The organism is Vogesella sp. LIG4, from assembly GCF_900090205.1.
GTDB lineage: Bacteria > Pseudomonadota > Gammaproteobacteria > Burkholderiales > Chromobacteriaceae > Vogesella.
Genome location: NZ_LT607802.1, coordinates 211,515 through 267,321 on the forward strand (window position 1 = coordinate 211,515; position 55,807 = coordinate 267,321).

At 64.6% G+C, this 55,807-nt stretch carries 52 protein-coding genes (2 of these 52 only partly in view); 35 read left to right on the plus strand and 17 right to left on the minus strand.

The window, feature by feature from the left end:
• From gltA to sucD, 6 genes are all read left to right on the plus strand, one after another.
• On the plus strand, positions 1–1,201 hold the 3' portion of the coding sequence (gltA, locus tag PSELUDRAFT_RS00975; RefSeq protein WP_088965082.1) for a citrate synthase. Its footprint begins 89 nt before the window's first position; only the last 1,201 of its 1,290 coding nucleotides appear in the window; its start codon lies off the left edge, out of view; its stop codon occupies positions 1,199–1,201.
• A 152-nt stretch (positions 1,202–1,353) separates the two neighbouring features.
• Complete coding sequence (locus PSELUDRAFT_RS00980) at positions 1,354–4,182, plus strand: 2-oxoglutarate dehydrogenase E1 component (RefSeq protein ID WP_088965083.1); 2,829 nt, start codon at positions 1,354–1,356, stop codon at positions 4,180–4,182.
• A gap of 54 nt (positions 4,183–4,236) precedes the next feature.
• Positions 4,237–5,481, plus strand: a complete 1,245-nt coding sequence (gene odhB, locus PSELUDRAFT_RS00985) for a 2-oxoglutarate dehydrogenase complex dihydrolipoyllysine-residue succinyltransferase (protein ID WP_088965084.1) — start codon at positions 4,237–4,239, stop codon at positions 5,479–5,481.
• 72 nt (positions 5,482–5,553) lie between these two features.
• On the plus strand, positions 5,554–6,987 hold the full coding sequence (gene lpdA / locus PSELUDRAFT_RS00990) for a dihydrolipoyl dehydrogenase (protein WP_088965085.1): 1,434 nt from the start codon (positions 5,554–5,556) through the stop codon (positions 6,985–6,987).
• Between the two features lie 154 nt (positions 6,988–7,141).
• Entirely contained in the window at positions 7,142–8,311 is a 1,170-nt protein-coding gene (sucC, locus tag PSELUDRAFT_RS00995) for an ADP-forming succinate--CoA ligase subunit beta (protein ID WP_088965086.1), read from the plus strand.
• A gap of 27 nt (positions 8,312–8,338) precedes the next feature.
• Positions 8,339–9,223, plus strand: a complete 885-nt coding sequence (sucD, locus tag PSELUDRAFT_RS01000) for a succinate--CoA ligase subunit alpha (RefSeq protein ID WP_088965087.1) — start codon at positions 8,339–8,341, stop codon at positions 9,221–9,223.
• A 166-nt stretch (positions 9,224–9,389) separates the two neighbouring features.
• Here the strand turns inward: sucD and PSELUDRAFT_RS01005 are convergent, their stop codons facing one another.
• Entirely contained in the window at positions 9,390–12,209 is a 2,820-nt protein-coding gene (locus tag PSELUDRAFT_RS01005) for a bifunctional diguanylate cyclase/phosphodiesterase (RefSeq protein WP_088965088.1), read from the minus strand.
• Positions 12,210–12,376: 167 nt separating this feature from the next.
• Here PSELUDRAFT_RS01005 and PSELUDRAFT_RS01010 point away from each other — a divergent pair, with 167 nt between their 5' ends.
• The 6 genes from PSELUDRAFT_RS01010 (at position 12,377) to PSELUDRAFT_RS01035 (ending at position 17,320) form a co-directional block, all read left to right on the plus strand.
• Positions 12,377–13,696, plus strand: a complete 1,320-nt coding sequence (locus PSELUDRAFT_RS01010; protein WP_088965089.1) for a TRZ/ATZ family hydrolase — start codon at positions 12,377–12,379, stop codon at positions 13,694–13,696.
• A gap of 12 nt (positions 13,697–13,708) precedes the next feature.
• Positions 13,709–14,407 carry a bifunctional 2-polyprenyl-6-hydroxyphenol methylase/3-demethylubiquinol 3-O-methyltransferase UbiG gene (gene ubiG / locus PSELUDRAFT_RS01015; protein WP_088965090.1) on the plus strand — a complete coding sequence of 233 codons (699 nt, stop codon included), beginning with the start codon at positions 13,709–13,711 and terminating at the stop codon, positions 14,405–14,407.
• A gap of 70 nt (positions 14,408–14,477) precedes the next feature.
• Positions 14,478–15,191: a tRNA adenosine(34) deaminase TadA gene (tadA, locus tag PSELUDRAFT_RS01020; protein WP_088965091.1), complete on the plus strand. Its 714-nt coding sequence runs from the start codon at positions 14,478–14,480 to the stop codon at positions 15,189–15,191.
• A 15-nt stretch (positions 15,192–15,206) separates the two neighbouring features.
• The gene (locus PSELUDRAFT_RS01025) at positions 15,207–15,869 is read left to right on the plus strand and encodes a L,D-transpeptidase (RefSeq protein ID WP_088965092.1); all 663 of its coding nucleotides are present in this window, start codon (positions 15,207–15,209) and stop codon (positions 15,867–15,869) included.
• Between the two features lie 2 nt (positions 15,870–15,871).
• A complete protein-coding gene (locus tag PSELUDRAFT_RS01030) occupies positions 15,872–16,282 on the plus strand; it encodes a DUF2721 domain-containing protein (protein ID WP_088965093.1) in 411 nt (136 codons plus the stop codon).
• A gap of 375 nt (positions 16,283–16,657) precedes the next feature.
• On the plus strand, positions 16,658–17,320 hold the full coding sequence (locus tag PSELUDRAFT_RS01035; protein WP_088965094.1) for a GntR family transcriptional regulator: 663 nt from the start codon (positions 16,658–16,660) through the stop codon (positions 17,318–17,320).
• Positions 17,321–17,387: 67 nt separating this feature from the next.
• On the opposite strand, the gene PSELUDRAFT_RS01040 is transcribed toward PSELUDRAFT_RS01035, so the two are convergent.
• Positions 17,388–17,882, minus strand: coding sequence for a dihydrofolate reductase (locus PSELUDRAFT_RS01040; protein ID WP_197693918.1), 495 nt, complete (start codon positions 17,880–17,882; stop codon positions 17,388–17,390).
• On the minus strand, positions 17,879–18,673 hold the full coding sequence (locus PSELUDRAFT_RS01045; RefSeq protein WP_088965096.1) for a thymidylate synthase: 795 nt from the start codon (positions 18,671–18,673) through the stop codon (positions 17,879–17,881). The genes PSELUDRAFT_RS01040 and PSELUDRAFT_RS01045 overlap by 4 nt, the downstream gene beginning before the upstream one ends.
• A gap of 170 nt (positions 18,674–18,843) precedes the next feature.
• Between PSELUDRAFT_RS01045 and flhB the strand changes: the two genes are divergently transcribed.
• Genes flhB through PSELUDRAFT_RS01075 form a run of 6 tightly spaced genes read left to right on the plus strand, consistent with a single transcriptional unit; the run spans position 18,844 to position 26,010 of the window.
• Positions 18,844–20,013 (plus strand): flagellar biosynthesis protein FlhB, encoded by a 1,170-nt coding sequence (flhB, locus tag PSELUDRAFT_RS01050; protein WP_088965097.1) that lies wholly within the window; start codon positions 18,844–18,846, stop codon positions 20,011–20,013.
• Between the two features lie 6 nt (positions 20,014–20,019).
• Entirely contained in the window at positions 20,020–22,110 is a 2,091-nt protein-coding gene (flhA, locus tag PSELUDRAFT_RS01055) for a flagellar biosynthesis protein FlhA (protein WP_088965098.1), read from the plus strand.
• Between the two features lie 3 nt (positions 22,111–22,113).
• The gene (flhF, locus tag PSELUDRAFT_RS01060) at positions 22,114–23,607 is read left to right on the plus strand and encodes a flagellar biosynthesis protein FlhF (protein ID WP_088965099.1); all 1,494 of its coding nucleotides are present in this window, start codon (positions 22,114–22,116) and stop codon (positions 23,605–23,607) included.
• 3 nt (positions 23,608–23,610) lie between these two features.
• Complete coding sequence (locus PSELUDRAFT_RS01065) at positions 23,611–24,471, plus strand: flagellar synthesis regulator FleN (protein ID WP_088965100.1); 861 nt, start codon at positions 23,611–23,613, stop codon at positions 24,469–24,471.
• Between the two features lie 2 nt (positions 24,472–24,473).
• Positions 24,474–25,217, plus strand: coding sequence for an RNA polymerase sigma factor FliA (locus PSELUDRAFT_RS01070; protein ID WP_197693919.1), 744 nt, complete (start codon positions 24,474–24,476; stop codon positions 25,215–25,217).
• A 43-nt stretch (positions 25,218–25,260) separates the two neighbouring features.
• Positions 25,261–26,010, plus strand: a complete 750-nt coding sequence (locus PSELUDRAFT_RS01075) for a flagellar motor protein (RefSeq protein WP_088965101.1) — start codon at positions 25,261–25,263, stop codon at positions 26,008–26,010.
• Positions 26,011–26,078: 68 nt separating this feature from the next.
• Here PSELUDRAFT_RS01075 and PSELUDRAFT_RS01080 read toward each other — a convergent pair whose 3' ends face one another.
• The 3 genes from PSELUDRAFT_RS01080 to PSELUDRAFT_RS01090 form a co-directional block, all read right to left on the minus strand.
• Positions 26,079–27,473 (minus strand): exonuclease domain-containing protein, encoded by a 1,395-nt coding sequence (locus PSELUDRAFT_RS01080; protein WP_088965102.1) that lies wholly within the window; start codon positions 27,471–27,473, stop codon positions 26,079–26,081.
• A gap of 120 nt (positions 27,474–27,593) precedes the next feature.
• A complete protein-coding gene (locus PSELUDRAFT_RS01085) occupies positions 27,594–28,184 on the minus strand; it encodes a 3'-5' exonuclease (protein ID WP_088965103.1) in 591 nt (196 codons plus the stop codon).
• A gap of 59 nt (positions 28,185–28,243) precedes the next feature.
• Positions 28,244–29,143 carry a LysR substrate-binding domain-containing protein gene (locus PSELUDRAFT_RS01090; protein ID WP_088965104.1) on the minus strand — a complete coding sequence of 300 codons (900 nt, stop codon included), beginning with the start codon at positions 29,141–29,143 and terminating at the stop codon, positions 28,244–28,246.
• 92 nt (positions 29,144–29,235) lie between these two features.
• Here PSELUDRAFT_RS01090 and PSELUDRAFT_RS01095 point away from each other — a divergent pair, with 92 nt between their 5' ends.
• A complete protein-coding gene (locus PSELUDRAFT_RS01095) occupies positions 29,236–29,526 on the plus strand; it encodes a DUF2917 domain-containing protein (protein WP_088965105.1) in 291 nt (96 codons plus the stop codon).
• Positions 29,517–30,125 carry a glutathione S-transferase family protein gene (locus tag PSELUDRAFT_RS01100; protein WP_088965106.1) on the plus strand — a complete coding sequence of 203 codons (609 nt, stop codon included), beginning with the start codon at positions 29,517–29,519 and terminating at the stop codon, positions 30,123–30,125. Before PSELUDRAFT_RS01095 ends, PSELUDRAFT_RS01100 begins: the two co-directional genes overlap by 10 nt.
• A 161-nt stretch (positions 30,126–30,286) precedes the next feature.
• Here PSELUDRAFT_RS01100 and PSELUDRAFT_RS01105 read toward each other — a convergent pair whose 3' ends face one another.
• Together PSELUDRAFT_RS01105 and htpG are read right to left on the minus strand one after the other, a co-directional pair.
• A complete protein-coding gene (locus PSELUDRAFT_RS01105; protein WP_088965107.1) occupies positions 30,287–30,550 on the minus strand; it encodes a TfoX/Sxy family protein in 264 nt (87 codons plus the stop codon).
• Positions 30,551–30,663: 113 nt separating this feature from the next.
• On the minus strand, positions 30,664–32,565 hold the full coding sequence (gene htpG / locus PSELUDRAFT_RS01110; protein WP_088965108.1) for a molecular chaperone HtpG: 1,902 nt from the start codon (positions 32,563–32,565) through the stop codon (positions 30,664–30,666).
• 184 nt (positions 32,566–32,749) lie between these two features.
• On the opposite strand from htpG, the gene PSELUDRAFT_RS01115 reads away from it, so the two are divergent.
• Together PSELUDRAFT_RS01115 and PSELUDRAFT_RS01120 are read left to right on the plus strand one after the other, a co-directional pair.
• Positions 32,750–34,294: a sensor histidine kinase gene (locus PSELUDRAFT_RS01115; RefSeq protein ID WP_088965109.1), complete on the plus strand. Its 1,545-nt coding sequence runs from the start codon at positions 32,750–32,752 to the stop codon at positions 34,292–34,294.
• The gene (locus PSELUDRAFT_RS01120) at positions 34,291–35,925 is read left to right on the plus strand and encodes a DUF3369 domain-containing protein (protein WP_088965110.1); all 1,635 of its coding nucleotides are present in this window, start codon (positions 34,291–34,293) and stop codon (positions 35,923–35,925) included. Before PSELUDRAFT_RS01115 ends, PSELUDRAFT_RS01120 begins: the two co-directional genes overlap by 4 nt.
• 130 nt (positions 35,926–36,055) lie before the next feature.
• Here PSELUDRAFT_RS01120 and adk read toward each other — a convergent pair whose 3' ends face one another.
• From adk to PSELUDRAFT_RS01150, 6 genes are read right to left on the minus strand one after another with little or no spacing between them, the layout of a single operon-like run.
• Positions 36,056–36,712 carry an adenylate kinase gene (adk, locus tag PSELUDRAFT_RS01125; RefSeq protein ID WP_088965111.1) on the minus strand — a complete coding sequence of 219 codons (657 nt, stop codon included), beginning with the start codon at positions 36,710–36,712 and terminating at the stop codon, positions 36,056–36,058.
• A gap of 28 nt (positions 36,713–36,740) precedes the next feature.
• Entirely contained in the window at positions 36,741–37,508 is a 768-nt protein-coding gene (gene kdsB, locus PSELUDRAFT_RS01130) for a 3-deoxy-manno-octulosonate cytidylyltransferase (RefSeq protein ID WP_088965112.1), read from the minus strand.
• Positions 37,505–37,687 (minus strand): Trm112 family protein, encoded by a 183-nt coding sequence (locus PSELUDRAFT_RS01135; protein WP_088965113.1) that lies wholly within the window; start codon positions 37,685–37,687, stop codon positions 37,505–37,507. Before PSELUDRAFT_RS01135 ends, kdsB begins: the two co-directional genes overlap by 4 nt.
• Positions 37,677–38,642, minus strand: coding sequence for a tetraacyldisaccharide 4'-kinase (gene lpxK / locus PSELUDRAFT_RS01140; protein ID WP_369800076.1), 966 nt, complete (start codon positions 38,640–38,642; stop codon positions 37,677–37,679). Before lpxK ends, PSELUDRAFT_RS01135 begins: the two co-directional genes overlap by 11 nt.
• A gap of 38 nt (positions 38,643–38,680) precedes the next feature.
• Complete coding sequence (locus PSELUDRAFT_RS01145; protein WP_088965115.1) at positions 38,681–39,100, minus strand: biopolymer transporter ExbD; 420 nt, start codon at positions 39,098–39,100, stop codon at positions 38,681–38,683.
• A gap of 2 nt (positions 39,101–39,102) precedes the next feature.
• A complete protein-coding gene (locus PSELUDRAFT_RS01150) occupies positions 39,103–39,714 on the minus strand; it encodes a MotA/TolQ/ExbB proton channel family protein (RefSeq protein ID WP_088965116.1) in 612 nt (203 codons plus the stop codon).
• 367 nt (positions 39,715–40,081) lie between these two features.
• Here PSELUDRAFT_RS01150 and xseA point away from each other — a divergent pair, with 367 nt between their 5' ends.
• Positions 40,082–41,437, plus strand: a complete 1,356-nt coding sequence (xseA, locus tag PSELUDRAFT_RS01155) for an exodeoxyribonuclease VII large subunit (RefSeq protein WP_088965117.1) — start codon at positions 40,082–40,084, stop codon at positions 41,435–41,437.
• A gap of 4 nt (positions 41,438–41,441) precedes the next feature.
• Here the strand turns inward: xseA and PSELUDRAFT_RS01160 are convergent, their stop codons facing one another.
• Complete coding sequence (locus tag PSELUDRAFT_RS01160) at positions 41,442–42,350, minus strand: LysR family transcriptional regulator (protein ID WP_197693920.1); 909 nt, start codon at positions 42,348–42,350, stop codon at positions 41,442–41,444.
• A gap of 127 nt (positions 42,351–42,477) precedes the next feature.
• Between PSELUDRAFT_RS01160 and PSELUDRAFT_RS01165 the strand changes: the two genes are divergently transcribed.
• The 10 genes from PSELUDRAFT_RS01165 to PSELUDRAFT_RS01210 all read left to right on the plus strand — a co-directional run bounded on the left by PSELUDRAFT_RS01165 (position 42,478) and on the right by PSELUDRAFT_RS01210 (position 53,220).
• On the plus strand, positions 42,478–43,092 hold the full coding sequence (locus PSELUDRAFT_RS01165) for a LysE family translocator (RefSeq protein ID WP_088965118.1): 615 nt from the start codon (positions 42,478–42,480) through the stop codon (positions 43,090–43,092).
• A gap of 69 nt (positions 43,093–43,161) precedes the next feature.
• Positions 43,162–43,611, plus strand: coding sequence for a DUF4442 domain-containing protein (locus PSELUDRAFT_RS01170; protein WP_088965119.1), 450 nt, complete (start codon positions 43,162–43,164; stop codon positions 43,609–43,611).
• 194 nt (positions 43,612–43,805) lie between these two features.
• The gene (gene gpmI / locus PSELUDRAFT_RS01175; protein ID WP_088965120.1) at positions 43,806–45,332 is read left to right on the plus strand and encodes a 2,3-bisphosphoglycerate-independent phosphoglycerate mutase; all 1,527 of its coding nucleotides are present in this window, start codon (positions 43,806–43,808) and stop codon (positions 45,330–45,332) included.
• On the plus strand, positions 45,329–46,639 hold the full coding sequence (locus tag PSELUDRAFT_RS01180) for a murein hydrolase activator EnvC (protein ID WP_088965121.1): 1,311 nt from the start codon (positions 45,329–45,331) through the stop codon (positions 46,637–46,639). Before gpmI ends, PSELUDRAFT_RS01180 begins: the two co-directional genes overlap by 4 nt.
• Before the next feature lie 31 nt (positions 46,640–46,670).
• Positions 46,671–48,074, plus strand: coding sequence for a S41 family peptidase (locus tag PSELUDRAFT_RS01185; protein ID WP_179947565.1), 1,404 nt, complete (start codon positions 46,671–46,673; stop codon positions 48,072–48,074).
• A 39-nt stretch (positions 48,075–48,113) separates the two neighbouring features.
• Complete coding sequence (locus PSELUDRAFT_RS01190) at positions 48,114–48,407, plus strand: hypothetical protein (protein WP_088965122.1); 294 nt, start codon at positions 48,114–48,116, stop codon at positions 48,405–48,407.
• Between the two features lie 231 nt (positions 48,408–48,638).
• Entirely contained in the window at positions 48,639–49,949 is a 1,311-nt protein-coding gene (argA, locus tag PSELUDRAFT_RS01195) for an amino-acid N-acetyltransferase (RefSeq protein ID WP_088965123.1), read from the plus strand.
• A 112-nt stretch (positions 49,950–50,061) separates the two neighbouring features.
• Positions 50,062–50,331 carry an oxidative damage protection protein gene (locus PSELUDRAFT_RS01200; RefSeq protein WP_088965124.1) on the plus strand — a complete coding sequence of 90 codons (270 nt, stop codon included), beginning with the start codon at positions 50,062–50,064 and terminating at the stop codon, positions 50,329–50,331.
• Between the two features lie 237 nt (positions 50,332–50,568).
• Positions 50,569–52,626, plus strand: a complete 2,058-nt coding sequence (gene ppk1 / locus PSELUDRAFT_RS01205; protein WP_088965125.1) for a polyphosphate kinase 1 — start codon at positions 50,569–50,571, stop codon at positions 52,624–52,626.
• 93 nt (positions 52,627–52,719) lie between these two features.
• Positions 52,720–53,220, plus strand: coding sequence for a DUF456 domain-containing protein (locus tag PSELUDRAFT_RS01210; protein ID WP_088965126.1), 501 nt, complete (start codon positions 52,720–52,722; stop codon positions 53,218–53,220).
• Between the two features lie 20 nt (positions 53,221–53,240).
• Here PSELUDRAFT_RS01210 and PSELUDRAFT_RS01215 read toward each other — a convergent pair whose 3' ends face one another.
• Positions 53,241–53,909, minus strand: a complete 669-nt coding sequence (locus PSELUDRAFT_RS01215; protein ID WP_088965127.1) for a pseudouridine synthase — start codon at positions 53,907–53,909, stop codon at positions 53,241–53,243.
• Positions 53,910–54,005: 96 nt separating this feature from the next.
• Here PSELUDRAFT_RS01215 and PSELUDRAFT_RS01220 point away from each other — a divergent pair, with 96 nt between their 5' ends.
• A complete protein-coding gene (locus PSELUDRAFT_RS01220) occupies positions 54,006–54,755 on the plus strand; it encodes an alanyl-tRNA editing protein (protein ID WP_231895278.1) in 750 nt (249 codons plus the stop codon).
• Positions 54,756–54,785: 30 nt separating this feature from the next.
• Complete coding sequence (locus PSELUDRAFT_RS01225; RefSeq protein ID WP_088965129.1) at positions 54,786–55,583, plus strand: hypothetical protein; 798 nt, start codon at positions 54,786–54,788, stop codon at positions 55,581–55,583.
• On the opposite strand, the gene PSELUDRAFT_RS01230 is transcribed toward PSELUDRAFT_RS01225, so the two are convergent.
• A protein-coding gene (locus PSELUDRAFT_RS01230; RefSeq protein WP_197693921.1) for a chromate transporter crosses the window boundary here: on the minus strand, positions 55,558–55,807 show its final stretch. The gene runs 269 nt beyond the window's last position; 250 of the gene's 519 nt are visible here — the last part of the coding sequence; its start codon lies beyond the right edge, outside the window — the gene reads right to left on this strand; it ends in the stop codon at positions 55,558–55,560. The genes PSELUDRAFT_RS01225 and PSELUDRAFT_RS01230 overlap by 26 nt on opposite strands.

The window sequence follows — 55,807 nt, forward strand, 5'->3', positions numbered from 1 at the left end:
CGTCGTTGACATCCGCGCCTTCTCCAAGACCGGCATGTTCACCTTCGACCCGGGTTTCCTGGCCACCGCCAGCTGCGAATCGCAGATCACCTTCATCGACGGCGATCTGGGCCAGCTGTACTACCGCGGCTACCCGATCGAGCAACTGGCCGAGAACAGTGACTACCTGGAAGTGTGCTACCTGCTGCTGAACGGCGAACTGCCGAACGCGGCACAGCGCAAGGAGTTCGAGCGCGGCATCATGCGTCACAACATGCTGCACGACCAGATCATCAGCTTCTACAAGGGTTTCCGCCGCGACGCGCACCCGATGGCAGTGATGGTGGGTGTAGTGGGTGCGCTGTCCGCCTTCTACCACGACTCGCTGGACATCAATAACGCGGAACACCGCAAGATTTCGGCACACCGCCTGATCGCCAAGCTGCCGAACATCGCAGCCCAGGCTTACCGCTACAACAAGGGCCTGCCGTTCTCCTACCCGAAAAACGGCCTGACCTTTGCCGAGAACTTCCTGCACATGATGTTCTCCACCCCGTGCGAAGAGTACAAGGTGAACCCGGTAACCGCGCGCGCACTGGACCGCATCTTCACCCTGCACGCCGACCACGAGCAGAACGCCTCCACCTCCACCGTGCGTCTGGCCGGCTCCTCCGGTGCCAACCCGTTCGCGTGTATCGCCGCCGGTATCGCCTGCCTGTGGGGCCCGTCCCACGGTGGCGCCAACGAGGCCGTACTGAAGATGCTGGACGAAATCGGCAGCGTGGATCACGTAGCCGACTTCATGCAGGGCGTGAAGGACAAGCGCTACAAACTGATGGGCTTCGGCCACCGCGTGTACAAGAACATGGACCCGCGCGCCGCCATCATGAAGCAGACCTGCGACGAAGTGCTGACCGAACTGGGTCTGCAGGACGATCCGAAGTTCAAGCTGGCCATGGCACTGGAAAAGATTGCGCTGGAAGACCCGTACTTCATCGAGCGCAAGCTGTACCCGAACGTGGACTTCTACTCCGGCATCGTGCTGTCCGCCATCGGCATCCCGGTATCCATGTTCACCCCGATCTTCGCCCTGGCACGCACCGTGGGCTGGATCTCGCACTGGACCGAAATGATCGCCGACCCGGGCATGAAGATCGGTCGTCCGCGCCAGCTGTACACCGGCTCGCCGCGCCGCGACTTCGTACCGGTAGACAAGCGCTAACGGTATGACGCATGGGTTGGCCGCATGCGGCCAACCCTCTCCCCCGAACGCAAGAACGTTCCGTCAAAGAGAGTGGCGCTACGCCTACACGCGCCGTTCTCTTTGTCAAAACGGTTTTAGTAAAGCTGCAACGCAGACAAAAGGGTCGAACAATGATGCAATCCATGTACAGTCATTCCCACCTGTTTGGTGGGAATGCACCGTTCATCGAGGAGCTGTACGAGCAGTACCTCGCTGATCCGAACGTGGTTCCGGCAGAATGGCGGGATTACTTCGACAAGCTGGCGATGTCGCCGGGCGCCGCCGATCGCGACGTGGCGCACCAGCCGATTCAGGAATCCTTCATCCAGCTGGCCAAGAAGCCGATTACCGGCCAGCGCAGCAGCGATGTGGCCAACTGGGAATCGATGCAGAAGCAGGTTGGCGTACTGAAGCTGATCTCCGCCTGGCGCGTGCTGGGCTCCCGTCAGGCCAACCTCGACCCGCTCAAGCGCATGGATCAGGCCACCGTTCGCGAACTGGACCCGGCCACCCACGGTCTGTCCGACGCCGACATGGCCGTGCAGTTCAACGTCGGCTCCCTGGTAGCTCCGCAGAAGCTGCCGCTGTCCGACATCATTGCCCGTCTGAAGCAGACCTACGGCGGCAATGTGGGCGTGGAATACATGCACATCACCAACTCCGACGAAAAACACTGGATTCGTCAGCGTTTCGAAGGTGATCTGTCCACCCCGCGTTACGGCGCCGACAAGAAAAAACGCATCCTCAAGCAGATTACCGCTGCCGAGACCCTGGAGCGCTACCTGCACACCCGCTACGTGGGCCAGAAGCGCTTCTCGCTGGAAGGTGGCGAAGCCGCCATCGCCGCACTGGATCAGCTGATCCAGACCGGCACCGCGCACGGCATCCAGGAACTGATCATCGGCATGGCCCACCGTGGCCGCCTGAACGTGCTGGTAAACACCCTGGGCAAGCTGCCGCGTGACCTGTTCGCCGAATTCGAAGGCAAGGCGGCCCAGGATCTGGCGTCCGGTGACGTGAAGTACCACATGGGCTTCTCCTCCGACATCCCGACCGCCAGCGGCCCGATGCACGTATCGCTGGCGTTCAACCCTTCGCATCTGGAAATCGTGAACCCGGTGGTGGAAGGCTCGGTACGCGCCCGTCAGGACCGCCGCAAGGACAGCGAGCGCAAGACCGCGGTAGCCGTACTGATCCACGGTGACTCCGCCTTTGCCGGCCTGGGCGTGAACCAGGGTACCTTCAACCTGTCGCAGACCCGCGGCTACGGTACCGGCGGCACCCTGCACCTGGTGATCAACAACCAGGTAGGCTTCACCACCTCCGACACTCGCGACATGCGTTCCACGCTGTACTGTACCGACGTGGCCAAGATGATCGAAGCACCGATCTTCCACGTGAACGGCGACGATCCGGAAGCAGTGTGCTACGTGATGCAGGCAGCCCTCGACTACCGCATGGCCTTCAACAAGGACGTGGTAATCGACCTGGTGTGCTACCGCAAACTGGGCCACAACGAGGGCGACGACCCGTTCCTGACCCAGCCGATGATGTACAAGAAGATCGCCAAGCACCCGGGCACCCGCGCACTGTACGCACAGCGCCTGGTCGCCGAAGGCGTGCTGAAGGCCGAGGAAGCCGACGATCTGATCCGCGCCTACCGCGATGCGCTGGACAAGGGCGAGCATGTTGAACAGACCGTGCTGTCCAACTACCGCCGCGAACACGCGCTGGACTGGAGCCAGTACCAGGGCACCCACTGGGCGCACCCGACCGACACCTCGCTGCCGCAGGCCGACCTGCTGCGCCTGGCCGAGAAGTTCAACAGCGTACCGGCCGAATTCAAGCCGCACCCGACCGTGAAGAAAGTACTGGAAGCACGCATGGCCATGGCCCGCGGCGACCAGCCGCTGGACTGGGGCATGGCGGAAATCACCGCCTACGCCAGCCTGGTGACCAATGGCTACGGCGTGCGCCTCTCCGGTGAAGACTCCGGCCGCGGCACCTTCTCGCACCGCCATTCCGTGGTGCACGACCAGAACCGCGAGCGCTGGGACCAGGGCAGCTACGTACCGCTGCGCAATATGAGCGAAAACCAGGGCGAGTTCCTGGTGATCGACTCGATCCTGAACGAAGAAGCGGTACTGGCGTACGAGTACGGTTACGCCTGCTCCGCTCCGGACCAGCTGGTGATCTGGGAAGCCCAGTTCGGCGACTTCGCCAACGGCGCCCAGGTAGCCATCGACCAGTTCATCTCCTCCGGCGAAACCAAGTGGGGCCGTCTGTGTGGCCTGACCACCATCCTGCCGCACGGCTACGATGGCCAGGGCCCGGAGCACTCCTCCGCCCGCCTGGAACGCTGGCTGCAGCTGTGCGCCGAGCACAATATGCAGATCGTGATGCCGTCCGAAGCCAGCCAGATGTTCCACGTGCTGCGCCGCCAGGTGCTGCGTCCGTACCGCAAGCCGCTGGTGATCTTCCTGTCCAAGCGCCTGCTGCGTTACAAGGACTCCATGAGCCCGATCAGCGACCTGACCTCCGGCAGCTTCCGCCCGGTGATCGGCGATGCCTCGATCAAGGACGCCAAGAAGGTGAAGCGCGTGCTGCTGTGTGCCGGCCAGGTGTACTACGACCTGGTGAACGGTCGCAAGGAGCGTGGTCTGGAAGAAGACGTGGCCATCGTGCGTATCGAGCAGCTGTACCCGTTCCCCACCGAGCAGCTGCAGGCGGAACTCGCCCAGTACGCTCACGTGAAGGAGCTGGTATGGGTGCAGGAAGAGCCGCGTAACCAGGGCGCCTGGTACCAGATCCGCCACCGTCTGGAAGGCCTGCTCAGCGGCAAACAGTCGCTGGAATTCGCCGGCCGTCCGTCGTCCGCCTCCCCGGCCGTAGGCTATATGAGCAAGCACGTTGCCCAGCTCAAAGCCTTCGTCGAAGAAGCTCTGTCGTTCAACAAATAACACCTGCACATAAGAACGGGGCGGCAGTGCGCCGCCCCCCAATGGAGAAGAACAATGGCCATCATTGAAGTCAAAGTCCCCCAGCTGCCGGAATCCGTTTCCGAAGCCACCCTGATGACCTGGCACAAGCAAGTCGGCCAGGCGGTTGCCCGTGACGAGAACCTGATCGATCTGGAAACCGACAAGGTGGTACTGGAACTGCCGGCACCGCAAGCTGGTGTACTGGTGAAGATCGTTGAGCAGGACGGTGCTACCGTTACCTCCGGCCAGCTGATCGCTCACATCGACACTGAAGCCACTGCCGGCGCTACTGCCCCGGCCGCTGCAGCCGCTGTGGCTGCCGCCCCTGCCGCTGCCCCGGTACAGGCTGCCACCGGTGGCGCCGCCATGCCGTCCGCTGCCAAGCTGGCTGCCGAAACCGGCGTGAACCTGGCTGACGTAGCCGGCTCCGGCCGCGACGGTCGCATCCTGAAAGAAGACGTGGCTGCCGCCAAGCCGTCCGCCCCGGCACAAGCCGCCCCGGTACTGTCCGCCACTGCGGCCAACGTTGGCCAGGCACTGGCCACCACTCCGGCGATCAACACCTCGGTACTGTCCGGCCGTCCGGAACAGCGCGTGCCGATGTCCCGTCTGCGCCAGCGCGTGGCCGAGCGTCTGGTAATGTCGCAGCAGACCAACGCCATCCTCACCACCTTCAACGAAATCAACATGAAGCCGGTGATGGACCTGCGTGCCAAGTACAAGGACAAGTTCGAGAAAGAGCACGGCGTGAAGCTGGGCTTCATGGGCTTCTTCGTGAAGGCCGTGGTTGCCGCACTGAAGAAATACCCGGTAGTGAACGCCTCGGTTGATGGCAACGACATCATCTACCACGGCTACTTCGACATCGGCGTGGCCGTTGGCAGCCCGCGCGGCCTGGTAGTACCGGTCATCCGCAATGCCGACCAGCTGAGCCTGGCCGAGATCGAGAAGCAGATCGCCGACTTCGGCAAGCGCGCCCAGGAAGGCAAGCTGACCGTTGAGGAACTGACCGGCGGTACCTACACCATCTCCAACGGCGGTACCTTCGGCTCCATGATGTCCACCCCGATCATCAACCCGCCGCAATCCGCGATCCTGGGCATGCACGCCACCAAGGAACGTGCCGTGGTGGAAAACGGTCAGGTTGTGGTTCGCCCGATGATGTACCTGGCCCAGTCCTACGACCACCGCATCATCGACGGCCGTGAAGCCGTACTGAGCCTGGTGGCCATCAAGGATGCCATCGAAGATCCGGCCCGCCTGATCCTGGACCTGTAAGTACAGCCTGCTTCGGCACATCCGCGTGCGGCCAACCCCAGGGTTGGCCGCAACGTGCAAAGGAAAGACTCAATGAGCCAACAATTCGACGTAGTAGTGATCGGCGGCGGCCCCGGCGGTTACGTAGCCGCCATCCGCGCCGCCCAGCTGGGTTTCAATACCGCCTGCGTGGACGCCTACAAGAACCCGGAAGGCAAGGCCTCCCTGGGCGGCACCTGCCTGAACGTGGGTTGCATCCCGTCCAAGGCGCTGCTGCAGTCCTCGGAAAACTTCCACGCCATCCAGCATGACTTCGCCAAGCACGGCATCTCGGTAGACGGTGCCAAGATGGACGTGGCCACCATGCTGGATCGCAAGAACGGCATCATCACCAAGAACGCCGGCGGCATCGCCTTCCTGTTCAAGAAGAACAAGGTTGCCAACATCCACGGCCTGGGTACGCTGAAATCCCGCCAGGGCGACAAGTGGGTCATCGAAGTGACCGACAACGGCGCCGTGGTGGACACCCTGGAAGCCAGCCACGTGATCGTGGCCACCGGTTCCAACCCGCGCCAGCTGCCGGGCCTGGATACCGACAACCAGCTGGTGCTGGACAACGCCGGCGCGCTGGCGCTGGCTGACGTACCGGCCCGCCTGGGCGTGATCGGCGCCGGCGTGATCGGCCTGGAAATGGGTTCGGTATGGAAGCGCCTGGGCGCCGACGTCACCATCCTGGAAGCCATGCCGACCTTCCTGGCCGCTGCCGACCAGCAGATCGCCAAGGAAGCGTTCAAGAGCCTGACCAAGGACACCGGCCTCGACATCAAGCTGGGCGTGAAGATCGGTGAAATCAGCAAGGGCGCCAACAGCGTCACCGTGAACTACGAACTGAACGGCGAAGCCGTGAAGGCCGAGTTCGACAAGCTGATCGTGGCCATCGGCCGCGTGCCGAACACCGGCGGCCTGGGTGCCGACAACGTGAACCTGCAGCTGGACGAGCGCGGTTTCGTGGTGGTGGACGATCACTGCCACACCAACCTGCCGAACGTATGGGCGATCGGCGACGTGGTGCGCGGCCCGATGCTGGCGCACAAGGCGTCCGAAGAAGGCGTGGCGGTTGCCGAGCGCATCGCCGGCCAGAAGCCGCACGTGGACTTCGGCGTGATTCCGTGGGTGATCTACACCTCGCCGGAAATCGCCTGGGTCGGCAAGACCGAAGAGCAGCTCAAGGCCGAAGGCATCGAGTACAAGAAGGGCACTTCCGGCTTTGCGGCCAACGGTCGCGCGCTGGGTCTGGGCCATGCCCAGGGTACCGTCAAGCTCTTGGCCTGCGCCAAGACCGACCGCATCCTCGGCCTGCACATGATCGGCCCGATGGTGTCCGAGCTGGTGACCGAAGGCGTGGTGTCGATGGAGTTCAAGGCCGCCAGCGAAGACCTGGCACGCATTGTCCACGCTCACCCGTCGCTGTCCGAAGTGGTACATGAAGCTGCGCTGGCCGCCGACAAGCGCGCGCTGCACGGCTAAAGCGAACCGGGCCGTGTACAATATCGCGGCCCACGTGAACGGTGCGGCAACCGCTTGCGGTTGCCGCCTGCAAAATAAGGCTGTGCGAGCAGCCAAGGAATAGAGACGTTGGCCAGACAGGCCCCGCCATCATTTCCACCCGAAAGGAAACTCAATGAACCTGCACGAATACCAAGCGAAAGAGCTGCTGGCCAAGTACGGCCTGCCGGTGCAACAGGGCATTCTGGCCAACTCGCCGGAAGAAGCTGCTGCTGCTTACGACAAGCTGGGCGGCAAGTTTGCCGTTGTGAAGGCCCAGGTGCACGCCGGTGGCCGTGGCAAGGCCGGTGGTGTAAAAGTGGTGAAGAGCCGCGAAGAAGCCGCCGAGGTAGCCAAGACCCTGATCGGCACCAACCTGGTGACCTATCAGACCGACGCCGCCGGCCAGCCGGTAAACAGCGTGCTGGTATGCGAAGACATGTACCCGGTACAGCGCGAACTGTACCTGGGCGCCGTGGTTGACCGTGGCACCCAGCGCGTGGTGTTCATGGTATCGACCGAGGGTGGTGTCGAGATCGAGAAGGTTGCCGAGGAAACCCCGGAAAAGATCATCAAGATCGAGATCGACCCGCTGGTTGGCGCTCAGCCGTTCCAGGGCCGTGATGCCGCATTTGCCCTGGGTCTGGAAGGCGCGCAGGTTGCCGCTTTCACCAAACTGTTCCTGGGCGCCGCCAAGGCCTTCATCGAGAACGACTTCGCCCTGTTCGAAGTAAACCCGCTGGCGCTGCGCGAAAACGGCGAACTGGCCTGCGTAGACGGCAAGATCAACCTGGACTCCAACGCCCTGTACCGTCACCCGGAACTGCTGGCCATGCGCGACAAGTCGCAGGAGAACGAGCGTGAAGTGAAAGCTTCCGAGTTCGACCTGAACTACGTGGCACTGGAAGGCAACATCGGCTGCATGGTGAACGGCGCCGGTCTGGCCATGGCCACCATGGACATCATCAAGCTGAAGGGTGGCCAGCCGGCCAACTTCCTGGACGTGGGCGGCGGCGCTACCAAGGAGCGCGTGATCGAAGCGTTCAAGCTGATCCTGGCCGATACCTCGGTACAGGGCGTGCTGATCAACATCTTCGGCGGTATCGTGCGTTGCGACATGATCGCCGAAGCGATCATTGCCGCGGTGAAGGAAGTGAACGTGACCGTGCCGGTAGTTGTGCGCCTGGAAGGCAACAACGCCGAGCTGGGCGCCAAGATCCTGGACGACTCCGGTCTGAAACTGACCTCCGCCCAGGGCCTGAACGACGCAGCCGAGAAGATCGTTGCTGCCGTTGCCGCCCTCTAATCACCCGCACCGCATAAGGATTTCAAAATGAGCGTATTGGTAAACAAAGACACCAAAGTGCTGGTGCAAGGTTTCACCGGCAAGAACGGTACTTTCCACGCCGAACAGGCACTGAAGTGCGGCACCAAGGTTGTCGGCGGCGTTACCCCGGGCAAGGGCGGTGCTGAGCACCTGGGCCTGCCGGTGTTCAACACCATGAAGGACGCCGTTCGCCAGACCCAGGCCGATGCTTCCGTGATCTACGTACCGGCAGCTTTCGCCAAGGATTCCATCCTGGAAGCCATCGACAGCGGCGTTAAGCTGATCGTGTGCATCACCGAAGGCGTGCCGACCCTGGACATGCTGTACGTGAAGAAAGCCGTGGACGAAGCCGGCATCCGCCTGATCGGCCCGAACTGCCCGGGTATCATCACCCCGGGTGAGTGCAAGATCGGCATCATGCCGTGGCACATCCACAACCCGGGCCGTATCGGCATCGTGTCCCGCTCCGGCACCCTGACCTACGAAGCAGTGGCACAAACCACCGCCCTGGGCCTGGGCCAGTCCACTTGTATCGGTATCGGCGGCGACCCGATCCCGGGTACCTCCCACATCGACTCCCTGAAACTGTTCCAGGACGATCCGGATACCGACGCCATCATCATGATCGGTGAAATCGGCGGTAGCGCCGAGGAAGAGGCAGCCGAGTTCGCCAAGCAGTACGTGACCAAGCCGGTAGTAGGCTACATCGCCGGTGTTACCGCCCCGAAAGGCAAGCGCATGGGTCACGCCGGCGCCATCATCTCCGGCGGCAAGGGTACTGCCGAAGAGAAGTTCAAGGCTTTCGAGCGTGCAGGCATCGCCTACACCCGCAGCCCGGCCGAAATCGGCAAGACCATGTTCGAACTGCTGAAGTCCAAGGGCATGATCTGATCCGGTTCTGATCGAACGGAAGCAACCCCGCCAACCGGCGGGGTTTTTTATTGCCCATCATCGACAAGCCCGGCAGCCCTGCCCTTGCGGCCAACCCTGAGCGGCCGCAGGCAAACAAAAACCCCGCCGCAGCGGGGTTTTGAACAGCGGACACAGGTTGGCCGCATCAGCCTTCCTGTGGCAACAGGCTTTCCTGGCGCAGCAACGGCTCCACCTGCTCCGCCGGCATCGGTTTGGCCAGCAGGTAGCCCTGTACCTGGTCGCAGCCGTGCTGCTCCAGGAAGCGCCACTGCTCGATGGTTTCCACCCCTTCCGCCACCACCTGCATGTTCAGGTTCTTCGCCATATTGATGATGGCGCGGGTAATGGCGGTGTCGTCCTGGTCGTCCGGAATGTCGCGCACGAAGGAACGGTCGATCTTCAGCTTGTCGGCCTTGAAGCGCTTCAGATAGGCCAGGCTGGAGTAGCCGGTGCCGAAGTCGTCGATGGACATGCGGATGCCCATGTCCTGGATGGCGCGGATCGCCTGCACCGTGGACTCCAGGTCGTCCATGATCACGCTCTCGGTCACCTCCACGTCCAGGCAGCTGCCCGGCAGGTTGTAGGTGGCCAGCGCATTGCCCAGCACCTGGGTCAGGTCCTCGTGGCGGAACTGCAGTGCCGACAGGTTGACGCCCACGGTAATCAGCGGCAGGCCGGCGGCGTACCAGGCGGCAATCTGGCGGCAGGCCTCGCGGATCACCCAGTTGCCGATCTGCACGATAAAGCCGCGCTCCTCGGCCACGTCGATGAAGTGCAGCGGCCCCAGCAGGCCCAGCGACGGGTGGTTCCAGCGAATCAGCGCCTCGGCGCCGATGATGCGGCCGGTGCGGATTTCCACCTGCGGCTGGTAGTGCAGCACGAACTCGCCGCGCTCCACCGCGTAGCGCAGCTGGCTTTCGATGGCCAGGATCTCGCGGGCGCGGGCATTGAGGTCGGCAGTGTAGAACTTGTAGTTGTTACGGCCGCTGGACTTGGCGTGATACATCGCCGCGTCGGCGTTGCGCACCAGGGTGTCGAAATCGCGGCCGTCATCCGGGAACACGCTGATGCCGATACTGCCGGTGACCATCAGCGAGTGGTTGTACACCTCCAGCGGGGTGGTGAACTCGGTGAGGATGCGCTCGGCCACGTGTGCGGCGGCGGCGGCATCGCTGACCAGCGGCAGCAGGATGATGAATTCGTCGCCACCCTGGCGCGCCACCACCTCGCCGCTGCCCAGCACGCTGCGGATGCGTTCCGACGCGATCTTGAGCAGGATGTCGCCGGCGGCATGGCCCAGCGACTCGTTGATGGTCTTGAAGCGGTCCAGGTCCAGCAGCAGGATGCCCAGCTTGCCGTTGTCGTGGGTGGCGTTCTGGATCGCCAGCAACGCGCGATCCTGCAGGTGACCGCGGTTGGGCAGGCCGGTGAGCACGTCGAAGTGCGCCAGGAACTGGATGCGTTCGTCCGCCGCCTTGCGCTCGGACTGGTCGCTGAAGATGGCCACGTAGTGGGTAACGTCGCCGGACGGGCTCTTCACCGCGTTGATGGCCAGCCACTCCGGGTATACCTCGCCGTTCTTGCGGCGGTTCCACACCTCGCCCTGCCACGAGCCCTGCTCGCTCAGCACCTGCCACAGGCTGTCGTAGAACTCTTTGCTGTGGCGGCCGGAGCTGAGCACCATCGGGCGCTGGCTCAGCACTTCTTCCTGGGTGAAGCCGGTGATTTCGGTGAAGGCGCGGTTCACGCTGCGGATGCGCACTTCGCCGTCGGTAATCATGATGCCTTCGGCGGTGTTCTCGAACACCTTGGCCGCCAGCTGCATGCGCTCTTCGGCGGCGCGGCGCTCGGAAATATCGCGCACCATGCGCCACACTGCGGTGATGCGGCCGCTGGCGTCGCGCATCGCCACGGTCTTGACGCTGACCGGGATCGGGTTGCCGATGCGGTTGATGTACTGCACTTCGAATTCGTCGCAGAAGCCGAAGCGCATCACCTTGTTATCCAGGTTGTAGCGCTCCTGCGCCTCGCTGTCGCGGTCCAGCAGGCCCCAGAAATTCTGCAGCTTGAGCTGGTCCAGGCTGTAGCCCAGCAGGCTGAGGAAGGCCGGGTTGGCGTCGATGATCTGCCCTTCCAGCGAGCTGATCACGATGCCGTCCAGGTTGGACCAGAACAGCTCGCGGTATTTGTTCTCGGAGCGGCGCAGCGCATCCTCCACCTCGCGGCGGCGTTCGATGTCCGCCTCCAGCGCCAGGGTCTTGGCCTTCAGCTCGTCGATCAGGCGCTTCAGTTCGGAGCGGGTCCACTCCAGGTGCTTGCCCACAGTGCCGATCTCGTCATGCCGCCCCCAGTGGAACGGTTCGTCCAGTTTCAATGCGGCCAACCTGGTGGCCTGCTGCGACAGCTGGGCAATGGGGCGCAGGAAGCGCGAATGCAGAATCGTCATCACCAGCACCACCGACAGCAGCAGCTGCGCCGCCACGATCAGCAGCAGGTTCTTCAGCTGGTTGCGCTGGTAGATTGCCAGGTGTTCGGTATCGAATTCGATGCTGACCTGGCCGATCTCCTCGCCGCGGTACACCACCGGTTTCTGCACGAAGGCCACGCTGCCGATGCGGCGCTCGCTACGCAGGGTGGACAGGAAGACGGTATTGGACTGCGTGTCGGTCACGCGGATGGAGATCACCCGCGGGTCGTCCATCACCGAGGACACCAGCGGTGCGCCGGCCTGGCGGCTGAGGTTCCACAGCGGCTCCTGCATGCCCAGCGCCACGATGTCCAGCAGGCGTTTCTGGTCCACCGCCAGCTGGTTTTCCGCCTGCTCGCGCTGCAGGTTGAAGGTCAGCACACTGATGATGATGGCTGGAATCAACAGGCCCAGTACCAGCGCCATTAAAAACACCTGGCGCAACGACAAGCGCGAACCGATGGCGTAGCTATCGAAATTGTCCGGTTTCTGGGTCATGGAAGCGGTTTCCCCAACAGCGAAAAGTGTTGCTGCAAATATTTTGAAGATTATACGGAAGCGCTGTAGATCGCGCGGATTTTCTCCATTTGCATAGTATAAGTCAGGTTGCCGAATCAGGAAGCCAGCGCCTACAATCGCCCGCATACTTTTATAGGCAAATATTCATGCAAAACACCGCATTCGATCAGCTGATCAGCGCGCGCTGGATCATTACAGTCGAACAAGATGGCCTGGTACTGGAAAACCATGCCGTGGCCGTGCGCAACGGCCGCATCGTCGCCATCCTGCGCCCGGAAGAAATCGCCGGCGCCAGTGCCGCCGAGCGCATCGACCTGCCGCAGCACGTGCTGATGCCGGGCCTGGTGAACCTGCATGGCCATTCCGCCATGACCCTGCTGCGCGGCATGGCCGATGACAAGGCGCTGATGGACTGGCTGCAGAACCATATCTGGCCGGCGGAAGGCAAGCATGTCAGCGATGCCTTTGTATTCGATGGTGCCTTATTGGCAATGGGTGAAATGTTCCGCAGCGGCACCACCACCATCAACGATATGTATTTCTTCCATGCCGCCATGGGCCGCGCCGGCCTGGCTGCCGGCATGCGTACCTTCGTCGGCTGTTCGATCCTGGAATTCCCCACCGTCTACGGCCAGAACGCCGACGACTACATCGCCAAGGGCATGGCCGAGCGCCAGCAGTTCCTGGGCGAAGAGCTGATCACCTTCACCCTGGCGCCGCATGCCCCGTACACGGTGGCCGACGACACCTTCCGCAAGGTCATCACCCTGGCCGAGCAGGAAGACATGCTGATCCACTGCCACATCCACGAAACCATGGATGAAGTGAACGGCAGCATCGACCAGTACAAGCAGCGCCCGCTGGCGCGCCTGGCGAACCTGGGCCTGCTGTCGCCGCGCCTGATCGCCGCGCACATGGTGCACCTCAGCGACGAGGAAATCGCGCTGGTGGCCAAACATGGCGTGTCCATCGCCCACAACCCCACTTCCAACATGAAGCTGGCCTCCGGCATTGCCCCGGTACAGAAGCTGTTGGCCGCAGGCGTGAACGTGGGCATCGGCACCGACGGCGCCGCCTCCAACAACAAGCTGGACATGCTGAGCGAGACCCGCATGGGCGCGCTGCTGGCCAAGGTCGGCACGCTGGACCCCACTGCCGTGCCGGCGGCCACCGCCATCCGCATGGCCACCCTGCACGGCGCTCAGGCGCTGGGCATTGCCGACAAGGTGGGCACGGTCAGCGTGGGCAAGCAGGCCGACCTGATCGCCGTGGACCTGTCGGCGGTGGAAACCAGCCCGCAGTTCGACCCGATCTCGCACATCGTCTACGCCGCCGGCCGCGAACAGGTGAGCCACGTCTGGGTGAACGGCCGCCAGGTGCTGCGCGAACGCGCACTGACCACGCTGGACGAAGCGGAACTGAAGGCTCGCGCCGAAGACTGGCGCGTACGCATTCTGGCTAAATAAGCGGATAACACGATGAGCAATGTAGACGAACTGGAACTGGACAAATTCAGCCAGATTGCCCACAAGTGGTGGGACAAGGACAGCGAGTTCAAACCGCTGCACGAGATCAACCCGCTGCGCCTGGGCTTTATCGACGACTTCGCCGCCATCAGCGGCAAGACCGTGCTGGACGTGGGCTGCGGCGGCGGCATCCTGGCCGAGAGCATGGCCGCCACGGGCGCCACCGTCACCGGTATCGACCTGGCGAAGAAGTCGCTGAAGGTCGCCCAGCTGCACAGCCTGGAATCCGGCGTCAGCGTCAGCTACCGCTGCGTACCGGTGGAAGAGTTGGCCGCAGAAGCGCCGGCCAGCTTCGACGTGGTGACCTGCATGGAAATGCTGGAACACGTGCCGGATCCGCTGAGCGTGGTGCGCGCCTGCGCCGAGCTGGTGAAGCCGGGCGGCCAGGTGTTCTTCTCCACCCTCAACCGCAATGCCAAGGCCTATCTGCTGGCAGTGGTCGGCGCCGAATACGTGCTGAACATGCTGCCGCGCGGCACCCACGAGTACAAGCGCTTCCTCAAGCCGTCGGAACTGGCGCGCATGGCACGCGGCGCCGGGCTGGAACTGGTGCAGGTAAAGGGTATGGGCTACAACCCGCTCACCCGTATCTATAGTCTGAATGACGATACCGACGTCAATTACCTGATGGCCATGCGCCGTCCGGGCTGATGTCCGCACAGTCATTCACTTGCGGCCAACCCGGCACTGCCAGGTTGGCCGCATTGCTTGCCACCATGCCATGCTGAGCTCCCCACCGCTGCCGCCCAATGCCATCCGCTGGCTGGCAGCACTGAACATCCACAGCCGTGCCGAGCTGCAGGCCGTTGGCGCGGTGCGTGCCTACCTGCTGCTGAAGGCCGCCGGCCACAGCGCCACCGAGCGGCTGCTGTTCGCGCTGGAAGCTGCCGCGCGCGGCGAGCACTGGTCGGCACTGGCTGATGACGACCGGGCCGGCTTGCGTGCGGCTGCGGCCAACCATGCCCCGGTACGGCCGCTGCCGCCGCAGGCGGAGCGGCAGCGCTTCATGGCCGAGGCGCTGGCACTGGCAGCGGAGGCCGCCCGCCACGGCGAGGTGCCGGTAGGCGCGGTAGTGGTGCAGCAGGGCCGCATTGTCGGGCGCGGCTACAACCAGCCGGTTGGCAGCCACGACCCCAGCGCCCATGCTGAAATGGTGGCGCTGCGCGATGCCGCGGCCCGGCTTGGCAATTACCGCCTGCACGGCTGCCAGCTGTACGTCACGCTGGAGCCTTGCGCCATGTGCGCCGGCGCCATCCTGCACAGCCGGCTGGATCACGTGCTGTACGGCGCCGCCGAGCCGCGCACCGGCGCTGCCGGCAGCGTGCTCGACCTGTTTGCCGAGCGTCGCCTCAACCACCACACCGCGGTGGATGGCGGCATAGAAGACGCAGCAGCGGCGGCACTTCTGGCTGCTTTCTTTGCCCAACGCAGGTAAAACAAGGAGAGCAGCATGCTCCACCCACTGCCGCGCTTGTCCGCCCTGCTTTTGCCGGCCCTGCTTTTACTGGTCCACCTGTCGTTGCCCGCGCTGGCGGCCACGCCGCCGGAGGCATCCTACCTGCTGGCCAGCCAGCAGCAGCCGCTGGTCGCCGCCGCCATCAAACCCAACCCCTACACACCCGGCATGCCGTGGCTGGAAATCGGCGTGCGCAGCCAGAGCCTGGTGTACTACGATGAGCTGGGCGTGGCGCGTGCCCGCTACGCGGTGTCCACCGCCAAGAACGGCGTGGGCGAGCAGGAAAACAGCTATCAGACGCCGCGAGGCTGGCACAGGGTTTGCGAGCGTATCGGCGATGGTGTCGAAGCGGGTACCATCATCTACCGTCGCCAGGTTACGCCGTGGAAATACACGCCGCAGCTGCATCAGGAATACCCGGACAAGGACTGGATCCTCACCCGCATCCTGTGGCTGTGCGGCATGGAACCCGGCAAGAACCAGGGCGGCCCGGTGGATAGCTACGACCGCGCCATCTATATTCATGGCGCCGGCGAGCACGTGGCCTTCGGCACGCCCACCTCGCGCGGCTGTGTGCGCATGCGCAACGAAGACATCATCGAACTGTTTGCCCAGACCGGTAACGGCCTGGATGTGCTGATCAACGAAAACCTGTAACCATGCTAAGCCTCACCACCCCTGCCCTGCTGTTTCCCGCCATTTCCCTGCTGCTGCTGGCCTATACCAACCGCTACCTGGCGCTGGCCGGCATCATCCGCAACCTGTACGACGACTACCAGCAAACGCCCAGCGAGAAGCTGGTGCAGCAGATCGGCAACCTGCGCCAGCGCATTGCGCTGATCAAATGGATGCAGTCGCTGGGAGTGGGCAGCCTGTTCCTGTGCGTGGTGGCCATGCTGCTGATCTACACCGGTTGGCCGCAAGCCGCGCAGTTCATCTTCGGCACCAGCCTGCTGCTGATGATCATGTCGCTGGGCATGTCGCTCTTGGAGCTGCGCATGTCCACCGATGCGCTGAACATCCTGCTGTCCGACCTGATCGCCGCCGAACGCGAACGCGGCCGGCGCTGAGCAAAAAAAAAGACCTCTCCCGCCCTGGGAGAGGTCAACACCCGTGTCGTACCTGCAAGGTTCCTGACGGAACATGCAATAACAGCGTTATTGCTCTTGAAGCAGCTGTTCAAACTCACCTTGCGAGCCACTTGTCGTGTTAGCCCCTGATTTCCTCGCTTGGCCTTGATTAAACAAGCGTTTGAATAGTAGGTTTGCCACCTTTTATACGCAAGCTTTTTCTATCGACATTAAAACAATCGTTTTATTTTTGCCACAATGCGCCGCCGGCGTCACGGCCACCTGCGCGCCGGCAGCGGACAGTGCTAGAATCCGCGGTCCGATTGCCAGACAATCGACAATCAGCCATTTCACCCAAGCCAGCAGGAGGCGGGATTGAGCTTCAAGGCCAACGACTCTCTTACCGAACAGATTGCCCAGTATCTGGGGCACAAGATCGTTAGCGGCGACATGCAGCCAGGCGAGCGCATCCAGGAGCTGCGCATTACCGCCGAGCTGGATGTCAGCCGTGGTTCGGTGCGCGAGGCGCTGCTGATCCTGCAACGCCGCCACCTGGTGGACATCTACCCGCGTCGTGGCGCCATCGTGTCCAGCATCAGCCCGGACGACGTGCGCGAAGTGTTCGAGCTGTGGTTCCTGCTGCTGGAACAGGCGGTGGTCAACCTGGCCGCCAGCTGGCAGAACGACGACCTGGCCAGCTTCATCGAGCTGATGACCGAGCTGGGCGAATGCCAGCGCCGCAGCGACGGCGAGAAGTTCTACACCAGCGGTGTGGCCTTCCTGGAGCGCCTGTACCAGCACTGCGGCAACCGCTACCTGAAGCAGACACTGTTCGACCTGCTGCCGCAGTCGCAGCGCTGCCTGTTCGCCATCCTGCGCGCCGGCAAGAGCCAGATCGACCGTACCCACGCCTTCCTCGACCGCCTGCTCAAGGCCATCGTGGCGCGCGACGAGCCACAGCTGCGCCAGCTGGTGCGCGAGTTCGGCAGCCAGTACAGCCTGACGGCCCAGGACGCCGCCGCCAGGCTGCAGGCCTGAGCAGAAATAAAAAAGCGGCCACTGGCCGCTTTTTTATTGCTCGCTGCTTTCCTTGTTCAGGGAAGCATCAGCGCAGGCGCAGGTAATCGGCAAAGCGGTAGCGCAGACCGTTGGCCGCAAGCTGCTCCTCACCTTCGCTGCATTGCCATTGCTCCGCCTGCCAGCGCGGAAACCGCGCATCACCGGCCACCTCCAGCGCGATATGCGTCAGGCACAGCTTGTCGGCCAGCGGCAGTGCCTGCTCGTACAGATTGGCGCCGCCGATCACGCACACCTCCTCTGCCGCACCAGCCAGCGCCAGTGCCGCCTCCAGCGAATGCGCCACGCTGACGCCCTCGTGCTGCCAGTCCTGCTGGCGGGTGATCACGATGTTCAAGCGCCCCGGCAGCGGACGGCCGATGGAATCGAAGGTCTTGCGCCCCATGATCACCGGTTTGCCCAGCGTCACCGCCTTGAAATGCTTGAGGTCTTCCGGCAGGTGCCACGGCAGGGTGTTGTCGATGCCGATCACGTTGTCGTGCGCCATCGCCGCCACCAGCGTGAGGGTTGGCCGCATGCTCATACCGCCACCTCCGCCTTGATGTGCGGGTGCGGGTCGTAGCCTTCCAGCATGAAGTCCTCGAACTTGAAGGCGAACAGGTCTCGCACTTCCGGGTTGATGCGCATGGTGGGCAGCGGGCGCGGTTCGCGCGACAGCTGCAGCTGCGCCTGCTCGAAGTGGTTGCTGTACAGGTGAGCGTCGCCCAGGGTGTGCACGAACTCGCCCGGCTGCAGGCCGCACACCTGCGCCACCATCATGGTGAGCAGCGCGTAGCTGGCGATATTGAACGGCACGCCCAGGAAAATGTCAGCCGAGCGCTGGTACAGCTGGCAGGACAGGCGGCCATCGGCCACGTAGAACTGGAACAGACTGTGGCACGGCGGCAGCGCCATCTCGTCCACCAGCGCCGGGTTCCACGCCGACACCAGCAGCCGGCGCGAGTCCGGGTTGCGGCGGATCATCTCCAGCACATTGCTGATCTGGTCGATGTGGCGGCCATCCGGCGCCGGCCAGCTGCGCCACTGGTAGCCGTATACCGGGCCCAGGTCGCCGTTCTCGTCCGCCCATTCGTCCCAGATCGATACGCCGTGTTCCTTCAGGTAGCGGATATTGGTATCGCCGGTCAGGAACCACAGCAGTTCGTGAATGATGGAGCGCAGGTGGCATTTCTTGGTGGTCACCAGCGGAAAACCCTGCGCCAGGTCGAAGCGCATCTGGTAGCCGAACACCGAACGCGTACCGGTACCGGTGCGATCAGACTTGTCGGCGCCGTGCTCCAGCACGTGGCGCATCAGATCCAGGTATTGCTTCATCGCTACCTCAAACATGCAGAATCGAATCGCGCGATTGTACCGTTTCCCGGCTGCCTGCGGCCAACTGGCGGCGGCAAACACCTGCCCAATTGACCAAACACCACCGCAGCCAGGCCGCAATCGGCTAACATCGCCGCTTAATGGTTATTTTCAATTAACAAGCGCGCGCCATGGCAGAAGAAAGCGATCAGGAAGACCGCACCGAAGCGCCCTCGCCCCGGAGACTGGAACAGGCCCGGGCCGAAGGCAATGTGCCGCGCTCGCGCGAGCTGACCACCTTTGCCATTACCGCCACCGGTCTCGCCCTGTTGATGGTGACCGGCGGCAGCATCTATCAGTTTCTGCACAAGCTGATGATCGAGTGGTTCACCTTCAACCAGGGCAAGGCCGTGGATGGCGCGCTGATTCTGGAGCACTTCCGCAGCAGCCTGCTGGGCACCCTGCAGACGCTGGCGCCATTGCTGGGCGCCCTGTTTCTGGTGGCCCTGCTCGCCCCGATGGCCATTGGCGGCTGGAACCTAAGCGGCAAGGGCTTTACCCCCAATTTTGGCAAGCTCAACCCCGCCAGCGGCCTCAAGCGCATGTTTTCGCTGCAGGCCGTTGCCGAGGGGCTGAAGGCCATTCTCAAGAGCCTGCTGATCGGCGGCGTGGCTACCTGGGTGATCTGGGGTGAGCGCGGCGACCTGGTAGGCCTGGTGGCCATGCCGCTGGACCGGGCGCAGATCCACCTGGTGGGGCTGATGGAGCACACCTTCATCATGGTGGTGGGCGCCATGCTGCTGCTGGTGGTGTTCGATGTGCCCTACCAGTTGTGGCAGTACCAGAAGAACCTGCGCATGACCAAGGACGAGCTGAAACAGGAATACAAGGAGCAGGAAGGCTCGCCGGAAGTGAAAGGCCGCATCCGCCAGCTGCAGCGCGAAGCCGCACGCAAACGCATGATGCAGGAAGTGCCCAAGGCCAACGTGATCGTGACCAACCCTACCCACTACGCGGTGGCCCTGCTGTACGACGACAAGATGGCCGCACCGCGGCTGATCGCCAAGGGCTCGCTGCGGCTGGCAGAGCGCATCATCGACAAAGGCAAGGAACACCGCGTTACCGTGGTACGCGCGCCGAGCTTTGCCCGCGCGCTGTACTTCAACGTGGAGCTGAACGAGGACATTCCGGGCAAGCTGTACACTGCCGCGGCGCAAGTGCTGGCCTACGTTTACCAGCTGCAGCAGTACGAACAGGCCGGCGGCGTCACACCGGTATTCCCCGAGCAGCTGCAGGTTCCGCCCGAGCTTGACCCTGAAAGCAAACGCACTCAACATACGGCGCCCACCGGCACCCACTAACGCGGCATGAACAAATTTCTTGAACTGCTGAAGAAAGTCGACGTCAACACCCTGGCCGGCCCCATCCTGATCATCCTGGTGTTGTCGATGATGGTGCTGCCGCTGCCGCCGCTGCTGCTCGACATGTTCTTCACCTTCAACATCGCGATTTCCATCATCGTGCTGATGGTGGGGGTGAACACCCGCGAGCCGCTGGAATTTTCCTCCTTCCCCACCCTGCTGCTGATCACCACCCTGCTGCGCCTGTCGCTGAACGTGGCCAGTAGCCGCATCATCCTGCTGCAGGGCCACACCGGGCCGGCCGCCGCCGGCAAGGTGATCGAATCGTTCGCCCACTTCCTGATCGGCGACAACATCACCATCGGTATCGTGGTGTTCATCATCCTGACCATCATCAACTTCGTGGTGATCACCAAGGGCGCCGGCCGTATCGCCGAAGTGTCGGCCCGCTTCACCCTGGATGCGATGCCCGGCAAGCAGATGGCCATCGACGCCGACCTCAACGCCGGCCTGATCGGCGAGGACGACGCCCGCCGCCGCCGCAGCAAGATCGCGGAAGAAGCCAACTTCTTCGGCTCCATGGACGGTGCCTCCAAGTTCGTGCGTGGCGATGCCGTGGCCGGCATCCTGATCATGGTGATCAACATCGTCGGCGGCCTGATCATCGGCGTGCTGCAGCACGACCTGGATGTCGGCTCGGCAGCCACCACCTACACCCTGCTGACCATCGGCGACGGCCTGGTGGCGCAGATTCCGGCGCTGGTGATCTCCACCGCCGCCGGTATGGTGGTGGCGCGGGTGGGCACCGAGAAAGGCATTTCCGAACAACTGGTAGGCCAGCTGTTCGCCAACCCCACCGTGCTCTACCTCACCGCCGGCGTCATCGGCATGCTGGGGCTGATCCCCAATATGCCGCACCTGGCCTTCCTGCTGATTGCCAGTACCCTGGCCGCCACCGCGCACTGGCTGGAAAAGAACGTCCGCAAGCAGGCCGAAGCCGCCGCCGTGGTCGAGATGGAACAGCCGCCACCATCGGTTACCGAGCAGCCGCTGGCCGAAGTGAGCTGGAAGGACGTGCAGCCGGTGGATGCACTGGGGCTGGAAGTCGGCTACCGGCTGATTCCGCTGGTGGACCGCGACCAGGATGGCGAGCTGCTGCGCCGTATCCGCGGCATCCGCAAGAAAATGGCACAGGAACTGGGCTTCCTGGTGCCGGCGGTTCACATCCGCGACAACCTGGAAATCCGCCCCAACGCCTACCGCATCCTGCTCAAGGGCGTGGAGATCGGCCAGGGCGAGGCGTATATCGGCCAGTTCCTGGCCATCAACCCCGGCCAGGTCAGTGGCGAGCTGCAAGGCACACCCACCACCGACCCGGCCTTCGGCCTGCCGGCAGTGTGGATCGACGCCAGCAAGCGCGACGAGGCGCAGAACCTGGGCTACACCGTGGTGGATGCCAGCACCGTGGTGGCCACCCACCTGTCCAACCTGCTGCAGACCCACGCCGCCGAACTGCTGGGTCGCGAAGAGGTGCAGGCACTGATCGACCACGTGGCCAAGGAAGCGCCCAAGCTCATCGAGGACCTGGTGCCCAAGGTGGTGCCCATCGGCGTGCTGCAGAAGGTGCTGCAGCAGCTGCTGCTGGACGGCATCCACCTGCGCGACTTCCGCACCATCATCGAAACGCTGGCCGACCATATTGCCCTGTCGCAGGATATCGACGAGCTGACCAGCGCAGTGCGTACCGCGCTGTCACGCGCCATCGTGCAGCAGCTGTTCCCGGGCGAGCAGGAGCTGCCGCTGATGACGCTGGAGCCGCAGCTGGAAAACATCCTGCTGCAGGCGGTGAACAGCAAGGCCGGCGGCGGGCTGGAACCTGGCCTTGCCGAGAACCTGCTATCCAATGCGGCGCAGGAAACAGAAAATGTTGAAAATCAGGGTTACAATCCGGTACTGCTTACACCGCCTGGTTTACGACCACTTTTGGCACGCTTCTTGCGCCGGGCGCTGCCGCAGCTGAAGGTCATTTCTCATAATGAGATACCCGACAGTAAATCCATTCGTATAATTGCGGTGATTGGGGGGAGCAGAGGCTAAGGCATGGTCGTCAGAAAGTTCTACGGCAAAACAACACGCGACGCGCTGCGCCAGGTTCGGGAAGAACTTGGCGCTGATGCGTTGATCCTGTCCAATCGCCCGACACTGGGCGGTGGGGTAGAGATCATGGCGGTTGCCGATGCTGACGTTTCCGCGCTGGCCACCACCTTCACCCCGCCGGCGCAGCCCAAGCCGCCGCGCAATACCGTACCGCCGGCGGCGCAGGGTACTGCCGCGCCCGCCCAGCCCTCGCGCATACCGGCCGCCTCGCCACCCAAGCCTGCGGCCAACCCGTCTCCGGCGGTAAACCGCGCCTTGGCGCGCACCTATGCCATGCCGGTGGAACCGCTGGAAGAACCGCCGGCGGCGCCACCGCCACGCCCGGCCCCTGCCCCGGCTGCCGCGCCGGCTGCAGCGGCCCCGGTGGAGCAGGAGCTGCCGCAATCCTTCCTGCAGCACGTGCAGCAGAACACCAGCCGCCGGCCATCGACTCCGCCGCCCGCCGCCGCCCGCGGCAGCGGCGCCGAAACCGATGCCGAACGCGAGCAGATGTCGCAGGAACTCAAGCAGATCAGCGACGAAATCAAGCAGCTGCGCAGCCTGCTGCAAAGCCAGCTGGCCGGCTTTGCCTGGTCGGACATGGAGCAGCGCACCCCCAACCGCGCCGAACTGTTCCGCCACCTGCTCACCGCCGGCTTCAGCTCGGCGCTGATCCGCCAGCTCACCCAGAAGCTGCCGCCGCAGTACGACGGCGATGTGGCGCAGAAATGGGCGCGCTCGGCGCTGATCCACAACCTCAAGTGCATGGACCCGCAGCACGACCCCATCGAGGTCGGCGGCATCTTTGCGCTGATCGGCCCCACCGGCGTGGGCAAGACCACCACCGTGGCCAAGTTGGCCGCACGCGCCACCATGCGCCACGGTGCGCAGAACGTGGCGCTGATCACCACCGATACCTACCGTATCGGCGCCCAGGACCAGCTGCGCATCTACGGCAAGATCCTCGGCGTGCCGGTGTTCTCGGTGCAGAACGAAGGCGACCTGCAGCTCACGCTGGCCGATCTCACCCCGCGCAAGATCGTGCTGATCGACACCGTGGGCATGAGCCAGCGCGATGCGCGGGTGCAGACGCAGCTGGACATGTTCAGCCAGGCCGGCCGCCCGGTGCAGCGCCTGCTGCTGCTGGCGGCCAATGCCGACGGCCACACGCTGGAAGACGTGGTGCGCCATTACAAGGGCGACGGCCTGGCCGGCGCCATTGTGTCCAAGATCGACGAAGCGCTGGCGCTGGGCCCCAGCCTGGACGTGGTGATCCGCAACCGCCTGCGCCTGTTCTACGTCACCAACGGCCAGCGCGTGCCGGAAGACATCCACGCCGCACATGCCGAGCTGCTGATCGACCGTGCCCTGCGTGCCGCTCAGCAGCAATCGCCGTTCAACCCTTCCGGCGACGAACTGGGCCTCGTCAACGCCGCACAATCCGGCTGGCTGGGGTAACACATGGTTGACCAGGCATCCGGACTGCGCCAGGCCAGCGCCCACTACCACTACCCGCCCTCCTTCGCCTTCTTCGGTGGCGAAGGCAGCGGCGTGAGCAGCGTGGTGGGCGAGTTGGCCGCATCGCTGGCCATGAGCGGCCAGCGCCCGCTGCTGGTGGAACACCAGCCGGGCAACCACCAGGCGCGCCGCCTGGGGCTGCCCGCCAGCGCCAGCTTTGCCAGCCTGGCCATCAGCCTGGGCGGTGTCAGCGACCTGCTGGTAAACAATCGCTACGGCCTGAGCCTGATCAACCTGGTGGCCAGCAACGAGGAGCGCACCCGCATGTCGCCGCGGCTGTGGCGCCGGCTGGCCAGCGAATTCGCCGCGCTGGAAACCGACCACAGCGTACTGCTGATCGACCCGCCCGCGCTGGTGGATGACCCGGCACCGCTGTGCATTGCCGACAACCTGGTACTGGTACTGAGCCCGGACGCGGACAGTCTCACCCAGGGCTATGCCAGCCTGAAACGGCTGGCCGGCGACTACGCGCGCCGCCGCTTCAACGTACTGGTGAACCAGGCCCGCGACTTCAACGAAGCGCAGGCGGTGTTCACCCGCCTCAGCGCCGTGGCCGGCGACTACCTGTCGGTGGCGCTGCGCTGGGTGGGCTTCGTGCCAACCGACAATACCCTGCGCAAGAGCCAGACGCTGCGCCGCCCCACCGTGGAAGCATTCGGCGACAGCGAGGCGGCCCAGGCCTGCAGCCAGCTGGCGCAGATGCTGCCGCACTGGCACGCGCCGGACAGCCAGGCGCAGCGTGCGAGCTATCTGGAACAACTGCTGATGACCAGCAAATCACTTGCCGATTTGACAGGAAATTGACCATGGCAACCCATAACAAGATGCGTGCCTATGCGCAGGTTGCCGCCACCCGCGAGCAGATCGACATCGAACGCTACACCCCGCTGGTGAAGAAGCTCGCCAGCATGATGGTGGCGCGGCTGCCGGCCAACGTCGATATCAACGACCTGATCCAGGTCGGCATCATCGGCCTGATGGAAGCGGCCAAGCAGTTCGATGTCAGCCAGGGCGTGCTGTTCGAGACCTTTGCCAGCCAGCGCATCCGCGGCGCCATGCTGGACGAGCTGCGCCGCGAGGACTGGATGCCGCGCCAGACGCGACGCAACTCGCGTCAGATCGAGGACGCCATCCACAAGCTGGAGCAGCAACTGGGCCGCGCGCCGCTGGAAAGCGAAATCGCCGACTACATGGACCTGCCGCTGGAGCAGTACCAGGAAATGCTCGGCGAATGCCGCGGCATCAGCCTGGTGCATTTCGACGACAATGCCGATGACGAAGGCGGCAGCGCCAACCAGGTGGAAAACGTCGCCGACGACAACAGCCCGGAACCGGTCGACGTACTGGCCAGCGATGCCTTCCGCAGTGCGCTGGTGGAAGCCATCAAGCTGCTGCCGGAGCGCGATCAGCTGGTGATGAGCCTGTACTACGAGCAGGAATTGAATCTGAAAGAAATCGGCGCCGTACTCGGCGTCTCCGAATCGCGCGTGTGTCAGCTGCACAGCCAGGCCATTACCCGCCTGCGCAGCCGCCTGCGCGACTGGGTGTGATGCGGCCAACCTTTTGCGCCGCCAGTAAACGGAATCGTCAATCTTGGACAAGATCAGTTTTGTCGCCATCCTGGGGGGCCTGACCGCCATTCTGGCCGGTCAGGCGCTGGAAGGCGGAAACATCGCCTCGCTGGTACAGGTCACCGCCTTTCTCATCGTCATCGGCGGCACCGCCAGTGCGGTGATGCTGCAATCGACGCCGCGCCAGTTCGTTACCGGGCTGCAGATGCTGCGCTGGGTATTCATGCCGCCCGGCATCGAATACGACAAGCAGATCAAGGACATCGTCGGCTGGAGCAATACCGCGCGCCGCAACGGCCTGCTGGCGCTGGAAAGCAATCTGAACAGCCAGAAGGACCTGTTCACCCGCAAAGCGCTGCAGCTGCTGGTGGACGGCGCCGAGCCGCAACTGATCCGCGAAGTGCTGGAGCTGGAGCTGGAAAGCCACGAACACGCGCGCAAGCTGGCGGCCAAGGTGTGGGAATCCGCCGGCGGCTACTCGCCCACCATGGGCATTCTGGGTGCGGTACTGGGGCTGATCCACGTGATGGAGAACCTGTCCGACCCGTCCAAGCTGGGCAGCGGCATCGCGGTGGCCTTCGTTGCCACCGTGTACGGCGTGGGTGCGGCCAACCTGCTGTTCCTGCCGATCGCCAACAAGCTCAAGCACCTGATCACGCTGGAAAGCACCGCGCGCGAGCTGGTAATCGAGGGCATCGTCGCCATCGCCAACGGCGAGAACCCGCGGCAGATCGATGCGCGGCTGCGCGGCTTCCTGGCCATTACCGATTAAGCCATCACGCCAAACGACAACGCCCGCTGCATGCGGGCGTTATCGTTTGGGGTAGCCTGGAATGCCTGCTACGGCTGCTCGATCACCGTGGCGTTGTCACCGGGCTTGCGCAGGAAGGCGGCCAGCAGCTTGTAGATATCGTGGTCGAAGCGTGGCTTGCCCGCCGGCTGGCGGTCACCGCTGCGGCGCAGGCCCAGGTAGCACCAGCGCTCGAACAGATACTCCTCCCACTCGCCGCTCACCGGGTCGGTTTCGCGCACCGCCACCGCCCCGGCATACGGCCAGCTCTTCAGCTGCAGCCGCGACAGCGCGTGCAGCAGGCGGATATTGTGATCGCCGGGCTCTTCCTTGCCGACACAGGCACCCTTGCAACGGCCCTGCAGGTGCGCCTGGCAGGCGCCCTTGCGTGCGCCGCGCTTTTCCAGCTGCAGACAGGTCTGGCACAGACCATTGGCGGTGCATAGCTCGGTCAGCACCTTCTTGGCTTCCTTCTGGCTGCGGAACAGGCCGTACAGGCTGTCCAGTCGCGAGAAATCCACCTCGCGCGCCTGCACGATGCGCGGCAGCAGGAAACCGCTGCCGCCCTGTTGCAGCTGGATGGAGCACAGCTCCTGCTCCAGCCGGCCCCGCGGGTTGTGGATGGGCTTGAGTTCCTTGATCAGCTGCAGCTCCAGCAGCTGGGCGCCAAAGTCGCCCAGCGTTTCATGCCATTCCACCCGGCGAACCTGCGGCCCCAGCTGCAGCTCCTTGTGCTGGCGATGCTCGCCGGCAAAGTGCGCCAGCACGCGGTTGCGCAGATTGCTGCTTTTGCCCACGTACAGCGGCAGCTCGTTTTCGCCGTAGAACACATACACCCCCGGCACGTCCGGCAGATTGTCCATCACCTCCGGGTCCAGCCCCGGCGGTACCGCCGGCTGCGCCATCAGCTCGGCAGCCACGGTTTCCACCGTATCGCGGCCCAGCGTGGCCAGCGACTGCTGCAGAAACTGGTACAGCGCCTCGGCATCGGCCATGGCGCGGTGGCGGTCGGCCAGCTGAATGGCGTGGCGCTGGATGATGCTGTCCAGGTTGTGCTTGTAGTGCTGCGGGTAGAGCTTGCGCGACAGCTTGACGGTGCACAGCACCTCGCTGCGGAACTTGATGCCGACGCGCTTGAATTCGTTCTTCAGGAAGCCGTAGTCGAAGCGCACGTTGTGGGCGATGAACAGCCGGCCCTGCAGTTTTTCCAGCAGACCGTCGGCAATGGCGGCAAACGGCGGCGCATCGGCCACCATGGCATCGCTGATGCCGGTCATCTCCTCGATGAACGGCGGAATGCCCTGTCCCGGGTTGACCAGCATGTCGAAGCGTTCCACCTGCTCGCCGTCGATCAGGATCACGCCCACCTCGGTGATGCGGTCGCGGGTGATGTGGCCGCCGGTGGTTTCCAGGTCGACGATGGCGAGGGGACGATCAAACAGCATGCTGAACTCGATAAAAAGGAAAACCCGCCGGGCGGCGGGGCGTTGAGACTACCACGATTCGCCGCCGGCTTCACCCGCGCCGGGCGGCGGCGTTGCGGCGCAAAGCGGGCACAGCCGCGATCAGCCTTGCAGCGCCAGCCACACCCGGTACGCCACCCAGGCATCGTTGGCCGCATACAGCTGCTGCGACTCGCTAAGCTCACGCAGCGACCAGTTGGAGGTGGACACCTTCTTGGATTTGCGGAAGTACTGGCCGAACAGCTGCGCCACCGCCTGCACCGCACCGATGGTCAGCCGCTTGTCTTCGCACTGGAAGCGGTTGCCCAGGTCCAGCAGCGCCAGGTCGGTCACGCCGAAGCGGTTCTTCAGGTGCGCGCGGTCGGAGCTGAGGTCGAAGCCGGCCAGCGTCAGGCCGGGGCGCGCCAGCAAGGCGGCCAACACGGCCGGCATCGGCCCCTCGCCCAGCGGGAACAGCCAGGCATGATCGGCGCAAGCCAATTGCACCAGGTGCGGCCCGGTGGGCTGCTGCCCCTTGTGAAAGGTTGGCCGCGACTCGGTGTCGAAGCCCAGCACCGGCTCGGTGGCCAGGCGCTCGGCCGCGGCGGCCAGCGCCGCCTCGTCCTGCACCAGGGTGATCTGCGGCAGCGCCAGGCCGGCAAACAGCGGCAGCGCCTTGATTTCTTCGCGGGGGATATGGCGGGTGATCTTCATGGCCGACACGGTACCAAAAGCTGCCGGTCAGGAAAACCTCGGCGCGCCTGCGGCCAAGCTTATTCCGCCCCGCGCCTCAGGCCGGCCAGGTAATCGGCCACCTCCTGCTGCAGCCAGTCGGCAAAGATTTCCTGCTTGTAGCGCGAGCTTTCGCGCGGCGGCCACACCAGCCAGCACGGGTAGGGATACGGCGCCACGATGCCGGTAAGCTGCACCAGCCGGCCGGCCTCCAGGTCGCGCTGCACCAGGCTGCGCCGCTCCAGGGTGATGCCCTGCCCCTGGCGCACCATCTCCAGGATCAGGTTTGAATCGTTGATCCACAGCCAGGCCTCGCCAGGCTCCTCGATGCCGGCCAGCTGGCACCATGGCTGCCAGCTTTCCACCGAGCGGATCAGCGGCCCGGCCATCACCTGCTGCGGCGTCTGCGGCAGGCGGCCACCGTTGAACGCCGGCGCCGCCACCATCAACAATTCGTCGTCGAACAGCTTCTGCTGCTGCAGGCCCTCCCAGTCGCCCTGGCCGATGCGGATGCCCACATCCACCAGCCCCTGGCGCAGGTCGAGAATGTCCAGGCTGGCGCGGATGCTCACCCGGTAGCGCGGATACAGCGCCTGGAAGCGATGCAGCCGCGGCAGCAACCACTGCGAACCGAACGACGGCAGCACCGCCACCGCCAGATCGCCCTCGCGCGGCCGCGCCTGTACCAGCCGGGTGGCTTCGCTCAGTTCGGCCAGACCGGAACGGATCTGCAGCGCGTAGAAGCGCCCTTCTTCGGTAAGCCGCAGCCCGCGGCCTTCGCGCATGAACAGCGTCACACCCAGCTGCTCTTCCAGCAGGCGGATCTGCTGGCTGATGGCGGAGTGGGTCACGTGCAGTTCGCCGGCGGCGCGGGTAATGCCGCCCAGGCGGGCAACGGCCTCGAAACTGCGCAGCGCGGTGAGGGGTGGCAGAGCTTTCATGTAAGAAAAACTAACACGTCTCGGCAGAAATCATCAATTTTTCTTTGTGTTTCACCGGCTTATAGTAGCAACACTACTTGGAGGGAAACACTATGGAACACGTACTGCATCTTACCCTGCAACGGCAGGAACTGTTGGTGCTGCAACTGGTGCGCCCCGGCCAGGTCCGCGCGCTGAGCGGTGCGCACTGGCTGACCATCAACGGCGAGGACATCTGCCTGCGTGCCGGCGAGCAGGCGCAGCTGCCGGTCGGTAAACTGCTGCTGGAGGGTGACGGCCGCCTCGACCTGCAAGGCCTGAGCGCCCCTACGCCACAAGGTGGCGCCCTGCAACTGGGCTTTATTTCGGTACGCAACGAGCAAAGGGAGGTGTCATGCAACTGATAGGCATGCTGGATTCACCCTATGTCAGAAGGGTGGCGATTTCGCTGCAACTGCTGGAGCTGCCCTGGCAGCATCTGCCGCTGTCGGTGTTCCGCAACATGCCGGAATTCCGCCAGATCAACCCGGTGATCAAGGTGCCCACCCTGGTGTGCGACGACGGCGAGCTGCTGATGGATTCCAGCCTGATCCTCGACTACCTGGAGCGGCTGGTGCCGGCCGAACGCCGGCTGCTGCCGGAGGCATTGCCGGCCCGCCAGCATGCGCTGCACGGCGTGGGCCTGGCGCTGGCGGCGATGGAGAAGGCGGTGCAGGCCTACTACGAGTGCAATCTGCGGCCAGCCGAAGCACGCCATGCGCCGTGGCTGGAGCGGGTGGCGGAGCAGCTGAACGGCGCCTGCACGCTGATGGAAAACCATCTGCAGCGCCATGCGCCGCAAGTCGACAAGCTGGATCAGGCCACGCTCAGCATCGCCGTGGCCTGGCGCTTCATCGCCGAACGCGCGGCGGAACACGTAGCGGCCGATGCCTACCCGGCACTGCGCGCCTGGAGCCGGCAGGCGGAAGCGCACCCGGCCTTCCTCGCCTTCCCGTTCGACTGAAACGGCATGCGGCCAACCCAGGGGTTGGCCGCAAAGCAAAACCGCCAGTCCCTGCGGGACGGGCGGTTTTTCATACTAATAACGCTGCAGGGCGATCCGCCAACACCTTGGCCGCAAGCTGGCAGCACATCCCGGCGGAACGCCCCTGCGGGGCTTCCGCCCTACGGTTTGCTCTCCCTCTGCTCTTGCTCCAGCGCCAGCAACAGGCTCAGCCGCTGTTCGCGCGCCACCTGCTGCCAGGGCTGATCGCACAGTGCGCCCTGCAGCGCCCAGAGCAGGTTGAGCGAGGCGCCCGGCCACACCGCCTTCACCCGCAGCCAGGCAGCCACCGCGCCCAGCGCTGCCAGCTGCGCTCTATCCTCGATGCCGGCAGCAGCCAGCATCTGCCGCGATTTCGGCCCCAGATTGCGCCACTCGTCCGCCATGGCATCCTCCACAAGGAAAAACCGCCGCGCCCGGTGGGCAGCGACGGTTCGGGCATTGCCGATTCAGCCGTAGGGCGGATGCCCGCCAGGGCGATCCGCCATCAACCGCAGGCTCAGGCCGACAGTTCCAGCATCAGCTTGTTGATGCGCTTCACGAATGCCGCCGGGTCTTCCAGCTTGCCGCCTTCGGCCAGTAGCGCCTGGTCGTACAGCACATGGGCCAGGTCTTCGCGGCGGCCGTCATCGCTTTCCGCGGCCAGACGCTTCACCAGCACGTGTTCCGGGTTGATCTCCAGCGTCGGCTTGGCGCCTTCCGGCACCGGCTGGCCGGCGGCCTTCAGCATGCGCTCCAGGTGGGCGCTCATATCGTGCTCGCCCACCACCAGGCAGGCGGGGCTGTCGGTGAGGCGGGCGGTGGCGCGCACTTCCTGCACGCGTTGGCCCAGCGCCTTCTGCACCAGTTCCACCAGTGGCTTGGCGGCTTCTTCCACCTGCTTCTGCGCGGCCTTGTCGGCTTCGTCTTCCAGCGCGCCCAGATCCAGCGCGCCCTTGGCTACCGACTGCAGTTTCTTGCCGTCGAACTCGGTGAGCGACCCGCTTACCCACTCGTCCACGCGGTCGGTGAGCAGCAGTACTTCCACGCCCTTCTTCTTGAACACTTCCAGGTGCGGGCTGTTGCGCGCGGCGGACAGACTGTCGGCGGTGATGAAGTAGAGCTTGTCCTGACCTTCCTTCATGCGGCCAACGTAGTCACCCAGCGATACCGCCGGCACGTCGCCTTCGGAAGCGGTGGACACGAAGCGCAGCAGCTTGGCGATGCGCTCCTTGTTGGCGAAGTCCTCGCCCACGCCCTCTTTCAGCACCTGGCCGAATTCCTGCCAGAAGCTGGCGTATTTGTCCTGATCGTTGGCCGCAAGGTCTTCCAACAGGCCCAGCACCTTCTTCACGCAGCCGGCGCGGATGGCGTCGATGTCCTTGGATTCCTGCAGGATCTCGCGCGAGACGTTCAGCGGCAGGTCGTTGCTGTCGATCACGCCGCGCACGAAGCGCAGGTACTGCGGCATCAGCTTGTTGCTGTCTTCCATGATGAACACGCGGCGCACATACAGCTTCACGCCCTGCTTGCGGTCGCGGTCCCACATGTCGAACGGGGCGCGCGACGGGATGTACAGCAGCTCGGTGTACTCCTGGCGGCCTTCCACGCGGGCATGGCTCCACGCCAGCGGGTCGCTGAAGTCATGCGCCACGTGCTTGTAGAACTCCCGGTACTGCTCTTCGCTGATGTCGTTCTTGCTGCGGGTCCACAGCGCGGAGGCCTCGTTCACTACTTCCACGTCGTCGCTGACGATCACTTCGCCGTTCTCGCCGTAGCCGTTGCCCTTCTTCATCTCGATGGGGATGGAGATATGGTCGGAATAGGTGCGCACGATGCGCTTGAGCGACCAGTCGTTCAGCAGCTCGTCCTGGCCTTCCTTCAGGTGCAGCACGATCTCGGTGCCGCGGCCGGGCTTGTCCAGCTGCTCCAGGGTGAATTCGCCCTCGCCCTGCGATTCCCAGCGCACGCCGTCGCCTGTCGGGCTGCCGGCGCGGCGGGTGGTGAGCGTTACCTTGTCTGCGACGATGAAGGCGGAATAGAAGCCCACGCCGAACTGGCCGATCAGGTTGGCGTCCTTGCGTTCGTCGCCGGACAGCTGCTCGAAGAAGGCCTTGGTGCCGGATTTGGCGATGGTGCCGATATTGGCGATCACCTCGTCGCGGTTCATGCCGATGCCGTTGTCGGCGATGGTGATGGTGCGGGCGTCCTTGTCGAAGCTGATGCGGATTTTCAGCTCCGGGTCGTTCTCGAACAGGGCAGCGTTGTTCAGCCCTTCGAAGCGCAGCTTGTCGGCCGCGTCGCTGGCGTTGGACACCAGCTCACGCAGGAAGATCTCCTTGTTGGAATACAGGGAGTGGATCATCAGTTGCAGCAGCTGTTTGACTTCGGTCTGAAAACCCAGGGTTTCTTTTGCGCTCATGGTAACGGTGTGCTTAGGTTGAACAGGATGAGCCAAAAATAGGGTCGTCCGCGGTGATTTCAATACCCGTGCTGCGGCGCAGCTTGCGCGGGACGGGGCAAAAGTTCACCATGGTTAATACTTCAATACAAAACCATAAGCCTGCTAGCGGTTCTCCCCGCCAAGCGACAACCGGGATGGCCCGATGCGTAGCATCAAGACAAGACTGATTATCTGGATTGTGCTGGTACTGCTGCTGACGCTGGGCATTACCGGCTACGTGTCCTATAGCAGCACGCTGGGCAGCGAGGAACGCGATTTCGCGGCGCAGAAGGAAGGGCTGAAGCAGCGGCTGGCGCTGTCGCTGCCGCATGGCGTGTGGCAGCTGGATGACGAGTTCATCCGCCTGACGCTGGACGCCGAGCTGAAATCGCCCATCGTGGTGGCCATGCGGGTGGAAGGCGATGCCGGCCTCTACCTGGGCCGCCAGCGCAATGCCGGCGGCGGGCTGGTGAACCTGCCGCGCGGCGAGCAGCCTGCCAGCGACGAAACCCTGAGCCTGCCGGTGATCTACCAGCAGCGCGACAACCTGGGCACCGTCAAGGTGTACCTGTCCCGCGAGCGCATCAAGCAGCGCCTGGAGCGCGAAGTGCTGCGCCAGGGGGGGCAGGCGCTGGTGATCTCGGTGGTGCTGTCGGTAATCCTGATCCTGCTGCTGCGCGGCTATGTGTTCGCCCCCATCCACCAGCTGCAGCGCGCCTTGCAGCGTGCCGCCGAGTTGCAGGGCCGCGATACGCCGCAGCTGCCCGAGGCGCGCTACAGCGAGTTTTCCGAGCTGGTGCACCGGGTCAACGCCATTGTGTACAAGATCAGCAGCGAGCTGGGGCTGCGCCGCCAGGCGGAAACCACCGCGCTGGAACAGAAGGAACGCGCCGAACTGGCCTACCGCCAGCTGCTGGACACCCAGGACACGCTGATCAAGGTGGAAAAGCTGGCCTCGCTGGGCTCGCTGGTGGCCGGCGTGGCGCATGAGATCAACACTCCGGTGGGCATCACTCTCACTGCCGCCTCGCACCTGGCGCTCAGCACCGGGCAGGTACGCGAGCTGTTCAGCAGCGGGCAGATCAGGAAAAGCGATCTGCATGACTACCTGCAGGACGCGCAGGAATCCAGCAGCCTGATCCTGAACAATGCCGAACGTGCGGCCAACCTTATCCACAGCTTCAAGCAGGTGGCGGTGGACCAGACCAGCGAAGCGCGCCGCGAATTCGAGCTGGGCGACTACCTGGGCGAAATCATCACCAGCCTGCGCCCCAAGCTGCGCCGCAGCCAGGTTCAGGTGGAGATAGACTGCCCGGACGCGCTGCAGATGGACAGTTACCCGGGCGCGCTGTCGCAGGTGGTCACCAATCTGGTGATGAATGCCCTGACGCATGCCTATGATGAAGATGCGGAGGGCACAATTCGCTTGCAGGCGCGCTTGCTCGCCGACCAGAGGGTAAGCCTGCAGGTATGTGATGACGGCAAGGGCATTCCGCCGGAAAACATGAAGCACATCTTCGAGCCGTTCTTCACCACCCGGCGCGCCAGCGGCGGCAGCGGGCTGGGCTTGCACATCGTGTTCAACATCGTGTTCAAGCGTCTGGGTGGTGTCATCAATGTGGACAGTACGCTGGGAAAGGGGACGTGTTTCACCCTGCTACTGCCCTGTAATGCCCCGCAAGCCAAGCATGAGGAGCAAGTGGTATGAGCAGCATGGAAAACAATAACGACGACTGGCTGCTGGATGACGATGCCGAGCAGCAGGCGCGGCCTGCCAACGCGCGCAAGCCATGGAAGATCCTGATCATCGACGATGAAAAGGATGTGCACAGCGCCACGCGGCTGGCCATCAAGGACCTGATCTACAAGGAGCGGCCGCTGGAGTTGCTGAGCGCCTACAGCGCACGCGAAGGCTTCGACATGCTGCGCCGCTACGACGACGTGGCGCTGATCCTGCTCGACGTAGTGATGGAAACCGACAACGCCGGCCTGGACCTGGTGCACCGCATCCGCGACGAGCTGGGCAACCGCCTGGCGCGCATCGTGCTGCGTACCGGCCAGCCAGGCCAGGCGCCGGAGCAGGAAGTCATCCTCGGCTACGACATCAACGACTACAAGACCAAGACCGAACTCACGGTGCAGAAGCTGTTCACCACCGTGATTGCCTCGCTGCGCGCCTACGAAAACCTGGTGGCCATCGAAAAGAACCGCCAGGGCCTGTCCAAGATCCTGGAAGGCGCCGCCGACCTTTACCAGCTGCGCTCGCTGCGCGAATTCGCCTCCGGCGTGCTCAAGCAGATCAGCGCCATCCTCGACATCGGCACCGACGGCGTGCTGTGCATGGAAAACACCCACTTTGGCAACGACCAGGCCAGCCGCCCGGCGCTGGAGATCCTGGCCGCCACCGGTGCCTTCGAGCCGCTGCTGGGGCGCACCACCAACGATATGCAGTCCAGCTTCCCGGAGCTGCACGCCGCCATCATGGAAACACTGCGCAACAAGCAGAGCCTGTACCGCCACCCGGTGGACGTGCTGTACATCGCCTCGCAGAACGGCCGCGAATTCGTGGTGCACTTCTCGCCGCAGTGGCCGCTGGAAGACGTGGAGCGCGACCTGCTGGAAGTGTTCTGCCAGCGTATTTCCTCCGCCTACGACAACCTGTACCTGTATACCCAGCTGGTGAAATCGCAGGAAGCCACCGTGGTGGCGCTGGCCGACCTGGCGGAATTCCGCGACACCGATACCGGCGAACACGTGCTGCGCGTGCAGCAGCTGAGCGATGCCATTGCCGGCGAGATGCAGCAGGCCGGCGACTACCCGGCGGACCTCTCCCCCGCCTTCATGGACATGATAGGCATGGCCAGCATCCTGCACGACGTGGGCAAGGTGGGCACGCCGGACCACATCCTGTTCAAGCCCGGCCGGCTGGACCCGGACGAGCGCATCATCATGGAGCAGCACGCCAGCATCGGCGCCAACATCCTGCGCAAGGCCAGCGCCATGGTGGAAGGCGTCAGCTACCTGTCGGTGGGCTCGGAGATCGCCGGCGGCCACCACGAGTACTTCGACGGCAGCGGCTACCCGAACAAGCTCACCGGGCAGGAGATTCCGCTGTCGGCACGCATCGTGGCAGTAGTGGACGTGTTCGATGCGCTACTGCACAAACGGCCGTACAAGCAGCCATGGCCGCTGCAGGAGGTCATGGACTACATTGCCGGCCGCGCCGGCAGCCAGTTCGACCCCAAGGTGGTGGCCGCGCTGCAGCGGCTGGTGAGCGGCGGCAAGCTGCCGCCCATGCTGCTGGGGCCGATCCATCGCGGCGAGCAGCCGGCATCATGAAAAAAGGGCGGGATATCCCGCCCTCCTTCTTGCCATACGCATGCGGCCAACCTTCACCCCGTAAAGAAAATGCCGTTCACCGAAGTGAACGGCATTACCGGGTTCGCGGCCCTTTACAGCTACGCCGGCATCAGGCGCCCAGCGCGGCAAACACCTGGTCGCGCACGGTTTCCACGGCCTGTACGCCGTTTACCTTCACGTACTTCGGCGCCTTGCTGTCGCCGGAAGCGGCCATCTGCGAGTAGAAGCCCACCAGTACCTCGGTCTGCTCGTGGTACACGTCCAGGCGCTTCTTCACGGTCTCGGCCTTGTCGTCGTCGCGCTGTACCAGCGGCTCGCCGGTCACGTCGTCCACGCCTTCCGCCTTCGGCGGATTGTATTTCACGTGGTAGGTACGGCCGGAAGCCACGTGCACACGGCGGCCGGACATGCGGTCGATGATGGTTTCGTCCGCTACGTCGATTTCCACCACGTAGTCGATGTCCACGCCGGCCTGCTTCATCGCCTCGGCCTGCGGAATGGTGCGCGGGAAGCCGTCGAACAGGAAGCCGTTGGCACAGTCGGCCTCGGCGATACGCTCTTTCACCAGACCGATGATGATGTCGTCGCGCACCAGGCCGCCGGCATCCATGATCGCCTTGGCTTCCAGGCCCAGCGGGGTGCCGGCTTTCACCGCAGCACGCAGCATGTCGCCGGTGGAAATCTGCGGAATGCCGAATTTTTCCTTGATGTAGTTGGCCTGGGTGCCTTTACCTGCGCCCGGAGCGCCCAACAGAATCAGCTTCATCGTTTACTCCCAATCAGTAGTTGTTGTGTTATCGGGTGGATCCAGCCACCACGGCGCGCACCCGTTCCAGGTCTTCCGGGGTGTCCACGCCGGCAGCGGGCGCATCGGCAACGCATTCCACGGCAATGGCATGGCCATGCCACAGCATGCGCAGCTGTTCCAGCGCCTCGAACTGCTCCAGGGGGGCGGGTGCCAGCTGGCTGTAGGTATGCAGCAGGCTGGCGCGGTAGGCGTACATGCCGATGTGGCGATATACCGGCAGACCGGCCGGCAACGATTCTCTGCTGGTGGCAAAGGCATCGCGCGCAAAGGGGATGGGCGCACGGCTGAAGTACAGCGCGTGCCCCTGTTTGTTCAGCACCACCTTGACCACGTTCGGGTTGAACATGTCGGCGGCACTGTGGATATCGTGTGCCAGGGTAGCCATCGGCGCGCTGCTCTCGCCCAGCAGTGCTGCCAGGCGGTCGATCAGCGCCGGTTCGATCAGCGGCTCGTCGCCCTGCACATTCACCACCACGGCATCGTCCGGCAGCGCCAGCAGGCTGGCTACCTCGGCCAGACGGTCGGTGCCGCTGGGGTGGTCGGCGCGGGTCAGCACTGCTTCCACGCCATATTGTTCGCATGCAGCCAGGATGCGCGGGTGGTCGGTTGCCACCACCACACGGTTGGCCGCAGACAGGCGCGCGCGTTCAGCCACGCGCACCACCATCGGCTTGCCGCCGATGTCGGCCAGCGGTTTTTCCGGCAGGCGGCTGGAAGACAGCCGCGCCGGAATCACCACCAGGAAGCCGCTCATTGCACCTCTTCCTCGGGCGCCAGTTCGCGCGCTTCGCTCTCCAGCATCATCGGGATGCCGTCGCGCACCGGGAAGGCCAGACGGTCACCCTTGCAGATCAGTTCCTGCTTTGCCTTGTCCTGCACCAGGGGGCCCTTGCACAGCGGGCAAACCAGAATCTCGAGAAATTTAGCGTCCATGGAGTTCTTTCAATCGGGACAAAATCCAGCCGGCCAAATCGGGCTCCAGCTGTGCCGTTACCGGCAGGAACCATAGTCTAGCATGATTGACGCACTGCAACTTCACCGCGTCCTTACTGGTAACAATCACTGCATCTGCATCGTCCGGAATGTCCGTCGCTACAAAGTCGTGGTGGTCCGGCAGTGCGATAGTGCGCTGCAACACCAGCCCCATGCCGCGCAGGGTGGCAAAGAAGCGTTCCGGGTTGCCGATACCGGCCATGGCCACCACTTTCTGGCCGGCAAAATCGGTAGCCAGCCGTGGCGACAGGCTGCCGGCCAGGTGCTGGAACGTACCGGGCAGCAGGCGCTGGCGGAACAATGGCAGCCGCGGCGGCCAGTCTATTGCCGTACGCTGCTCGCCGTTGACCACCACGGCATCCACGCTGGCCAGCCGCGATGCCGGCTCGCGCAGCGGGCCGGCCGGCAGCAGGTGGCCGTTACCCAGGCCACGCTCGCCGTCGATCACCACGATCTCCAGTGTGCGGCGCATGGCGTAATGTTGCAGCCCGTCGTCGCTGAGCAGCAATTCGACTTCCGGATGATGCGCCAGCAGCAATTGCCCGGCCGCCACGCGGTCACGGCCCACCACCACCGGCGCGCCGGCGGCGGCCAGCAGCAGCGGCTCGTCGCCCACCAGGCTGGCCGGGGTGTTGCGGCCAACCTCGGTTGGCTCGCGGTGGCTGCCGCCATAACCGCGGCTGATCACCCCCACCTTCACGCCGCGGGCGGCAAAGGCCTGCAGCAGCGCCAGCGTCAGCGGCGTCTTGCCTACCCCGCCCACGTTGATATTGCCGATCACCACCACCGGCACCGGCAGGCGCCGGCTGGATTTCAGCCCGTAGCGGAACAGCGCGCGCCGCAGCGCGGCCACTAGAGCAAACAGCCCTTCGGGCAAGGCCAGAAGGGCTGTCATCCACCAGCGGGGCTGGTACCAGTGTCGTTCCAGCCGGTTCACTTCGGCCCCATCTGGGTGGCGAAGGTCAGCTGCGACAGGCCGGCAAAACGCGCCGCCTCCATCACCGTCACCACCGACTGGTGGGTGGATTCGGCATCGGCGCTGATGATCACCACCGGTTGGGTCTTGCCGGCTGCCTGCGACTTGAGCAGTTCGGTCAGCGCCGTCACATTGGGCGCCGCCGGCGCCTGGCCGTTGACGCGGTAATCGCCGTGACGGCTGACTTCCACCCGCAGCGGGCTGTTCTTCTGATCGTCGGCCTTGCCTTCCGCCTGCGGCAGATTCACCTGCAGCTCGGAGTAGTGCGAGTAGGTGGTGGTGACCATCAGGAAGATCAGGATCACCAGCAGCAGGTCGATCAACGGAATGAAGTTGATCTCCGGCTCCTCACGCTGGCCGTGGCGTCGAAAATTCATGCTCAGTCTCCGCGGCGCTCGCCATGAATGGCTTCCACCAGACGTACGGCCTGCGCTTCCATTTCCACCAGGAAGTCGTCAACGCGGGCGCGGAAATGGCGATAGAAGATCATGCTGGGAATCGCCACCACCAGGCCCAGCGCGGTGTTGTACAGCGCGGTGGAGATGCCGTGCGCCAGCGCGCGCGGGTCGGAACCGGCCGGCGACTGCGAGCCGAAGATGTCGATCATGCCGATTACCGTGCCCAGCAGGCCCAGCAGCGGCGCCATGGCGGCGATGGTGCCCAGGGTGTTGAGGTAGCGGCCCAGCTCATGCGCCACCACACGGCCCTCGTCTTCGATGGCTTCCTTCATCACGTCGCGCGAGCTGCCCACCTGGCGCAGGCCGGCGGCGAACAGGCGACCCAGCGGCGAATGGCGCTGCAGTTCGTTCACCACTTCGCGGCTGGCGCCGGCACGGCGGTATTCCTGCAGCGTCTGCGCCAGCAGGCCTTTGGGCACCACCAGCGGTGTGCGCAGGCTGTAAAAACGCTCCAGGGTAATGGTAAGAGAAATGACCGAGGCGATGATGATGGCCCAGATCGGCCAGCCGGCGGCTTCAATAATGGACAACACGATGGGGATTCTCCCGTGATTGGGCAAGCGCTAAACTTTATCGGGTAGGCTGCATTGGCGCAACACGAGTGCAGCGGCTTCATGCATCGCGAATGCAATTTAAGTTCCCGGGCTAAGTACCGATTTTTGCAGGGCTTTTGCTCTTCATCCACAAAAGCTGTGGATAACTCTGTGGATGAACGGCATTCCACCGCAGCGGAGCCAGCATCTATGCGCCTGGCGCTGGAATGCCCACAAAATACACCAGCAAAGTAAACCATTGATTTTATTGGTTTTTGCTTTTTTAAATGCATCTATTGCATGGCATGCACAAACAACAATCGCTTGTGCGCCTTCCGAATAACCCGCTGTGGATGACTTGACAAGCATGTTTTTCCCCGCCAACCAAAACGATGTCATCTCCGTCGCCACCCTCAACCGCATGGCGCGCGACCTGCTGGAGTCCGGCCTGCCACCGATGTGGATAGGCGGCGAGATTTCCAACCTTACCCTGGCGGCATCCGGCCACGGCTACTTTTCGCTGAAAGACAGCAATGCGCAGATCCGTTGCGTGATGTTCCGTAACAAGCTGTCGCAGCTGGATTTTCGCCTGGCGGAAGGCATGCAGGTGGAACTGCGCGGTACCGTTACCCTGTACGAGGCGCGCGGCGACTACCAGATCAACGTCGACACCCTGCGCGCTGCCGGCCTGGGCCGGTTGTACGAGGCGTTTGCCCGCCTGAAGGCCAAGCTGGAGGCCGAAGGATTGTTCGACAATCGGCACAAGCAGCCGCTGCCCGCCAGCCCGCGCCGGGTGGGCATCGTCACCTCCCCCGCCGCCGCCGCGCTGCGCGACGTGGTGACCACCCTGCGCCGGCGCATGCCCGGCATCGAGGTGATTCTCTACCCCACCCAGGTACAGGGCAGCACCGCGCCGGCACAGATCGTGGCCGCCATCCATGCGGCCAACCGTCGCGCCGAGGTGGACGTGCTGATCGTCTGCCGCGGTGGCGGCAGCATCGAGGACCTGTGGGCGTTCAACGATGAAGCGGTGGCGCGCGCCATCTTCGCCAGCAAGCTGCCGGTGGTCAGCGGTGTCGGCCACGAAACCGACTTCACCATCGCCGATTTCGTTGCCGACCGCCGCGCCCCCACCCCCACCGCCGCCGCCGAGCTGGTCTCGCCCAGCCGCGAGGCACTGCAACAGGGGCTGGACCTCACCCGCCGCCAGCTGGAACGCGCGCTGTCGCGCCTGCTCACCGACAAGAGCCAGCAGCTGGACTTCCTTGGCCGCCGCCTGCAACACCCCGGTGAAAAACTGCGCCAACAGCAGCAGCTGCTGGAACGCCACGGCCTGCAATTGCGCCAGCGGCTGCAGGACATGCTGCGCCAGCGCCAATGGCGGCTGGACAGCCTGCGCTACCGCCTGGCGCAGGGCAAGCCGGCCTTGCCGGGCCTGCAGCATCGCCTGCAACAGGGCCAGCAGCGCCTGCACGCTGCGGTGCACCGCCAGCTGGGGCAGCAACAGCTGGCGCTGGGCAAACTGGAAGCCACCCTGCTGGCCATGAACCCGGAAGCAGTACTGGCACGCGGCTACGCCATCGTGCAGAACGAAGCCGGCCAAGTCATCCACTCGCCGGCACAGCTGCACGACGGCGAAGCCATCCAGCTGCAACTGGCAGAAGGCCGCGCCCACGCCCGGGTGGAACAGGAACGCGGCACGCAGAGCCAGCTGCCGTTCTGAACGCTCAGGGCCGCAGCGTCACCACCTCCCGCACCGCCTGCACGGTAGCCAGCAGCTCCTGCTGCAACCAGGTGCGCAGCCGGCTGATACCGGCTTCCTGCTCCCGCCCGGCGGCAGTCAGCAGCACGTAGTCGGAGCCATCGGCGATGCCGCCCTGCGGCGCCAGCAGCCGCCCGGCCAGCAGGGCGTCCGCCGCCATGTACAGCGATGCCTGGGCGTAGCCCACGCCGGCCTGCGCGGCCTGCAGGCTGAGATAGAAATGCTCGAACGACTGCTGGCTGGCATAGGGCGGCAGCGGCATGCCCAGCTGCTGCCAGCTGACCCAGGCCTGCGGCCGGCTGCGGCTGTGCAGCAGGGCCGCCGATGCGGCCAACGATGGCGCCTGCACCGCCAGCATGTACTCCGCCGCCAGGGTCTCGGCATGGCAGTCGCGGCCCCAGGCAAAGTCATTGCGCCGCAACGCCGCATCCACGCCCCCCCGCCACAGATCCACCGGCCCGCCTGCCGCCAGCAGATGCAGCGGCAGATCCGGCGCCAGCTGCTGCCAGCGCGGCAGGCGCGGAATCAGCCAGTACATCGCCAGCGTGGGTTCGCAGGACAACACCAGCGGGCGCACTGCCGGCTGCGCCCTGACCGCATCCACCGCCTCGGCCAGCGTCTGCAGCGCCTGACTGCAGCCACCCAGCAGCAACTGCCCGGCCTGGGTGAGAAACACCGCGCGGTTGCGCCGCTCGAACAGGGCCACGCCCAGGCTGTCCTCCAGCTGCCGTACCTGGCGGCTGACCGCGCCATGCGTCACGCACAACTCGTCCGCCGCCCGGGCAAAGCTCTGCCAGCGCGCCGCCGCCTCGAACACCCGCAGCGCATTCAGGCTGGGCAGGCCACGCAGATTACGTGAGTTTTCCTCAAGCATCCGGCTACACCATCATCGTTATTCATCTGCAGATACATTGCCGAAAATGGCGATCAGTCACAAGTCATAGCTGCTGTTGCAGCCGTGATGCGTGATTCCTGATCAACCATGGATACGAGAGCGCACCATGCTGGAACTCATTGCCGTTGCCACCATCACCCTGCTTGCCGTCATCAGCCCCGGCGCCGATTTCGCCATGGTCAGCCGGTTCAGCCTGCTGCACGGCCGCCGCGCCGGCCTGTTGGCCGCATGCGGCATCGCCCTGGGCGTGCTGTTGCATGTGAGCTATACCCTGCTGGGCCTCGGCCTGCTGCTGGCCGCCTCGCCGCTATGGCTGGGCGCACTGAAATGGCTGGGCGCGGGCTACCTGATCCATATCGGTATCGGCACCTTTCGCAGCCCGCCGATCAGCGATGCCGCCCAGGCAGCGCAGACGGCCCCCGGCAGCTGGCAGGCGCTGCGCAGCGGCCTGCTGTGCAACGCGCTCAACCCCAAGACCACACTGTTCGTGGTGAGCACCTTCAGCCAGGTGGTCAGCAGCCATACCCCGCTGTGGCAGCAGCTGGGCTATGGCCTGTTCATGTCGCTGGCTCACCTGCTGTGGTTTGCCGTGGTGGCGGTCGGCCTGTCCAGCCAGGCGGTGCGCAGCCGGCTGCTGCAGCGCCAGCGCACGCTCAACCGCGGCATTGGCAGCGTTCTGGCCATGCTGGGCTTGCTGCTGGCAGCCAGCAACCTGGCCTGAAGTGCCGCTTGACGCCGACTGGCAATTTATCGACGATAGGCAAATTCAAACAAACGTTTAACCACTACCATGCACCATCGCCTCGCCAAATTCGTCTTCAATCTGTGGCCGCCGTTCCTGGGCGCCGGCATTCGGGTTGGCCGCATCGCGCCGGACTGGCGCCAGGTGGATGTACGCCTGCGTCTGGGGCTGACCAACCGCAACTACGTGGGCGTGCATTACGGCGGCAGCCTGTATTCGATGACCGACCCCTTCTTCATGCTGATGACACTGAAGAACCTGGGCCGCGACTACATCGTGTGGGACAAGGCCGGCAGCATCGACTACATCAAGCCGGGGCGCGGCACGGTAAGCGCCCGCTTCCGGCTGGATGAGGCCTGGCTGCAGGCGGCCCGCGCCGCCACCGCCGACGGCAGCAAGCACCTGCCGCAGCTCACGGTGGATATCACCGACCGGCAGGGCGAGCTGGTGGCGCGGGTACACAAGACACTGTACATCCGCCGCAAACAGCCACACTGAGCGCACGTAGCGGGCGGGTTACCAACACCCGCCGCCTGCCGCACCTGACAGCTTCGGCGCGATCCAATACCATCGCCAAAGCAGTCCCGGTACTCGCCCAGCGGCGGCGCAGCCTGTACTATTCCGTTCTTGCACCCTGGTGGGAGGCAGCCTGCGACTGCGCCCACCCCTGACATTGCACGCACGGAAAACACATGAGTACGGTAACGCCGGTTCTTCTGCTGATTCTTGACGGTTTCGGCCACCGCCTGGAAGGCGACGACAACGCCATCCTGGCGGCCAACACCCCCAATATCGACAACCTGAAATCCCGCTACGCCTACGGTGTGATCGACGCCTCCGAAGGCTCGGTCGGCCTGCCCTCGGGCCAGTTCGGCAACTCCGAGGTGGGGCACCTGAATATCGGTGCCGGCCGCGTGGTGCAGCAGGACATCAGCCGCATCGACTGCGACATCGAAAACGGCAGCTTCGGCAGCAACCCGGTACTGGCCGGCGCCATTGCCACCGCCCGCACCCAGGGCAGCACCCTGCACATCATGGGCCTGATGTCCGATGGCGGCGTGCACAGCCACGAAAACCACATTTTTGCGCTGATCCGCGCCGCCGAAGCCGCCGGGGTTGGCCGCATCGCCATCCACGCCTTCCTGGACGGCCGCGACACCCCGCCGCGCAGCGCCGAGACCTATCTGCAGCGCCTGGACGACGTGCTGGCCGCCTGCCCGCACGCCCGCGTGGCCACCGTCTGCGGCCGCTACTGGGCGATGGACCGCGACAAGCGCTGGGAGCGCATGGCTCCGGCCTGCAACGCCATCGTCGAAGGCGTGGGCGAATACAGCGCCGCCAGCCCGCTGGCAGCACTTGCTGCCGCCTACGAGCGCGGTGAGAACGACGAATTCGTCAAGGCCACGGTGATTGGCGAGCCGCTGCCGATGCAGGACGGCGACGTGGTGGTGTTCATGAACTTCCGCGCCGACCGCGCGCGCCAGCTCACCAGCGCGCTGACCGACCCGGCCTTCGACGGCTTCGCGCTGCGCCAGCCGAAGTTTGCACAGTACGTGACGCTGACCAGCTACGGCGAAGCCTACAAGAACCCGGTGGCCTACGCGCCGCAGAAGATCAGCAACGGCCTGGGCGAGTACCTGTCCCAACTTGGCCTGAAGCAGCTGCGCATCGCCGAAACCGAGAAATACCCGCACGTCACCTACTTCTTCAACGGTGGCGAAGAGCAGGTCTACCCGGGCGAAGACCGCATCCTGGTAGCCTCGCCCAAGGTTGCCACCTACGACCTGCAGCCGGAGATGAGCGCGCCGGAAGTCACCGACAAGATCGTGGCCGCCATCGGCAGCAAGCAGTACGCCGCCATCATCTGCAACTACGCCAACTGCGACATGGTGGGCCACACCGGCGTGTTCGATGCCGCGGTGAAGGCGGTGGAAACGCTGGATAGCTGCGTACAGCGCTGCGTGGACGCCATGCTGGCCATCGGCGGCGAAGTGCTGATCACCGCCGACCACGGCAACTGCGAGCAGATGCACGACGAAGTCCATCACCAGGCGCACACCCAGCACACGCTGGAAAAAGTGCCGTTCCTGTACGTTGGCCGCAAGGCCGCCGTGGAACAGGGTGGCGCGCTGCGCGACATCTCCCCCAGCCTGCTGGCGATGATGGGTCTGCCACAACCGGCCGAAATGACCGGCCACTCGCTGATCGAATTCCAGTGAACAAATTGTTGTTGCTCAGCCTGCTGGCAGCCGCGGCCACCCCCGCGCTTGCCGCAGGCAAACCACAGCCGGATCCTGCGCGCCCGCAGCAGGATCTGCAGGCTGTGCGCAAACAGATTTCCACCCTGCAGCAGGACATCGCCAAGAAGGAAGCCGTGCGCAAGCAGGCTGCCAGCGCGATTGCCGAATCGGAACAGGCGCTGGCGCAAACGCACCAGGCACTGGCCGTGCTGGAGGAGAAAAAAGGCAACTCCAGCCAGCAGCTGGAGCAGTATCAGCAGGAACTGCAGGCGGTGCGCTTCAAGGTAGCGGCCACCCGCCAGCGCGTGGGCAAACTGCTGGCCAGCAACTACAAGCGCGGCCAGCACGACGCCATGGCGCTGATGCTGAACCAGGCCGACCCCAACCAGGCCGGCCGCGACCTCACCTACTACACCCATATCGCCCGCGCGCAGCAAAGCCTGATCGACAAGCTGAACGAGCAGGAAATCCAGCTGGCGGCGCTGACCCAGCGACTGGAAGACGAACTGGTGCGCCTGGGCCGCCTTTCCGCCGGCAAGGTGCAGGAAAAACGCCAGCTGCAGGCTGCCAAGAACCAGCAACTGGCGCAGGCCACCCAGCTGGACGCCAGCATCCGCGCGCAGCAGGGCCAGCTGGTGCAGCTCAAGGAAAACGAAAAACAGCTGTCGGTGCTGATCGAACGCATCAACGCCGAGCTGGAACGCCGCCGGCAGGAAGCCATCCGCCAGGCGGCGGAACGCAAGAAAGCACGTGAGCAAGCCGTACGCCTGGCAGCGGAAAAACACCGCCAGCAGGTAGCGGCGGCGAAAAAACAGGGCAAGGCACCGCCACCGGAACCGAAAACCCCGCCGCCAGTCGAAACCGTGGACGAAGTGGTGGATGGCAGCGCCAGCGGCAAGGCCTTCAAGAGCCTGCAGGGCAAGCTGAAACTGCCGGTGTCCGGCGAGCTCATCGGCCGCTTTGGCGCCCGCCGTGGCGAAGGCAATACCTGGAAAGGCATCTTCATCCACGCCGCGCCGGGCACACCGGTACGCGCCGTGGCCGACGGCAAGGTAGTTTATGCCGATACATTGCGCGGTTTCGGCAATGCGATGATCATAGATCATGGCGGCGGCTACCTTACCGTCTACACCGGCTTCGGCACCATGGTGCGCGGCCAGGGCGCCACCCTGCATGGCGGGGACGTACTGGGCACCGCCGGCAGCATGGACGGCGGCGAAACCGGCCTCTATTTTGAATTGCGCTACCTGGGCAGACCGATCAATCCGCTTTCCTGGGCGGGCTGACGGCACGCAGACAACCAACGAGAACCAGATAATGAATACACGCATTCGCAAGCTGACTCTGCTGACCACCGGCGCCATTCTCGGTGGCGCGCTCACCCTCAGCGTCCAGGCCTTTGCCGACAAGGGCGATGGCGTACTACCGCTGAGCGAGCTGCGCACCTTTGCCGAAGTGTTCGGCCGCATCAAGCAGGATTACGTTGAGCCGGTGGATGACAAGAAGCTGATCAACGAAGCGATCCGCGGCATGCTGTCCGGCCTTGACCCGCACTCCGACTATTTCGATCCCGAGGCATTCAAGGAATTCCGCGAAGGCACCCAGGGCGAATTCGGCGGCCTCGGCATCGAGATCAGCAGCGAGGACGGGCTGGTGAAAGTGGTATCGCCTATCGAGGACACCCCGGCGCAGAAGGCCGGCGTGAAGAGTGGCGACTTCATCATCAAGATCGACGACACCCCGGTACGCGGCCTGTCGCTGAACGATGCGGTGAAGAAAATGCGCGGCAAGCCGGGCACCAAGGTCACCATCACCATCGCGCGCAAGACCGAGGCCAAGCCCATCGTGCTGACGCTGACCCGCGCCGTGATCCAGACCAAGAGCGTGAAGTCGCGCATGCTGGAATCCGGCTTCGGCTACGTGCGCGTGGCACAGTTCCAGGATCACACCGTGGAGAACTTCGCCACCGCGCTGGAGGGGCTCTACAAGGAAAACAAGGCACCGCTGAACGGCCTGGTGCTGGACCTGCGTGACGACCCGGGCGGCCTGCTGACCGGCGCCGTGGGCGTTTCCGCCGCCTTCCTGCCCAAGGATGCGCTGGTGGTGTACACCGATGGCCGCGCCGCCGACTCCAAGATGCGCCTGTTCGCCGGCCAGTACAATCCGCGCGGCGGCAAGGATGTCTACGCCAAATCCCCGGCGGAACTGAAAACCGTGCCGCTGGTGGTACTGGTGAACGGCGGCTCCGCCTCGGCATCCGAAATCGTGGCCGGCGCGCTGCAGGACCACAAGCGCGCCATGATCGTGGGCACCCAGACCTTCGGCAAGGGCTCGGTACAGTCGGTACTGCCGCTGTCCAACGATGGCGGCATCAAGCTCACCACCGCGCGCTACTTCACGCCTAGCGGCCGTTCCATCCAGGCCAAGGGAATCGTGCCGGACATCGTGGCAGCAGACCCGAATGATGACAGCTCGGCCTTCCGCATCCGCGAAGCCGATCTGGACAAGCACCTGACCAACCCGAACGGCGGCGAGGAAGCACCGAGCAAGACCAACAGTAAACCGGCGGCGCCGCAGCCACAGCAGCCGGCCAAACCGGCGGCCAAGCCGGGTGAGGCCACCGACGCCAACGGCAAACCGGTGGTTGACACCCAACTGGAGCAGGCCTTGAATGTGCTCAAGGTGCAGATGATCCTGCAGCAGAAGAAAAACCCGTCCTGACCCGCCTGCTGACATCGTGGCCGGCCCCGGAGGCCAGCCATGATGTCGTCGGAACAGCGCAAATGCCGCACCTTGTACCTGGCTGACCCGCAGCAGGTGGAACGTGCGGCATCGCTTTTGCGCCACGGCTTCGATATCCGGGTGCTGGCCATGCCGGAGCTGTCGCGGCTGATGCTGGTCTACGAGCTGCAGCCGCTGTGCAGCCTGGCGCGCATCCTGGCGCGGCTGGAGGCGGCGCGCATCGAGCTGGCCGGGCGCTGGTGGCAGCAGCTGCAGCAGCGGCTGATCTGCTACGGCGAAGCGGTACAGCTGCAGCAGCGGCAGGAACGCTGAGCGCCGGTTCGCGATCTGCTGTGCGTCGGCGATACCGCGTTCAGCATGCTTAATGAATGCGCATTTGCCCTGCGCAAGCTCCGCTTCCCCGGCCGTTTTCGCCCCCTCTCGCGCTGGCTCGCCAGCTCGTGAACGCACGCAGAGGCCTTGCGGCCAACCCTGGCGGCCCCAAGAGCGCGGCATTCCTGCTAACCTTGCGCTTTTTCCGGCCTCTTTTGTCTGGAGCTGCGCATGCTGCATCCCGAATTCGTGCTGGCCTTTCGCGAGGCTGCTCCCTACATCAATAACTTTCGCGGCAAGACCTTCGTGCTTGCCGTCAACGGCGAGTGCATCGCCCGCGGCAATCTGCATGGCCTGGCGCAGGACATCAACCTGCTGGTGAGCCTGGGGGTACGCGTGGTGCTGGTGCACGGCGCCCGCCCGCAGATCGATGAACAGCTGCGCATCCGTGGCCTGCCGCGCCAGTTCCATAACGGCCGCCGCATCACCGATGCCGCCACGCTGGAGGCGGTCAAGGCCGCGGTAGGCGGCATGCGCCACGACCTGGAAGCCGTACTGTCGATGGGCATGCCCAATTCGCCGATGCACGGCGCCTGCCTGCACGTGGCCGGCGGCAACTTCGTCACCGCCCAGCCGCTGGGCGTCATCGACGGCGCCGACATGCAGTACAGCGGCCGGGTGCGCAAGATCGACACCGGCGCCATCAACAAGCGCCTGGATCAGGGCGAACTGGTGCTGATGTCGCTGATCGGCTATTCGCCCACCGGCGAAGCCTTCAACATGACCATGGAAGAAGTCGCCTGCCAGACCGCCATCGCGCTGAAGGCGGAAAAGCTGATCTTCATGGTGCAGAGCAATGGCCTGGTGGACAGCGACGGCGTACTGCACAGCGCCATCTCCGCCGAGCAGGCCGAGGCGATCCAGCAGCGCGGCGTGGACAGCGATGAAATCGCCGTCAGCCTGCCCTACGCCATCCGCGCCACCCGCGAAGGGGTTGGCCGCGCGCACCTGGTCAGCCATGCCGAGGATGGCGCGCTGCTGGTGGAGCTGTTCACCGACTACGGCACCGGCACCATGATCGCCCGCGACGCGCTGGTGAAAGTGCGCGAAGCCACCATCGACGACGTGGGCGACATCATGGCGCTGATCCGCCCGCTGGAAGAACAGGGCATCCTGATCAAGCGCAGCCGCGAGCACTTCGAGATGCGCATCCGCCAGTACTTCGTGGTGGAGCACGACGAGCGCATCTGCGGCTGCGTGGCGATGTTCCCGTTCCCGGACGAAGGCATGGCCGAGCTGGCCTGCCTGGCGGTAAGCCAGGAGCGGCGCAAGGGCGGCTTTGGCGACCTTCTGCTGGGGCACGTGGAAAAGCAGGCGCGGCTGCGCGGCCTGAAGAAACTGTTCATCCTCACCACCCAGACCGCGCACTGGTTCGTGGAGCGCGGCTTCAAGCCGTCCGAGATCGTGGACCTGCCGGCGTCGCGCAAGGAGCTGTACAACCACAACCGCCGCTCCAAGGTATTCATCAAATCGCTGGATTGAACCGTGGCGGACTTGACCGCCGACAGCCCATGCGGGCAGCAAGGTTGGTGACCCGTCATCGCTGTGTCACAATGACTGTCTACTGTGTCAGAACTTTTGCAAGGAATGCATCATGGCAAGAATGGTTAACTGTGTGAAACTCGGTCGCGAAGCTGAAGGCATGGATTTCCCGCCGCTGCCGGGCGCACTGGGCCAGCGCGTATTCGAAAACGTATCCAAGGAAGCCTGGCAGGGCTGGCTGCGTTACCAGACCATGCTGATCAACGAAAACCGCCTGAGCCTGGCCGACCAGCGTGCGCGCCAGTACCTGGCCGCCCAGCTGGAAGCCTACTTCTTCGGCCAGGGTGCCGACCAGGTAGCCGGCTTCACCCCGCAGCAGTAAGGCGGCAGGCCTTCGCCAGCTGATGCCTACCGCAGCGCTGGCGAACAGCATCTCGATAGCAGGGCCCGGCACTGCCGGGCCTCGTTGTCAGGGGAATCGGAATCGCGCCCGGCTGTATGCAGCCGACTACCCGTCCCGCCCCGCCAGGGGCCGCGTTACGCTCGACTGGCGTCTCGGTAAGACCGTGCCTCACAGGAGGCTTTTTTTGCCGCTCACACTACCCGGACAGCATAAAAAATGACCACGCCAAACGATAATCTGCTCAACCGCGAACTGGGCCTGATCGAATTCAACCGCCGCGTAATGGCACAGGCCGAGGAAGAGCGCCTGCCGCTGCTGGAGCGGCTGAAATTCCTGTGCATCGTGTCCTCCAACCTGGACGAATTCTACGAAGTGCGCGTGGCATGGTTGAAGGAAGCGGCCCAGCTCACCCCCAACCGCATCCTGGCCGACGGTCGTACCCCGGGCGAAGTGCTGGCGCACCTGTCCGATGCCGCGCACGACCTGGTACGCGAGCAGTATCGCCTGCTGCGCGAGGAAATCTTCCCGACGCTGCGCCAGCAGAACATCGTGTTCCTGCGCCGCAACGAGTGGGACCACGCGCACCGCGAGTGGGTGCGTGATTATTTCTTCCGCGAACTGATGCCCATCCTCACCCCGATCGGGCTGGACCCGTCGCATCCGTTCCCGCGGCTGTTGAACAAGAGCCTGAACTTCATCGTCGAGCTGGAAGGCACCGATGCCTTCGGCCGCGAATCCGGCCTTGCCATTGTGCAGGCGCCGCGCATCCTGCCGCGGGTGATCAAGCTGCCGGCGGAGCTGTCCGGCGGCACCGCGGAAACCTTCGTATTCCTGTCCTCCATCCTGCACTCGCACGTGCACGAATTGTTCCCCGGCATGACGGTGAAGGGCTGCTACCAGTTCCGCGTCACCCGCGACAGCGAGCTGAACGTGGAAGACGAGGACGTGAAGAACCTGCGCACCGCGCTGCAGGGCGAATTGCGTCAGCGCCAGTTCGGCGACGCGGTGCGGCTGGAGATTGCCGACACCTGCCCGCAGCATGTGGAGGACTTCCTCACCGGCACGCTGAACCTCAGCAAGCAGGACGTATTCCGCGTCGATGGCCCGGTGAACCTGGTGCGCCTGATGCAGGTGCCGGACAAGGTGGAACGCCCGGACCTGAAGTTCGCGCCGTTCCTGCCCACCCTGCCGCGCCCGCTGGCCAACAAGGTGCCGCTGTTCGACGCCATGCGCCAGGAAGACATGCTGCTGCACCACCCGTTCCAGAGCTTCCAGCCGGTAATCGACCTGCTCAACGAAGCCGCCACCGACCCGGACGTGGTGGCGATCAAGATGACGGTGTACCGCACCGGCACCGACTCGGTGCTGATGGAATCGCTGATTGCCGCCGCCCGCGCCGGCAAGGAAGTGACCGTGGTGGTGGAGCTGATGGCGCGCTTCGACGAAGAAGCCAACATCAGCTGGGCCAACCGCCTGGAAGATGCCGGCGCCCACGTGGTGTTCGGTGTGTTCGGCTACAAGGTGCACGCCAAGATGCTGCTGGTGGTGCGCCGCGAGCAGGGCCGCCTCAAGCGCTACGTGCACCTGGGCACCGGCAACTACCACCCGCGCACCGCCCGTCTGTACACCGACTTCGGCCTGCTGACCGCCAACGAGGAAATCGCCAGCGACGTCAACGACCTGTTCGTGCAGATCACCGGCCTGGGCCATGCCGGCGAGCTCAAGCACCTGTACCAGTCGCCGTTCACCCTCAACAACATGCTGATGAGCGCCATCGACCGCGAGATCCAGCATGCGCAGGAGGGCCGTCCGGCGCACATCATCGCCAAGATGAACGCGCTGCTGGAGCCGCAGGTGATCAGCGCGCTGTACCGCGCCAGCCAGGCCGGGGTGAAGATCCAGCTGATCATCCGCGGCGTGTGTGCATTGCGCCCCGGCGTGGAAGGGCTGTCGGAGAACATCACCGTGCGTTCCATCGTTGGCCGCTTCCTGGAGCACACCCGCGTGTTCTACTTCTTCAACGACAAGGCGGAAGACCTGTTCATCGCCAGCGCCGACTGGATGGGCCGCAACCTGTTCCGCCGCATCGAGACCTGCGTGCCCATCCTGGATGCCAAGCTCAAACGCAAGGTGATCAAGGAAGGCCTGAAGATCTACCTGGAAGACAACGCCAATACCTGGGAAATGCAGTCGGACGGCAGCTACCGCCGCCGCGTGGCACGCGGCAGGGGCCGTTGCGCGCAGGAGATCCTGCTGCAGGAATACACCAGCTAGGATTGCCCCGAAGTTTGCAGCTGACACGGCGCGGGTGGAACTAATCCACCGGCGCCGTATTCTTTTCTGCCATCACCAATACGGGAGCGCACCATGGCATGGCACTGGCTGGGCTACACCCTTGCTGTTTTGCTGATGCTGGGCGGCACGATCGCCACCCTCTACCCCACCCTGCCCGGGCTGTTGCTGCTGGGCAGCGGCATGTTGCTGGCGGCATGGCTGGACAACTTCGCTCACGTCGGCATGTGGCCGCTGATCGCCATCGGCATGCTGGCACTGCTGGGCATGTTGATGGAAAGCCTCGCCGGCCTGCTTGGCGCACACAAGAGCGGCGCCAGCCGCCAGGCGCTGCTGGGCGCCGGCATCGGCGGGCTGGTCGGCATGTTCCTCGGGCTGTTCGGCGCCATCGTCGGCCCCATCATCGGCGCCATGCTGGGCGAGTTGCGGGCGCGGCGTTCGCTGCCACAGGCCGGCAAGGTAGGCGTGGCGACCTTTCTTGGCTTCCTGGCCGGCACCGCGGTGAAGATCGCCTGTGCCTTTGCCATGCTGGCAGTGTTTGGCGGCGCGCTGATCTTCAGCGCCGCCAGTGCCTAGGGAAACGGCTGGCGAGGCGGCTAGAACGGCGCCGGGCAGTGGATGTCCAACAACTCACCGCTCAGCGGATGCGGCAGCTGCAGCCGGCTGGCGTGCAGCATCAGCCGGGGCGCTGCGGCCAACCCTTCCGGCGTGGCATACAGGCCATCGCCCAGTATCGGATGCCCCAGCGCCTGCATGTGTACCCGCAGCTGGTGCGTGCGCCCGGTATGCGGCACCAGCGCCACCCGGCTGCAAACGTTGGCCGCATCGTAGCCCAGCGCCTGCCAGTCGGTGCAGGCGCGCTTGCCCAGTTGCAGGCTCACAATCTGCCGCGGCCGGTTGGGCCAGTCGCAGATCAGCGGCAGCGTGATGCGGCCATCCCCTGCCAGGCGGCCAGACACCAGCGCGGTATAGGTCTTGTGCACCACGCGGCTGACGAACAGCAGCGACAGCGCACGCTGCATGGCCGCGCCGCGCGCCAGCAGCAGGATACCGGAGGTGGCCATGTCCAGCCGGTGCACGATCAGCGCATCCGGAAACTCGCGCTGCGCGCGGGCGATCAGGCAGTCGGCAAAGCCCTCGCCGCGGCCGGGCACGCTGAGCAGGCCGGACGGCTTGTCCACCAGCAGCAGCGCCTCGTCGGCGTACAGCAGCCGCAGCCCCTCGTCCGGCGGCGGGTTGTAGTGATCCAGGGTATGCAGCGACATGGTGGCTTCGGTTGGAAAAACAGCCGGCGATTATCGCGCAAGCGGCAGCTGTCCGTCATGTCACTTGAAAAGCGCGCCTGCCGCCAGCACTCTGTCATGACAAGCACCACCACAACAGCAGAGGACATCATGCCGGAACGTTTCTACATCGACCCGTACCAGACCACGCTCGCCACCACGGTAGTAAGCCATGACGAGGCCGGCATCGTGCTGGCCGATACCCTGTGCTACCCGCTGGGCGGCGGCCAGCCCGGCGACAGCGCCAGCCTGCTGCTGGCCGACGGCAGCCGCCTCGCCATCAGCGACACCCGCCGCGACAAGGCAAGCCGCGCCATCGTGCACAGCGTCGCCGCCGATGCGCCGCGCCTGGCCACCGGCAGCGCGGTAACGCTGGAGCTGGACTGGGCGCGCCGCCACCGCCACATGCGCATCCACACCTGTCTGCACCTGCTGTCCTGCGTGATCAAGGCCGGCGTTACCGGCGGCAACCTCAGCGCCGAATCCGGGCGCCTGGATTTCGACCTGCCGGAAGGCATGGAGCTGGACAAGGACCACATCGAGCGCGAGCTGAACGCGTTGATTGCCGCCAACCACGCGGTAAGCGTGCAGATGACCAGCGGCGCGGCGCTGAAGGCGCAGCCGGAGCTGATCAAGACCATGTCGGTGACGCCGCCGCTGGAGCTGCCGGAAATCCGCCTGGTGGCCATCGACGGCATCGACCTGCAGCCCTGCGGCGGTACCCACGTGCGCAGCACCGGTGAAATCGGCCAGGTCGTGGTGAAAAAGATCGAGAGCAAGGGCGCGCGCAACAAGCGCGTGGTCATTGCGCTGGCCGACGCGCCCTGAGCCTGCGGCCAACCTTCACCGGAGCCCGCCATGTCCACCCGCTACCTGATCGCCGCGCTACTGGCCGTACTGTGCACGGCGGCAGCGGCCGAAGACCCCGCCCGCGCCAGCCTGAGCGCGGATGGCGGGACGCTGCAGTACGAGGGACCGCTGGCGCTGGATACCATCCGGCAGCTGGAGCTGCTGTACCAGCAAAGCACGGTCAAACCGCGCGAACTACAGATCAACAGCCCCGGCGGCGATGCACGGCTGGGCATGTATCTGGGCTACCTGGTACACGGATGGGGGCTGGACGTGCGCGTGCGCGAGCAATGCGCATCGTCCTGCGCCAACTACGTGTTTCCGGCCGGGCGGGAAAAGTACCTGGAAGACGGCAGTATGCTGCTGTGGCATGGCGGTGCGCTGCAGCCGGACTGGCAGGCCATCATCCGCGCCAGATGGCCGCACGAGCCGGCCCGGCAGCAGGCGGCCCGCGACGACATCAAACTGTGGCAGCAGCAGGAGCAGACGTTCTACGGCAGCATCGGCGTCAGCCAGCTGATTACCGTCTGCGGCCAACATGAGCAATGGCGCAAGGCGGTACCGCAGTCCGTGGGCTTCGATTACTCGCCGGAAGACCTGGCGCGCTTCGGCATCCGCGGGCTGCACCTGCCGCCTGGTGGCTGGCAGCCACACCAGCGCTGGAACTCGCCAGCCTTCTTCCGTGCCGCCTGGTGCGATAAGCCACCAGCACCCGTCGATGAGGTGCTCTGCGGCTGCAAGTTCGACCAGGACCCGCCGGGCGCCTCGGCACCGGCAGCGGCTACACCCAGCCCAACATCCCCATAAGCCCGCCAGCGGCCAGAGTCCACAGCGGATTGATGCGCAGCCGCCAGGCCAGCAGCGCGCTGGCGGCACACAGCCACACCCCGCCATGCACCGGCGCCAGTGCCCGCAGCATCGAGGTGCCGCCGGCCAGGAGCAGGCCGGCAGTCAGCGGCGCCAGCCCGGATTCGATGGCGCGCGCCAGGCGGCTGCCCTGTATGCGCTGCCAGCCGCGCATCACGAAGAAA

Coding starts and splice junctions, on each gene's coding strand:
- PSELUDRAFT_RS01080 (WP_088965102.1), bottom strand. CDS start 27,473: ATGCTGTTTGATCGTCCCCTCGCCATCGTCGACCTGGAAACCACCGGC.
- PSELUDRAFT_RS01190 (WP_088965122.1), top strand. CDS start 48,114: ATGATGTCGTCGGAACAGCGCAAATGCCGCACCTTGTACCTGGCTGAC.
- flhA (WP_088965098.1), top strand. CDS start 20,020: ATGAACAAATTTCTTGAACTGCTGAAGAAAGTCGACGTCAACACCCTG.
- kdsB (WP_088965112.1), bottom strand. CDS start 37,508: ATGAGCGGCTTCCTGGTGGTGATTCCGGCGCGGCTGTCTTCCAGCCGC.
- PSELUDRAFT_RS01070 (WP_197693919.1), top strand. CDS start 24,474: ATGGCAACCCATAACAAGATGCGTGCCTATGCGCAGGTTGCCGCCACC.
- PSELUDRAFT_RS01215 (WP_088965127.1), bottom strand. CDS start 53,909: ATGTCGCTGCATACCCTGGATCACTACAACCCGCCGCCGGACGAGGGG.
- PSELUDRAFT_RS01100 (WP_088965106.1), top strand. CDS start 29,517: ATGCAACTGATAGGCATGCTGGATTCACCCTATGTCAGAAGGGTGGCG.
- PSELUDRAFT_RS01025 (WP_088965092.1), top strand. CDS start 15,207: ATGCTCCACCCACTGCCGCGCTTGTCCGCCCTGCTTTTGCCGGCCCTG.
- PSELUDRAFT_RS01185 (WP_179947565.1), top strand. CDS start 46,671: ATGAATACACGCATTCGCAAGCTGACTCTGCTGACCACCGGCGCCATT.
- PSELUDRAFT_RS01165 (WP_088965118.1), top strand. CDS start 42,478: ATGCTGGAACTCATTGCCGTTGCCACCATCACCCTGCTTGCCGTCATC.
- PSELUDRAFT_RS01105 (WP_088965107.1), bottom strand. CDS start 30,550: ATGGCGGACGAGTGGCGCAATCTGGGGCCGAAATCGCGGCAGATGCTG.
- sucC (WP_088965086.1), top strand. CDS start 7,142: ATGAACCTGCACGAATACCAAGCGAAAGAGCTGCTGGCCAAGTACGGC.
- ubiG (WP_088965090.1), top strand. CDS start 13,709: ATGAGCAATGTAGACGAACTGGAACTGGACAAATTCAGCCAGATTGCC.
- PSELUDRAFT_RS01225 (WP_088965129.1), top strand. CDS start 54,786: ATGTCCACCCGCTACCTGATCGCCGCGCTACTGGCCGTACTGTGCACG.
- PSELUDRAFT_RS01115 (WP_088965109.1), top strand. CDS start 32,750: ATGCGTAGCATCAAGACAAGACTGATTATCTGGATTGTGCTGGTACTG.
- PSELUDRAFT_RS01200 (WP_088965124.1), top strand. CDS start 50,062: ATGGCAAGAATGGTTAACTGTGTGAAACTCGGTCGCGAAGCTGAAGGC.
- argA (WP_088965123.1), top strand. CDS start 48,639: ATGCTGCATCCCGAATTCGTGCTGGCCTTTCGCGAGGCTGCTCCCTAC.
- odhB (WP_088965084.1), top strand. CDS start 4,237: ATGGCCATCATTGAAGTCAAAGTCCCCCAGCTGCCGGAATCCGTTTCC.
- PSELUDRAFT_RS01145 (WP_088965115.1), bottom strand. CDS start 39,100: ATGAATTTTCGACGCCACGGCCAGCGTGAGGAGCCGGAGATCAACTTC.
- PSELUDRAFT_RS01065 (WP_088965100.1), top strand. CDS start 23,611: ATGGTTGACCAGGCATCCGGACTGCGCCAGGCCAGCGCCCACTACCAC.
- lpxK (WP_369800076.1), bottom strand. CDS start 38,642: ATGACAGCCCTTCTGGCCTTGCCCGAAGGGCTGTTTGCTCTAGTGGCC.
- PSELUDRAFT_RS00980 (WP_088965083.1), top strand. CDS start 1,354: ATGATGCAATCCATGTACAGTCATTCCCACCTGTTTGGTGGGAATGCA.
- PSELUDRAFT_RS01170 (WP_088965119.1), top strand. CDS start 43,162: ATGCACCATCGCCTCGCCAAATTCGTCTTCAATCTGTGGCCGCCGTTC.
- htpG (WP_088965108.1), bottom strand. CDS start 32,565: ATGAGCGCAAAAGAAACCCTGGGTTTTCAGACCGAAGTCAAACAGCTG.
- flhB (WP_088965097.1), top strand. CDS start 18,844: ATGGCAGAAGAAAGCGATCAGGAAGACCGCACCGAAGCGCCCTCGCCC.
- PSELUDRAFT_RS01005 (WP_088965088.1), bottom strand. CDS start 12,209: ATGACCCAGAAACCGGACAATTTCGATAGCTACGCCATCGGTTCGCGC.
- sucD (WP_088965087.1), top strand. CDS start 8,339: ATGAGCGTATTGGTAAACAAAGACACCAAAGTGCTGGTGCAAGGTTTC.
- flhF (WP_088965099.1), top strand. CDS start 22,114: ATGGTCGTCAGAAAGTTCTACGGCAAAACAACACGCGACGCGCTGCGC.
- PSELUDRAFT_RS01010 (WP_088965089.1), top strand. CDS start 12,377: ATGCAAAACACCGCATTCGATCAGCTGATCAGCGCGCGCTGGATCATT.
- gpmI (WP_088965120.1), top strand. CDS start 43,806: ATGAGTACGGTAACGCCGGTTCTTCTGCTGATTCTTGACGGTTTCGGC.
- PSELUDRAFT_RS01135 (WP_088965113.1), bottom strand. CDS start 37,687: ATGGACGCTAAATTTCTCGAGATTCTGGTTTGCCCGCTGTGCAAGGGC.
- PSELUDRAFT_RS01095 (WP_088965105.1), top strand. CDS start 29,236: ATGGAACACGTACTGCATCTTACCCTGCAACGGCAGGAACTGTTGGTG.
- PSELUDRAFT_RS01210 (WP_088965126.1), top strand. CDS start 52,720: ATGGCATGGCACTGGCTGGGCTACACCCTTGCTGTTTTGCTGATGCTG.
- PSELUDRAFT_RS01085 (WP_088965103.1), bottom strand. CDS start 28,184: ATGAAGATCACCCGCCATATCCCCCGCGAAGAAATCAAGGCGCTGCCG.
- PSELUDRAFT_RS01090 (WP_088965104.1), bottom strand. CDS start 29,143: ATGAAAGCTCTGCCACCCCTCACCGCGCTGCGCAGTTTCGAGGCCGTT.
- ppk1 (WP_088965125.1), top strand. CDS start 50,569: ATGACCACGCCAAACGATAATCTGCTCAACCGCGAACTGGGCCTGATC.
- PSELUDRAFT_RS01045 (WP_088965096.1), bottom strand. CDS start 18,673: ATGAAGCAATACCTGGATCTGATGCGCCACGTGCTGGAGCACGGCGCC.
- PSELUDRAFT_RS01030 (WP_088965093.1), top strand. CDS start 15,872: ATGCTAAGCCTCACCACCCCTGCCCTGCTGTTTCCCGCCATTTCCCTG.
- PSELUDRAFT_RS01160 (WP_197693920.1), bottom strand. CDS start 42,350: ATGCTTGAGGAAAACTCACGTAATCTGCGTGGCCTGCCCAGCCTGAAT.
- adk (WP_088965111.1), bottom strand. CDS start 36,712: ATGAAGCTGATTCTGTTGGGCGCTCCGGGCGCAGGTAAAGGCACCCAG.
- xseA (WP_088965117.1), top strand. CDS start 40,082: ATGTTTTTCCCCGCCAACCAAAACGATGTCATCTCCGTCGCCACCCTC.
- PSELUDRAFT_RS01040 (WP_197693918.1), bottom strand. CDS start 17,882: ATGAGCATGCGGCCAACCCTCACGCTGGTGGCGGCGATGGCGCACGAC.
- PSELUDRAFT_RS01120 (WP_088965110.1), top strand. CDS start 34,291: ATGAGCAGCATGGAAAACAATAACGACGACTGGCTGCTGGATGACGAT.
- tadA (WP_088965091.1), top strand. CDS start 14,478: ATGCTGAGCTCCCCACCGCTGCCGCCCAATGCCATCCGCTGGCTGGCA.
- lpdA (WP_088965085.1), top strand. CDS start 5,554: ATGAGCCAACAATTCGACGTAGTAGTGATCGGCGGCGGCCCCGGCGGT.
- PSELUDRAFT_RS01220 (WP_231895278.1), top strand. CDS start 54,006: ATGACAAGCACCACCACAACAGCAGAGGACATCATGCCGGAACGTTTC.